General features: G+C 61.9%; 50 protein-coding genes and 1 pseudogene (2 of these 51 only partly in view). 23 read left to right on the forward strand and 28 right to left on the reverse strand.

The genetic code is table 11. From position 1 onward, the window contains the following. From tssM to FJ426_RS14350, 5 genes are all read left to right on the forward strand, one after another. Positions 1-929 carry the end of a type VI secretion system membrane subunit TssM gene (tssM, locus tag FJ426_RS14330; protein WP_140560439.1) on the forward strand. It extends 2,626 nt beyond the left edge of the window, so the window shows 929 of its 3,555 coding nt (coding positions 2,627-3,555); its start codon lies beyond the left edge, outside the window; it ends in the stop codon at positions 927-929. A 158-nt stretch (positions 930-1,087) separates the two neighbouring features. Then, on the forward strand, positions 1,088-1,867 hold the full coding sequence (locus FJ426_RS14335; protein ID WP_140498305.1) for a protein phosphatase 2C domain-containing protein: 780 nt from the start codon (positions 1,088-1,090) through the stop codon (positions 1,865-1,867). Further along, entirely contained in the window at positions 1,867-4,293 is a 2,427-nt protein-coding gene (locus tag FJ426_RS14340; RefSeq protein ID WP_140560438.1) for a serine/threonine-protein kinase, read from the forward strand. Before FJ426_RS14335 ends, FJ426_RS14340 begins: the two co-directional genes overlap by 1 nt. Positions 4,294-4,322: 29 nt before the next feature. Then, a complete protein-coding gene (locus FJ426_RS14345; protein ID WP_224646917.1) occupies positions 4,323-4,805 on the forward strand; it encodes a DUF1036 domain-containing protein in 483 nt (160 codons plus the stop codon). Further along, on the forward strand, positions 4,802-7,132 hold the full coding sequence (locus FJ426_RS14350) for a M23 family metallopeptidase (RefSeq protein WP_140557343.1): 2,331 nt from the start codon (positions 4,802-4,804) through the stop codon (positions 7,130-7,132). The genes FJ426_RS14345 and FJ426_RS14350 overlap by 4 nt, the downstream gene beginning before the upstream one ends. A 68-nt stretch (positions 7,133-7,200) precedes the next feature. On the opposite strand, the gene FJ426_RS14355 is transcribed toward FJ426_RS14350, so the two are convergent. After that, a complete protein-coding gene (locus tag FJ426_RS14355) occupies positions 7,201-7,734 on the reverse strand; it encodes an OmpA family protein (protein WP_140498307.1) in 534 nt (177 codons plus the stop codon). 259 nt (positions 7,735-7,993) lie between these two features. Between FJ426_RS14355 and FJ426_RS14360 the strand changes: the two genes are divergently transcribed. After that, positions 7,994-8,503, forward strand: coding sequence for a hypothetical protein (locus FJ426_RS14360; RefSeq protein WP_224519101.1), 510 nt, complete (start codon positions 7,994-7,996; stop codon positions 8,501-8,503). 56 nt (positions 8,504-8,559) lie between these two features. Here FJ426_RS14360 and FJ426_RS14365 read toward each other — a convergent pair whose 3' ends face one another. The 4 genes from FJ426_RS14365 to FJ426_RS14380 form a co-directional block, all read right to left on the reverse strand. Then, complete coding sequence (locus FJ426_RS14365; RefSeq protein WP_140560437.1) at positions 8,560-9,804, reverse strand: caspase domain-containing protein; 1,245 nt, start codon at positions 9,802-9,804, stop codon at positions 8,560-8,562. A 19-nt stretch (positions 9,805-9,823) separates the two neighbouring features. Further along, complete coding sequence (locus tag FJ426_RS14370) at positions 9,824-10,930, reverse strand: OmpA family protein (RefSeq protein WP_140560436.1); 1,107 nt, start codon at positions 10,928-10,930, stop codon at positions 9,824-9,826. A gap of 247 nt (positions 10,931-11,177) precedes the next feature. Beyond that, positions 11,178-13,853, reverse strand: a complete 2,676-nt coding sequence (locus FJ426_RS14375) for an autotransporter (protein WP_140560435.1) — start codon at positions 13,851-13,853, stop codon at positions 11,178-11,180. Positions 13,854-14,088: 235 nt separating this feature from the next. After that, on the reverse strand, positions 14,089-14,814 hold the full coding sequence (locus FJ426_RS14380) for a hypothetical protein (RefSeq protein ID WP_140498312.1): 726 nt from the start codon (positions 14,812-14,814) through the stop codon (positions 14,089-14,091). A gap of 190 nt (positions 14,815-15,004) precedes the next feature. On the opposite strand from FJ426_RS14380, the gene FJ426_RS14385 reads away from it, so the two are divergent. Beyond that, positions 15,005-16,459: a caspase family protein gene (locus FJ426_RS14385; RefSeq protein WP_140557334.1), complete on the forward strand. Its 1,455-nt coding sequence runs from the start codon at positions 15,005-15,007 to the stop codon at positions 16,457-16,459. An 823-nt stretch (positions 16,460-17,282) separates the two neighbouring features. Beyond that, positions 17,283-17,582 (forward strand): DUF1236 domain-containing protein, encoded by a 300-nt coding sequence (locus tag FJ426_RS14395; RefSeq protein WP_140498315.1) that lies wholly within the window; start codon positions 17,283-17,285, stop codon positions 17,580-17,582. Between the two features lie 167 nt (positions 17,583-17,749). Here the strand turns inward: FJ426_RS14395 and FJ426_RS14400 are convergent, their stop codons facing one another. From FJ426_RS14400 to FJ426_RS14435, 8 genes are all read right to left on the reverse strand, one after another. Beyond that, the gene (locus FJ426_RS14400; protein WP_140547465.1) at positions 17,750-18,115 is read right to left on the reverse strand and encodes a hypothetical protein; all 366 of its coding nucleotides are present in this window, start codon (positions 18,113-18,115) and stop codon (positions 17,750-17,752) included. A gap of 417 nt (positions 18,116-18,532) precedes the next feature. Further along, positions 18,533-18,976 (reverse strand): transposase, encoded by a 444-nt coding sequence (locus FJ426_RS14405; RefSeq protein ID WP_246675543.1) that lies wholly within the window; start codon positions 18,974-18,976, stop codon positions 18,533-18,535. 88 nt (positions 18,977-19,064) lie between these two features. Continuing rightward, positions 19,065-20,009, reverse strand: a complete 945-nt coding sequence (gene speB, locus FJ426_RS14410; RefSeq protein WP_140515084.1) for an agmatinase — start codon at positions 20,007-20,009, stop codon at positions 19,065-19,067. Between the two features lie 61 nt (positions 20,010-20,070). After that, the gene (locus FJ426_RS14415; RefSeq protein ID WP_140560434.1) at positions 20,071-21,081 is read right to left on the reverse strand and encodes an agmatinase family protein; all 1,011 of its coding nucleotides are present in this window, start codon (positions 21,079-21,081) and stop codon (positions 20,071-20,073) included. A 41-nt stretch (positions 21,082-21,122) separates the two neighbouring features. Continuing rightward, complete coding sequence (locus FJ426_RS14420; protein WP_140498319.1) at positions 21,123-21,941, reverse strand: amino acid ABC transporter ATP-binding protein; 819 nt, start codon at positions 21,939-21,941, stop codon at positions 21,123-21,125. 30 nt (positions 21,942-21,971) lie between these two features. Continuing rightward, a complete protein-coding gene (locus FJ426_RS14425; protein ID WP_140825237.1) occupies positions 21,972-22,622 on the reverse strand; it encodes an amino acid ABC transporter permease in 651 nt (216 codons plus the stop codon). Between the two features lie 3 nt (positions 22,623-22,625). Further along, the gene (locus FJ426_RS14430; protein ID WP_140560432.1) at positions 22,626-23,273 is read right to left on the reverse strand and encodes an amino acid ABC transporter permease; all 648 of its coding nucleotides are present in this window, start codon (positions 23,271-23,273) and stop codon (positions 22,626-22,628) included. A 110-nt stretch (positions 23,274-23,383) separates the two neighbouring features. Further along, positions 23,384-24,238: a transporter substrate-binding domain-containing protein gene (locus FJ426_RS14435; protein ID WP_140515082.1), complete on the reverse strand. Its 855-nt coding sequence runs from the start codon at positions 24,236-24,238 to the stop codon at positions 23,384-23,386. 298 nt (positions 24,239-24,536) lie between these two features. Between FJ426_RS14435 and FJ426_RS14440 the strand changes: the two genes are divergently transcribed. After that, positions 24,537-25,496: a LysR family transcriptional regulator gene (locus FJ426_RS14440; protein WP_140498323.1), complete on the forward strand. Its 960-nt coding sequence runs from the start codon at positions 24,537-24,539 to the stop codon at positions 25,494-25,496. A gap of 76 nt (positions 25,497-25,572) precedes the next feature. Here the strand turns inward: FJ426_RS14440 and FJ426_RS14445 are convergent, their stop codons facing one another. The 3 genes and pseudogenes from FJ426_RS14445 to FJ426_RS31820 form a co-directional block, all read right to left on the reverse strand. Further along, positions 25,573-26,205, reverse strand: coding sequence for an urea carboxylase-associated family protein (locus FJ426_RS14445; protein WP_140560431.1), 633 nt, complete (start codon positions 26,203-26,205; stop codon positions 25,573-25,575). Positions 26,206-26,222: 17 nt separating this feature from the next. Further along, positions 26,223-27,191, reverse strand: a complete 969-nt coding sequence (gene speB, locus FJ426_RS14450) for an agmatinase (RefSeq protein ID WP_140560430.1) — start codon at positions 27,189-27,191, stop codon at positions 26,223-26,225. Positions 27,192-27,452: 261 nt separating this feature from the next. After that, positions 27,453-27,590, reverse strand: a pseudogene (locus FJ426_RS31820) (tyrosine-type recombinase/integrase); the annotation flags it as partial. Positions 27,591-27,687: 97 nt separating this feature from the next. Here FJ426_RS31820 and FJ426_RS14460 point away from each other — a divergent pair. The 9 genes from FJ426_RS14460 to FJ426_RS14500 all read left to right on the forward strand — a co-directional run bounded on the left by FJ426_RS14460 (position 27,688) and on the right by FJ426_RS14500 (position 38,139). Next, positions 27,688-28,434 carry an FCD domain-containing protein gene (locus tag FJ426_RS14460; RefSeq protein ID WP_140560429.1) on the forward strand — a complete coding sequence of 249 codons (747 nt, stop codon included), beginning with the start codon at positions 27,688-27,690 and terminating at the stop codon, positions 28,432-28,434. Positions 28,435-28,485: 51 nt separating this feature from the next. Next, positions 28,486-29,469 carry a substrate-binding domain-containing protein gene (locus tag FJ426_RS14465; protein ID WP_140498327.1) on the forward strand — a complete coding sequence of 328 codons (984 nt, stop codon included), beginning with the start codon at positions 28,486-28,488 and terminating at the stop codon, positions 29,467-29,469. Positions 29,470-29,549: 80 nt separating this feature from the next. After that, entirely contained in the window at positions 29,550-31,457 is a 1,908-nt protein-coding gene (locus FJ426_RS14470) for a sugar ABC transporter ATP-binding protein (RefSeq protein WP_140515078.1), read from the forward strand. A 23-nt stretch (positions 31,458-31,480) separates the two neighbouring features. Then, positions 31,481-32,419 carry an ABC transporter permease gene (locus FJ426_RS14475; protein WP_246675544.1) on the forward strand — a complete coding sequence of 313 codons (939 nt, stop codon included), beginning with the start codon at positions 31,481-31,483 and terminating at the stop codon, positions 32,417-32,419. Positions 32,420-32,434: 15 nt separating this feature from the next. Then, positions 32,435-34,390, forward strand: a complete 1,956-nt coding sequence (locus FJ426_RS14480; RefSeq protein ID WP_140825238.1) for a hypothetical protein — start codon at positions 32,435-32,437, stop codon at positions 34,388-34,390. 41 nt (positions 34,391-34,431) lie between these two features. Then, entirely contained in the window at positions 34,432-35,418 is a 987-nt protein-coding gene (denD, locus tag FJ426_RS14485; RefSeq protein WP_140560426.1) for a D-erythronate dehydrogenase, read from the forward strand. Positions 35,419-35,471: 53 nt separating this feature from the next. Next, entirely contained in the window at positions 35,472-36,737 is a 1,266-nt protein-coding gene (gene otnK / locus FJ426_RS14490; RefSeq protein ID WP_140560425.1) for a 3-oxo-tetronate kinase, read from the forward strand. Next, positions 36,734-37,387: a 3-oxo-tetronate 4-phosphate decarboxylase gene (gene otnC / locus FJ426_RS14495; RefSeq protein WP_140560424.1), complete on the forward strand. Its 654-nt coding sequence runs from the start codon at positions 36,734-36,736 to the stop codon at positions 37,385-37,387. Before otnK ends, otnC begins: the two co-directional genes overlap by 4 nt. Further along, a complete protein-coding gene (locus FJ426_RS14500; protein WP_140560423.1) occupies positions 37,387-38,139 on the forward strand; it encodes a TIM barrel protein in 753 nt (250 codons plus the stop codon). Before otnC ends, FJ426_RS14500 begins: the two co-directional genes overlap by 1 nt. Positions 38,140-38,541: 402 nt before the next feature. Here the strand turns inward: FJ426_RS14500 and guaA are convergent, their stop codons facing one another. The 4 genes from guaA to FJ426_RS14520 all read right to left on the reverse strand — a co-directional run bounded on the left by guaA (position 38,542) and on the right by FJ426_RS14520 (position 42,839). Then, positions 38,542-40,104 carry a glutamine-hydrolyzing GMP synthase gene (gene guaA, locus FJ426_RS14505; protein WP_140498335.1) on the reverse strand — a complete coding sequence of 521 codons (1,563 nt, stop codon included), beginning with the start codon at positions 40,102-40,104 and terminating at the stop codon, positions 38,542-38,544. 54 nt (positions 40,105-40,158) lie between these two features. Further along, a complete protein-coding gene (locus FJ426_RS14510) occupies positions 40,159-40,827 on the reverse strand; it encodes a 5'-methylthioadenosine/S-adenosylhomocysteine nucleosidase (protein ID WP_140560422.1) in 669 nt (222 codons plus the stop codon). A 134-nt stretch (positions 40,828-40,961) separates the two neighbouring features. Next, entirely contained in the window at positions 40,962-41,420 is a 459-nt protein-coding gene (locus FJ426_RS14515; RefSeq protein ID WP_027146613.1) for a PaaI family thioesterase, read from the reverse strand. 129 nt (positions 41,421-41,549) lie between these two features. Next, positions 41,550-42,839 carry an RsmB/NOP family class I SAM-dependent RNA methyltransferase gene (locus FJ426_RS14520; RefSeq protein WP_140560421.1) on the reverse strand — a complete coding sequence of 430 codons (1,290 nt, stop codon included), beginning with the start codon at positions 42,837-42,839 and terminating at the stop codon, positions 41,550-41,552. 316 nt (positions 42,840-43,155) lie between these two features. On the opposite strand from FJ426_RS14520, the gene FJ426_RS14525 reads away from it, so the two are divergent. Further along, positions 43,156-43,833, forward strand: a complete 678-nt coding sequence (locus tag FJ426_RS14525) for an MIP family channel protein (RefSeq protein WP_140498338.1) — start codon at positions 43,156-43,158, stop codon at positions 43,831-43,833. A gap of 78 nt (positions 43,834-43,911) precedes the next feature. Here FJ426_RS14525 and katG read toward each other — a convergent pair whose 3' ends face one another. Next, the gene (gene katG, locus FJ426_RS14530) at positions 43,912-46,110 is read right to left on the reverse strand and encodes a catalase/peroxidase HPI (RefSeq protein ID WP_140672389.1); all 2,199 of its coding nucleotides are present in this window, start codon (positions 46,108-46,110) and stop codon (positions 43,912-43,914) included. A 127-nt stretch (positions 46,111-46,237) separates the two neighbouring features. Here katG and FJ426_RS14535 point away from each other — a divergent pair, with 127 nt between their 5' ends. Next, positions 46,238-47,146 (forward strand): hydrogen peroxide-inducible genes activator, encoded by a 909-nt coding sequence (locus FJ426_RS14535; RefSeq protein ID WP_140498340.1) that lies wholly within the window; start codon positions 46,238-46,240, stop codon positions 47,144-47,146. 228 nt (positions 47,147-47,374) lie between these two features. Here the strand turns inward: FJ426_RS14535 and FJ426_RS14540 are convergent, their stop codons facing one another. The 5 genes from FJ426_RS14540 to FJ426_RS14560 all read right to left on the reverse strand — a co-directional run bounded on the left by FJ426_RS14540 (position 47,375) and on the right by FJ426_RS14560 (position 52,736). Then, positions 47,375-48,058 carry an SGNH/GDSL hydrolase family protein gene (locus tag FJ426_RS14540; protein ID WP_140498341.1) on the reverse strand — a complete coding sequence of 228 codons (684 nt, stop codon included), beginning with the start codon at positions 48,056-48,058 and terminating at the stop codon, positions 47,375-47,377. An 88-nt stretch (positions 48,059-48,146) separates the two neighbouring features. Continuing rightward, positions 48,147-49,100 (reverse strand): ABC transporter permease, encoded by a 954-nt coding sequence (locus FJ426_RS14545; protein WP_140560419.1) that lies wholly within the window; start codon positions 49,098-49,100, stop codon positions 48,147-48,149. Between the two features lie 3 nt (positions 49,101-49,103). Then, positions 49,104-50,066, reverse strand: a complete 963-nt coding sequence (locus tag FJ426_RS14550; RefSeq protein ID WP_140515064.1) for an ABC transporter permease — start codon at positions 50,064-50,066, stop codon at positions 49,104-49,106. A gap of 9 nt (positions 50,067-50,075) precedes the next feature. Further along, positions 50,076-51,587: a sugar ABC transporter ATP-binding protein gene (locus FJ426_RS14555; protein ID WP_140560418.1), complete on the reverse strand. Its 1,512-nt coding sequence runs from the start codon at positions 51,585-51,587 to the stop codon at positions 50,076-50,078. 69 nt (positions 51,588-51,656) lie between these two features. Then, a complete protein-coding gene (locus FJ426_RS14560; protein WP_140560417.1) occupies positions 51,657-52,736 on the reverse strand; it encodes a substrate-binding domain-containing protein in 1,080 nt (359 codons plus the stop codon). Between the two features lie 322 nt (positions 52,737-53,058). On the opposite strand from FJ426_RS14560, the gene FJ426_RS14565 reads away from it, so the two are divergent. Further along, entirely contained in the window at positions 53,059-53,709 is a 651-nt protein-coding gene (locus FJ426_RS14565) for an SGNH/GDSL hydrolase family protein (protein WP_140498346.1), read from the forward strand. 81 nt (positions 53,710-53,790) lie between these two features. Beyond that, positions 53,791-54,861 carry an ROK family transcriptional regulator gene (locus FJ426_RS14570; RefSeq protein WP_224646902.1) on the forward strand — a complete coding sequence of 357 codons (1,071 nt, stop codon included), beginning with the start codon at positions 53,791-53,793 and terminating at the stop codon, positions 54,859-54,861. On the opposite strand, the gene FJ426_RS14575 is transcribed toward FJ426_RS14570, so the two are convergent. Then, positions 54,855-55,649: a class I SAM-dependent methyltransferase gene (locus FJ426_RS14575; protein WP_246675545.1), complete on the reverse strand. Its 795-nt coding sequence runs from the start codon at positions 55,647-55,649 to the stop codon at positions 54,855-54,857. The two genes, FJ426_RS14570 and FJ426_RS14575, sit on opposite strands and share 7 nt — an antisense overlap. Positions 55,650-55,932: 283 nt before the next feature. On the opposite strand from FJ426_RS14575, the gene FJ426_RS14580 reads away from it, so the two are divergent. Continuing rightward, complete coding sequence (locus FJ426_RS14580) at positions 55,933-57,477, forward strand: alpha/beta hydrolase (protein ID WP_140515254.1); 1,545 nt, start codon at positions 55,933-55,935, stop codon at positions 57,475-57,477. Positions 57,478-57,637: 160 nt separating this feature from the next. On the opposite strand, the gene FJ426_RS14585 is transcribed toward FJ426_RS14580, so the two are convergent. Beyond that, positions 57,638-57,671, reverse strand: partial view of a cytochrome c gene (locus tag FJ426_RS14585; RefSeq protein ID WP_140498540.1) — the 3' portion only. It continues 494 nt past the right edge of the window; 34 of the gene's 528 nt are visible here — the last part of the coding sequence; the start codon falls outside the window, past its right edge; the stop codon is at positions 57,638-57,640.

The following is a 57,671-nucleotide window of genomic DNA, read 5'->3' on the forward strand; positions in this document are numbered from 1 at the left end:
GGCCCGCCGGACATCGCCCGATCGACGCACTAACCCAGAACTTCAGCGACATCTATCAAAGCCTGCGACTGGCCACCGAAGTTCCTTCGCAGGTGGAGCGGCTCAACGGTAATCTGCAGCTACAGATTGCCACCCTTCGCGCCAATGTCTCGCGTCTGCCCAAGCAACTCGGCCGGATGGTCAACACGACGGCAGATGAGTTCGAAGGTAACGTCGCCGAAACCTCGGTGACAAACTTGAACCAGATACTCGACCAGACGGTCACAGCCCCCTGCGAGGCAGCGATCAACGGCCGTTACCCCTTCGACGGGAGCAGCACCGAGGACGTCGCCATGGCCGATTTCGCGAAGCTGTTCGCCCCAGGCGGACTGATGGACCGGTTCTTTGCACAAAATCTGGCCTCGCTGACCGACATGACCGGCCAGGACTGGCGTTGGAAACAGGATACGCGCTTTGGACGCAACTTGTCGAAATCGACCTTGAAGGACTTCCAGTTGGCTGCGGAAATCCGCATTGCCTTTTTTCCATCGGGCGCTTCAGTACCCTCCGTCAGCGTCACCTTCATACCCTTCTCGCTGCATGGCGATGCCGACATGGCCGTACTTGATGTCGATGGCCAGACCGTTCAGAGCAACCAGACCGGAAATGGGCCGAGCACGGTGACTTGGCCGACCGGTACGGCTACCCCATCCGCGAGCCTCAGCCTGACACCAGAAATGCCAGGGCGCCAGTCCGCCATCACGTTCGAAGGGCCGTGGGCCTTGACGCGGCTTCTGAACAAGGCGGCTATCACGGGCAACGAGGGCAGCATGCAGGCCCACTTCGTGATCGGCGGGCGCGACGTCACCTACACGATCCAGACAGGGTCCGGCACCAACCCCTTCCTGCTCCCTGCCCTTTCCGAGTTCACCTGTCCCAAGGCGTTCTGAGATTGAGATGATCCTGGGCAGTAAGCCGCAGAAGCGCAAAACCAGGCACACACATATTTTAGTTTTCGATACTTTAATGTTTGAGCCTGTGGCAAAGTGGCACGAACGCGCCCGAAGGCGCGTCGCGGAGGACGCTGGGTGAAGCGTTTGGTGGCAAATTGAACAATGTCGCCCTTCCCATTGAAAGCTTCGGCGTGAGCCACAGAGGCTGTGTGCGGGAGCTCAATGAAGACAACTACCTGGTCGAGCCCCAGGCTGGCCTGTGGTTGGTCGCCGACGGGATGGGTGGTCACGACGCCGGAGAAGTCGCTTCAGCCAGTATCGTCAATCATCTGGCAACGATCGGGATTGCCAGCTCCGCACCGGATCTTCGGGCGCGCTTCGAAGACAGGCTGAGCAGGGCTAATGCCGAGATCCGCCGCATATCCCAGTCTCGCGGGATAACAATCGGCTCAACTTTTGCCGCCCTGCTTGCCATAGACGGGCGGTTCGCCTGCCTCTGGGCTGGTGACAGCCGCGTGTATCTGATCCGCGAGGCCTCGATCTCGCAAATATCGAAGGACCATACTGAGGTTCAGGAACTCATCGATAAAGGCATGCTCACCGAAGCCGAAGCGCTCACCTGGCCGCGCCGCAATGTCATTACGCAGGCAGTCGGCGTCAGCGACGAGATTGTCATCGATTTCCAGCAAGGTGAAATCCTGCCGGGGGACATCTTTGTGCTGAGCACCGATGGCCTGACGGCGCATGTCACTGATGCTGAGATCAAGGCTGCGACAGTGTCCGCGACACCTCAGTCGGCGTGTGAAAACCTGCTGGAAACGGTTCTGGCGCGTGGCGGAACAGACAATGTGACCATCGTGCTTGTCAGGGTCGCGGGCGGATACGATAGCCAGTCGCCCCGTCCAGCTGCGTACAAAGCGCGGGGGCGGGGCTGATGAGCGCCGACGACAAGACGCGGATATCGCCAAGCGCGGCCAACACTGCCGTGGGCACGCAACTGAGCGGTATCTACGAACTTGACGAGCGGATCGCATTCGGGGGCATGGGCGAAGTCTACCGGGGCCACAACATCCAGACCGGCGACCACGTTGCGATCAAGATCGTTTTGCCGGAATTCGCGCGCGACCAAACGATCTTGTCCCTGTTTCGCAAAGAGGCAACTATCCTGAACCACCTGTCGCATGACGCGGTGGTGCGTTATCACGTCTTCACGATCGATCCGGGGATCGGTCGTCCGTACCTCGCCATGGAATTCGTCGATGGAGCGTCGTTGTTCGACATCATGCGACGTGGGGCGATGCCGACGGGAGAGGTACGAAAGCTGTGCCATCGCCTCGCTTCCGGTCTAAGCGCCGTGCACCAGGCCGGAGCAATACACCGCGACCTCTCGCCGGATAACATTATTCTGCCGGGGGACCGGGTTGACCGTGCGAAGATCATCGATTTCGGCATCGCACGCTCGGCGACGGTGGGCGGAGAGACCCTGATAGGCGGAAGGTTCGCGGGAAAGTACAACTATGTTTCGCCCGAACAACTCGGGCTCTACAGCGGCGACGTCAGAGAGCAGTCCGACATCTACAGCCTTGGGCTGGTATTGGTTGCCGCCTTGCGCGGCAAGCCGGTCGATATGAGCGGCTCGCAGTTCGAAGTCATCGAAAAGCGCCGGACCGTGCCTAATCTCTCCGATATCGATGACGATTTTCGCGGCATTGTCGAAGCCATGCTTCAACCGGATCCGCGAGACCGGCCCGTCAGCATGGCCGAAATCGCCAGGATGACACGTGACGACAACGAGGAGACAATCCCGCCGACTTCCCTCACACCCCGCGTTAGGCCGGGTTTGCCGCCGATAGGGCAAGCCGCTGCTCCAGCCAGCAAGAATGAGGTCGAGCGGCACGACGACGCAGACGCGACGGGTTCAGGTAGGCCGCGCTTCGTCCAGCATGTGCGGCCCGCGCATTTGTCTGGACCGCCGCGCCCGCCCCCCCTCGGCGCTGCACGTACGGCCATGGCCGAGGTGCCTGGCAAATCCACAAGGACCCGAACGATCGCGCTCTGTGCCTTGGCGGCGCTAGCCGTGGCCTCTGGAGGCGGCCTTTATCTGGGCGGCGTCATGACGCCCGCGACGCCGACTGTCGGCAAGACGTCGCTTTCCGCGGCAGAGCCAGCAAAGCCCACGCCCCAAACGTCACAGCCCGCCGCTACGCAGGATGTAGCGAACGCGCCCGAGCCGCCAAAGGTTGTTCCGCCGGCGCAGCCGGAAACGCAGGCCGGCACACCGCCCGCCGAGGATAAGCCACATGCTGTGGCAGCTCAAAGACTGCCGTCGGCCAAGCCCGTCGACATACCTCTACGAACCGAGGCGCCGCCGAAGCCAATCGCGACGAACGCGCCGCCGCCCGAAAGGGCATCGCCGGCAATCCAGCCCGACACGACGGCCAGCGATAGGCAAAAGCCGACTTCGCCCGCTACGACCGCTCCAACCCCGCCAGAAGCCGAAACGGTCCAAACTCCGCCGCCGGCTGAGACGGAGGTTGTCGAGACCAAAAAGCCCGAACCACGGGCCAGCCCGCCGGCCGCCCCAATCCCGGAACTGAAATCGAATGCAGGTCCAGCGGTGGATGCCAACGGCAACAGCCAGATTTCTGCATTGCCGACAGGCAAGCAGCCGAACCAACGCGTTGTAGCGTTGAACGTGCCCAAACCAGCGATCCCCCCGGCGGTCGACGATATCGCTCAACGCGTCGCCTGGGTTCGCGCCTTCGGCGGCGGCGACTGTTTCTATGCCGCCGTCACATCTGCTACCGACAAGGCCGCCGCAATCGAAGGATTTGGCACGGCCGTCCAGCCATTCGAACGCATGCTCGGCGATTTCCAGGCAAAATTCCATGTCGAGCCAGACATCAGCGTCCGCCTCATTGAGCCAAGCCAATGCGAGGTAACCAATTTTCTGCGCTTTCTGGGACAGACCGCGGCCGACCAGCCGCAGCTTGTTCTCGACCGAACATCCGTGCCGAACGGTACGCCGATTAGCGGTACATTGGTAACGCGCAGAGGACTCATCTCCAGCGTTCTGCTGATCGACCACAAAGGAATGGTGTTCAATCTCGACGACCGCATCGTCACCGGGTCGGACAAGGCGACCTTCAGGATCCCGATTGGTCTCGGCGCGGCCGATAAGGCTGCTGGAAAGTCCGTGCCGCAGATAATACTGGTGATCACGGGCCCTCGCGACATTCAGTCGGCTGCCTTCTCCGATCCCACGCCGGCTTCGGCGCTGTTGCCCAAAATCATCGAGGAAGTCGAGACCGACGGATCTCGGTTCTCAGCCACTGCCAAGTATTTCCGGCTCGGCGGATAGCGTGGGCCTAGCATGGAACGCCGCCGCTGGTGTTTGACCGCTTGGTCTGCCCTGCCCGAAAAGCAGCAGGTCCGGTTCCAGCCCTATCTGCCCCGAGGGCGCGCATGAAACTCGCGATTATTTTGGGCGCTCCCCTCGCCCTGCTGTTGTCCAGCCAAGCGCGAGCCGAGTTCACGGTCTGCAATCAGACACTCGATGTCGTCAATCTCGCCGTCGGCCAGAAGGTCGACAATGCGGACCAGACCGATGGATGGTGGACCATCGGCGCAAACCAATGCGTGAACGTTATCCGGGAGGAACTGACCAACCGCTACGTCTACATCTATGCAACTGACGTGTTTGGTCATGCCATCCTCGCCGGATTGACCGAAATGTGCATCGAACGGCGACGTTTCTCGATCCGCGGCAGTGACGAATGCTGGCAGCGCGGCCACATCACCGCCCGGTTTCTGGAAGTCGACACCCTCGAACAGGTGCGGTGGACCTTCTTCCTGACCGCAAGCAATCCGTGACACACCATATCGACACGAGCTTCAGACAGAAGAAGCAGGCGCGCGCCGCCCTTCGCAGGCGCACGCTATGGCGTAGATTGATGGTGGGTTTGACCTCGGCTGTGCTGCTTTGCGTGGCCGCCGGTTTTTACCTGACCGCGGACTATTGGTCATTCGGCGACGAAGACGAGGAGTTGCATGCGGTCGAGGGGGCGGACGATGTGCCGGCCGACGCATCCGTCTACGTGCCAGCGCTGATCGATCTGGCGGGGGACCCGATGTGGATCACCCTTGCGCCAGATGCCGGCGCCGCAACCAAAGGCCGAGTGGTCCCGCGTCCGGCAGAACTCGATCAGGCCGACGTTTCTCCCCAGCTCGAAGTCCTGTCAGACGTCATGCTGAGCGCCAGCGAAAAATTCATGACGACGATACCGTCGACGCAGGAGGATTTCGCATTCTTCCAAGCGCAACGAAAAACCGCTGCCGCGCCATCGGGCGATCTGGAGAACGATCTTCAACCCTCGCCTCCCGCCAGGGAACTTGAAGCGGCTTCCGGTCAGAAAGCCGACAGCGACGATCCCGAAGCCGGATGGGGTGAGACGATCGATGCAGGCGATGCAGCCCTGCCGGCATTCCAGAAGACCGAGATCGAGAACAACACGAGCGTCGTAGCCGTCACCAATGAGTACCAGCGATTCGCGGCGACCGAAGACACGTTCGTAAAGGTTCTCAATGATCGCAGTCTGGACAGCGTAGCGTTGGATGCGCACTTCTCCGCGCAGGATGCCAAGCTGGCAGGCGAGGCCCTGAGCGTGCTTTTCCACCGGGACGGCCTGGCAGCGGGTTACGTCGTTGCGATGCGAGGGTTCAGGCCGACGCGCGACACGAGCGCAATGTCCCTGATGCAGGTTTCGATCTACGCCAAGAACCTGTTCGTCGGCACGCTGACGCGCAACGGCGCGGGCGCCTTCGTGTCGGGTGTTGATCCCTGGGTTCGCGAAGATCTGTTCAACTATTCGGGCGCACAGGAAGAAGGTACGCATAAACGACAGTATCGTCTGCTCGACGCCATCTATTCGACGGCAGCCCGCAACAATGTTCCAACCGGCGTGATCGGCGAGGCGATCATGTATCTTTCGAGAGGACAGGATCTGGACGCCTTTGCAAGCGAGGACCAGCGTCTGGTGATGATCTATTCACAGACGCCCAGGGGCAAGGACGAGGGCGCGGGACGGGTTCTGTATGTGGGCGTGCAGGGGAGCGAGAAAAGCCTCGACTGTTTTGTCTTCCAGCAAAGCGACGGCCAGTTTGCGTGTGTTACAGGTGACGATCAGGTACGCTCGCTGACAGTCACCAACGGCATGGTCACGCCGGTGAATGGCGTCATGACCTCCACCTTCGGACCACGAAAGCACCCCATTCTGGGGACCGTGCGCATCCATAAGGGCGTCGATTGGGCGGCACCCGTCGGCACGCCGATCGCAGCCGCCTTCGATGGCGAGATCACCTTCCAGGGCGATGGGGGAAGCTACGGCAATCTGGTCAAGATCTTGCACAAAAACGGCCGCGAGACGCGTTATGCGCACATGCAGAAATTTGCAATCGAAGCCGGCGTCGGCACCAAGGTCAAGGCAGGCGACGTCATCGGCTATATCGGCACCACCGGATTATCGACCGGCCCTCACCTGCATTTCGAGCTTTACCAAAACGGCGAGGCGATCGACCCCTTGGGCACGGTTACCGCGGTCGCATCGAACGATTCCGCGGTCGAAACGCTCACCGAGCGCATCGTTCACGTCGAAAGTGGCGGTAGTGCTCGCGCCAAGAATCCTAATTCTTCCGCGACGGGCGCCGGCCAGTTCATAACCAAGACCTGGATCAGGATGATGAATACCTACCGCCCGGAGCTTGCACGCACGCTGTCGACCGACGACCTACTCGCCCTGCGCTACGACGCCACGATCTCGCGAGAGATGGTGCGCAACCTGGCGCGCGAAGGCGAGGCCTACCTGCGCCAGCGCGGCCACCAAATCACGGCCGGCCGGCTCTATCTCTGTCATTTCCTTGGAATGGAAGGCGCGCATCAGGTTCTGTCGGCATCAGGTTCGGCGCAGCTGAGCGCTGTCCTGGGGTCGGCCGTCATCCAGGCCAACCCGTTCCTCACCGGCAAGACAGCCAGCTACGTGGTGGACTGGGCCGAAAGAAAAATGGGCCAGAAGCTGACTCATCTGGCAACCGACGCCGGGTCACAGACAACGACCACCGAAATCCGTCAGACGTCGCCGGAGTTCGAAAAATACAAACAGGCCATCACTGCTCTCATGGGCTCGATCCCAAATACGCTCTGAGCGTCAGGTCTGGCATGAGTTTCTTGCGCAGAAGGGTTCCCCCTCGGTTTGCCGCGCAGTTTCGACGGTTATTGCGTTTTTATCCGCATTTCCACGCGGCGGTTGGCAGGATCGTACGGGTTGGCGTTGCGAGGGTTCTTCTCGCCCATGCCGACGGCGTTGATGCGCGCGGCCTCGACACCGCTGGCCGTCAGGAAAGCTGCCACCGATTTCGCTCTTCGTTGTGACAGACCTTCGTTGTAGCGCAGCGTGCCCGTCGCATCGGTGTAGCCTTCGACGACGAAGTTGAACGTGCTCAGCCGGTTGTCTTTCAAAGCCTTGGCGAACTCTTCGAGCTCAGCGCGCGCGGTTGCGTCGAGTTGGGCCGAATCCAGCCCGAAATTGATCAGCATGTCGAGGTTGGATCTGCCTTCCTGCTGCCCATTGGTGTTGCTCTTGTTGCACTCCTCTTCGGAACCGACACAAATTCCTCGAGATTTGCCAAGATCGGCTGCGCCGGCAAAAAACTTCACGATGTCTTCTGATTTCCGAGCCGGATCGGCGGAAGCATGGTTCGAGAAAAACACGACCGCCAACACAAAGGCTGAACGACTCCACTGCATAGCGCTCCTCCTGTTTGAGTATCCGATTTTGATCGACCGCGAACATATCAAATTCCAGCGCAATTGTCTGTGGCCAAACGTTGGAGGTGCGATCATCGCGATTGTTTTGGCCGTGGCACGGCTTGAGACTTGACCCGCGCCGTGCCTGAGGCTTGAGTGGCCAAAGTTCCTCGATGAAAGCGCGGCGTTCATGGCCCATGGGCTCCGATTCAAAACGGCACGGGATCTTTTCGCAGCTTGTCCCGCTATCACCAGGGACATGCGCACTCCTCCGACCGAACAGCACTCGATCGCGTTTTGCCGCGACCTCCTCGCCGGGCGCATTCCTGAGGAAGCGATTACATTTTGCGCCTACCTGCTTCCCGAGCGGGCCGCAGTCTGGTGGGCCCACGAATGCCTAAGCCATCTGAGCGACCTCTTCGATGAGACCGATCACCGGTTGCTCGGTCTTGTCCGCGACTGGGTGAGCGAACCCGACAGCCCCCGCCATCGAACAGACGTCAGAGCCGCCGCGGCAAAATCGCCAACAACCCCGGTCGGCTGGATTATCCTAGCTGCGGGATCGCGTGAAGATCGGTCAGCCGTGGCCGCGATGCCGGCACTGGATTTGCAGCATTCTCCTGCTGCCTATGCAATCAATGCCGGAATTCTGGCCGGTCTGGCACGCGTGGCGCTCGTGGACCGTTTCTCGGTGCTGTCGGCGTTCGTCGAAATCGGTATCCAGATGGCCGAGATCGAGGCCCTCCACCAGTCAACGGATGCATCTTAGGGGCACTCGCCCACACGACCGGCACCCACAGAACTGGAGGACGCCCTCCGTCCCGCCTACTTGCAACCCCCTTGAGCCCATTTGGCGAGCGCCACCTTGAAGCGTGTCCCAAGCGGATGCTGCAAGCGCAGAACGGAGACATCGTTGGCGGCGAAATTCTTCGCCTGATCACACAGTCGGGTCTCGTTCCACTCATGGCAGCCGTCGCAGTGCTTGCCCTGCCATACCGAATTGTCGAGGCCCTCCACCGGACTGAAGCGTGGCTCGCCTTTTATGAGCTCCGCAATACTCTTCCCATCGATTTCGGGGTCGCCGAAATCGATCGGAACGTCGAAAAAGATCGGGTCGTCAGAGGCGAGTTTTGGGATTTTCTGACGGAGCACATTGAGTGCGAGTTGGGCGTCATTGGCGGAGCTCGACGGATTAGCAGTGGCATTGCGCGTATCCGAGCCGCCTTGCGGTCCGGGAACGCCCGCCTCACCGACGATCAGCGGTGCGTTGAGATCAACCTTGTGCAGGACGACCTCGGTGGTCAGCGAGACGTTGCTCCAGGGGCGCTGCTTGCTAGCGGTTGCCTTGAACACATCGGCGGTAACACGGTTCATCGCCTCAGTGATGGACACATTTGTCTCGCCAATGTGCGCAAGCAACGCCGAGGTGAACGGCGAATGTTTGCCGGATCCGTCGTAGGCGACCTGATTTGGACTGGTGGCGAACGCGACAAGCGTACCGGCACCGCCATTCTCGATCGAGATTTCCGCAAGGCCGCTTTTTGCTCCCCTGACGCCGGCGGTCTTTGCCAGCACCTCGGCTAGAGGATTGTCGCGACAGGCGTCGAGGAAAATAAGCCTTATGCTGGTCTCGCGAGACATCTGTCGCAGAACGAAATCGACAGGCACCGCCTCGAAGTCGAGCGAAGTCTCGTCCTCCAGGGCGGCATCGATCGGAAGAAGGTAGTTGCTGCCTGAAACCTGCAAGCCATGGCCCGCATAGAAGAAAAGCGCGATGTCCGCCCCGCGCACCTGCTTTGCGAACTGCGCTATTGTCGTCTGGGTCTGCAACTTGGTCAGGTCGAAGCCGGAAACGACGTCAAAACCAAGACCCTTCAGGCTTTCGGCCATGGCTTTGGCGTCGCGCACCGGATTGGCGAGTGCCGGGGCGTGCTGATACTGGGAGTTGCCAAGCACCAGCGCTGTACGGCGCTCGGCATCGGCTGCCGTCAAAGTGAAAAGCAGCGCAACTGCCGCGAGCCCGATTGCGCGCAGAAGGCTACTGCGACGGGCGATCAGATCGAAACCCACCGGGACAACAGATCCTTCCTCAGTTGACGAGCTTGGTGGCGGAAAACTCGATCCGCCGATTGAGCGCCTTGTTCTTCGGCGTGTCGTTGCCGGCGACTGGGCGTTCCTCGCCGTAGCCGGTCGCCGTGATCTGCGTGCGCGGAATGCCCGCTCCAACAATGGCGTCGGCCACTGCCTGGGCCCTGCGCTCCGATAAGCGCTTGTTCTCTGCAACCGGTCCATCGGCATCGGTGTGTCCGGAAACTTCGACCTTTAGGCCTGGGCATTTGCTGACGACACCGACGACCTCAGCGAGGAGCGGGCGGCTTTGGGCATCGAGCCGCGCGCTCGCGGGGCGAAAATAGATCGCCCCGGTACGGGACAGCACCGCAAACCTGTTGAGGCATTCCTCATCGTTGAAGTTGGTCTTCGTCGCATCGGTGGCGACGGGCCCGACCTCGGTGCTTGCCGCAACGGTCTGGGCGGCGGGCGGCTTGCTTCCGTCGGCCGTGAACACGAAATCGAACGACACCGATGCGGTAGGAACAATGTTGGTCACACTGGCCGCCTGTTGGAGTTTGTCGACATTGGGCAATAGACCGAAGTCTTCCACATGCACCGCGACAGGGGCCTCCGAGGCGACCGACACCATGGTGTCGCTGACCATGGTCACGACGACATTGGCCTCAAGATCCTTGTCGACCCCATGCAGGTTGAGACGGAATGGAAGAACCGCCTTCATACGTCGCTTGGTGGCGAGGTCGGCAAATGCCGCCGGATCCACTTTCGCTGTCAGTTCGGCGGTTGGAAACTTGTAGGTCTCAAAGAAGAGGAACCGCATCCGGACATTGCGCAGGTCGACCCCGGTATCGACTGAGTTGAGGTCAAAGGAGACCTTGGCGTCGCCGGTCGAAGTGAGGCTGCCGGAAATATTCCTGATCTTGTTGGTTTCGACGATCGTGTTCTTCTTGACCGACTGATAGGTGAGGACCGAAGCGGTCGGATCGAGCGCCCAGTTCGTCTGCGCGTTCGCCGTTCCCAGTCCGGGCAAAAACAACACGAACAACGAAACGATCAAGCCAAGCGTCTTCGCGGCGACTCTGCTTCTTGACCGTGCTTTGCGCCAGACTCCGAGAACTTCGAACATGGCTCCCCCTGCCTACGACAACAGAACCCCGTATCGACATCACGACCATGCGGTGTCTCCACAGAGCATAGAGCACTTGCTGCCAATTGGCGAGCATCCCGGTTGGTGTGCTTGGCCAGCCCGCGATCCCGGCATCGCGATACCGCACCTTGCCTGAGTGCGGGGGGATTTGAAGGTCCTGCTATTCCCATCCCAGACACGTCAGGAACTCAGCGCGGGCGCGGATGATCCGCGGATCGAGGAACCGCTAGAAAGCTATCTTAAGTCCGAGCTTGGCGCCAATAGTTGAGCTATCCGACGACGCCTTACCACGGACTTCGCCGTTGACGGTCGTCAACTCCGAGACTTTCAGGTTGAACCCCGCCGATAGCGCCACGGAAAAATCCGCATCGTCGAAGGCGATCGTCCTGGTACCGATCTCGGTCGTGTTCTTGTAACCGAAACGCTGCTGCAATTCGCCACGCGCATAGGGGCTGAACACCATACCGTTGCTCAGCGTGTAATCGCCATAAATGCCAGGCTCGAACTTGATGGCGCCAAATGAAAGCCGGCTCTTGCCGAACTGATTGCCACCGCTGTCAGTGTAGGGATCGCCGCGGAATGAAACACCAAGCAGGCCGCCACGCAGATCGAAACGGGTGCGTTCGCCCAGCGCGAAGATGTGGCCGACAGATCCCGTGACCGCGTAGCCCTCGGTGTCATAGCTCCCGGTGGTGTCAAGCACCCCGTTCATCACGTCGCTTCGGCCGAAGAAACCGGAGGCCGAGACCAGCGCGTAATTGTAGTCCTTGCGCAACAGTGCGTAGCCGCCGAACAGTCCGGCCTTGTTGTTACCTTCCCCTATGGCATCAAATCCCTGGAAGGCCCCGAGATTGACGTCAGTCGAGGCGTAGCCGGCGAATACACCGATGTTCAGGCCATACTCATTGTCGAACTGGAAATGCTTGGCGGCATTGAAGTCCAGGCTGATGGCGGCCGAAAAATCATTGGCATCGAAGCTCGGGCCCGGGCCATTCAAGCCGCCGCCACTGATGTTATAGCCGTCATGCTCGGTATGAGCGAACTGGCCGGAAGCAAAGACCCCGAAACTCGAAGAAACCGGTACCATTCCAGATCCGGATGCAGGCGAAAGGTGGAGGTCAGCATCTATCGCGTCGCGGTTTATGCCGTAGAGAGCGTCGAGTGCCACCTCGACCGCGCCCGCGTTGGTCGCGCTGGTCGGCGCCGCCGCAATGCCGAAACTGGCCGGCGTGGCACGCAGGAACAAGCCGCCATTCGGGCCGTTTACGATCTCATAGCTGAAAAGCGAACCGGGCGTGCCGGAAATACTTCCGAGACGGAAGGTGCCGGCAACCGGTCCGCTGGCCGAGACGATGATCGGGATATTGGTCACTTGGGCGAATTGGGGGGTGCCCAGCAGATTGACAATAATGGTGCTGGTGCCGGCGGCCGAAAACGCATTGGCAACGAGTTGATCCGACCGTAGCGTCTGTTGGTTGATGTCGAGGCCGATGGCGGCGCTGTTGAGGGCGAGGCCGCCGAGCGTCAACACGTCACCGGCGACACCGTCCATCATGTTGATCAGGGAATTTGTCGCGATGATCGAACCCGGCATAGTGACGTTGCCGTTGATGAACAGCGTTGAACCGTTACCGAGGTTGAGTTGGTTTATGCCCTGCGTGCCACCGCTGAAGCGAAGGGTCGAATGGTCGGCCGAAAAATTGTCGAAGCCGGCAAAGTTCTGGCTCTTGCCGCCGGCGGCAAGGTCGGTGCCGACGACTGTGCCGTTGGCGCCTGTACCGCTGAATAGCACCCCGTCGCTAAGGATGAGCGGCTCGACGGCGCCGATATGATCGATGGTTAGCGTGTTGGGTCCAAGGCCGGTAATGTCACCCTCGATCGTGCCACCCGACAAATGGACATGTTCGGCGTCGATGCCGCCCTTTATGTCGCCGCCGACGACCGAGACGCTGTCGAAGCCTAGGCCGCCGGTGATGTTGCCGCCTGTCGTGGCGCCTATGGTTCCGCCGTTGATGTTGACGGTGTCGTCGCCGTCATTGCCGAATATGCTGCCGCCAATGGTGGCGTTGCCAGCGACCATTATCGTGTCGTTTCCGGCAGCTCCGTCGAGGTCGAGGTCGACCGCGGCACTGCCGCTGACGCTGACCCGGTCATTGCCAGCCCCGGCATCCAGGGCATCAACTGTGCCTCCCGCAATGATGATGGTGTCATTGCCATCGCCCCCGGAGAGAACGCCGGCGGTCGGCGCGCTGAAAAAAATTCCCTCCTCGGTAGTGAGCATGCCGATCGATAACAGGTCGTCACCTCTGCCGCCGGTCACATTGCCAACCTGTGTACCGTCACCGAATATCACGGCTCTGTCGGCACCATCTCCAAGGTCAATGTCCTGAATACTGCCGCTCTGGATGACGACCAGGTCATCCCCGGCCCCAGTATTGAGATTGGCCGCGACGGTTGGGGCATACGGAGCCCCCAAGAAATCCCCATAGAACATCTCAAACCGGTCGTTGCCGCCGAGGAGTTCGATTGTACCGTCCGCCGGCTGCAAGGAGGTCGACCCTCCCGCAGGCAGGCCGCCTACGCCGGGTGTTGTCGCCGCTTTATCAGTCAGGAGGCCGCCAAAAATTCTCACGACGTCGTCGCCATTGCCGTCGTAGTCGTTGACGATGACTTCCGACGAGTTCTCGAACCCGCTAAATCGGGTGGTGAATACGCCATCGACGTCCTGAAAATCCCCGGTCGTCGTGCAGTTCACGGTAACCGATGTCGCCTGGAAGGGAGTGCCGCCGCCGTTTGCAGTAGCGGAGCAGGCCGCCGCGCCAGACACTTGGAACGTGGACGCCGCCGCTAAGGCGAGCAACGAGACTCCCGTCAATTGATAGGCCTCGCGCGACACTCTCATTCGACCCCACCTTACGAGAAATCGATACCGTCACAAATCAAGGCAATTAAATAGATCAACGATCCATCTCATGGGATCGTTGACTGCTTAACCGGCACTGTACGCGTCGCGTTGCTGGGCGGCAATGGTTTGGCGCTCGTTCTCAGGAGACTATAAGGCTATCTGTGGCGACAAGGACACTATCGTAAACTTAAATGAGCCTGTCAAAAGCAGTGGCCAAACTTCAAAGGCATCTTTAAAGATCAGAATAGGCCGCCGAAACAGTCAGATCTCCCGCATGTGCAATCTTGCGATGGTAGCTTGCCCATATTTCGCCACCACACTGCTCAACCCAGCGGTGACAGAACGAGAAATCGGTAGGGAGGTCCAGTTCCGGCGTCACAATCTTCGCAAATGGCGTCAGGAAATTCTCGAACTGAGCGGTGTACTTGCTCTTTCTGTAACGAGACCGGTCCACCGTCTCGGGTAACTTCTCGATTATGGCCGTCACGCAGTCGCGGGAGACCAGAAAGATGCCCGTGCCGCATGACGTTACCCGGACAAAGCCTTCTTGCTCTTGCCGAGGTTCGACGACGGTTCCGATGAACTCCAGGCTTTGCGCAAAGGCTTTGTCGAAGGGCAGTGTCGAGAGGGAGTGGAGTTTGCGCAGATCGATCCGGCGCCGCGGATACAGGGTGCCGACGACTTGCTTGTCCAGCGCCAGCATCGCCGCGATAAGATCAGGTGAAAAGCCCATGTCACTGTCGATCATCAGAATGTGGCTGCAATCCGGTTTATTGTAGTAGAAATTCGTGAGCAGATAGTTCCGCGAAAATGGAATATCCGTGTACTCGATTTCCGACAACGTGAAGGCGTAGTTGGACAGGCTCTTATGAGTTAAGGCCGCGAACAGGCTGCGAACGAACACGCTTTTGTAGGCGGCTCCATAAACCGGCAGCGCAAGATTGATCTTGGTCGGCATCTTGTCCTCCACAGTCCAATGACTGATCGCATACAAATCCCTTTTCCCTATCTTTGACAGGATTCTTGGTATAAATTTTGGTGACCTTCGCCGGTATGAGGGCAGGCGCTCAGGCTGATTGCGGTTGCGTCGTGGTGCGTTGGGAAGTTGCTGGACCAAGATTGAGGCAGGCCGGAGCGAGCATGCTGATATGACCCACTGCAACAGACTTCTGTTTCGTGTCCCACTGTTTCTCATTTTTCTGCTTCTTGGCTCAGCTGGTGCTCGCGCCGCGGTCGAGCCGACCGCGGCGCCGCAGCCACGCAACCGGCTAGCGATCGTCATCGGGAATTCGAACTATCAAAGCAGCCGACTTGAGCATCTCCCCAATGCCGCAAATGATGCCGCAAAGCTCTCAGAGAGCTTGAAGCGGCTAAATTTTGAGGTCCTGACGGGCACCGATCTTTCGACCCAAGATTTTTCCAGAATCTTTCGAGAAGCTGATGCAAGGCTGCCTACCGTCAGCGCAGTTTTGATTATCTACGCCGGTCATGGCGTGCAGTTGAACGGCGAAAACTACCTGCTCCCGGTCGATACGCCCGATCCTGAAAGCCTGGAAAAACTCACCGCCACGGCCATCAAGCTGAATGATGTGATCGCGCGGTTCGCGCGCCGCGACCGCCAGACGTTCATATTCCTGGACGCGTGCCGCAACAATCCGCTCGGTGCCGGTGCCGGCAATGGTCTGGCGCAAGTTGAAGTCGGTGAAAACACGTTCGTTGCCTTTGCCACCCAGCCAGGCAATGTCACGGCCGATGGCGGCGGCGAAAACAGCCCGTTCACCATTGCGCTGCTGAAGAATCTCGAGATCCCCGGGCTCAGCATTTCGGATATGATGATCCGCGTCCGCAACGAAACCGAAGCGTTGACGGTTGGCCGTCAAGTGCCGTGGGATCAATCGAACCTGCGTGAGCAGTTCTATTTCACGGAGCAACAGGTACTCGATCCGGGACAGTTGAGCGCAAGCCTTTCACGCATCCTTGCGGACCCCGCGGCAAAGAAGAGATTGCAAGTCGAGCTTGCCTCCAATGACCTGCAGACCGCCGTGCTAATCGTCGGACAGACGTTGCGGTCGGTCGAGATTCCGGCACCGTCCGCCAGTTCACCGGAGCCGGTTGGCACACAGGTCGCCAATCTGTCTCCGACCGAAAGGGTTGAGGACGCTCGCCAAAGCGTCGTCTCCGGTCTCGAAACGCTCATTGTCGGCGCATCCATGGGCGAGGCGGACAAAGACAAGACAGCCGATCTTGCGCGCAACGTTCAGACCGAACTTCGTCGCTTGGGTTGCTACCGGATGCAGATTGATGGAGATTGGGGCACGGGTTCAATCCGTGCTCTCACCGACTACTACAAGAATACCAAGCAAGTCGCGGCGACGACGGAGCCGAGCGTCGGACTGCTGGGCGATCTCTTTTTGCGCTCAGGCAGAATCTGCAAGCAGCCGGTCATCGTGAAGGCCAAGCCGGCTAAGATAGCGTCGGACGCCGCCCCTTCACGAAACGGCTCCGTACGGACGACTGCGAAACGCTCGCAGGCCGCCCCGAGACGTCCCGCGCCTCCCCCACCGGACATCAGTGGCGGCATAGGCATTGGTGGTGTGTTTTAGCGAGCCGGTCAGCAATGGGCCGCGCTCGAGTTCCAGATCAGGTGCTGCAGCCCAACAAGATGATCAAGCGTCACGGTAACGAGCGCCACGCTGGAATTCGAGGCGAAAAGCTGCGCGGATGATGAAACTGTCCGACCCCGGCCCCCGAGACGGGCGATCATATGCTGGCGTAATTATTCATTCATATTCGGTGGCTCAGTACAAGGTAGATAGCGGGGACTAACATCAACCAGCCCCCCATTCCCAACACTACCAAAATCGCCACGCGCTCGGTTCGCCTGACAAGGTCGGCAATGTTTTCCTCGTTCGTCAAAGAAACAGCGTCCAGTAGCGCAGGCGCATGATCATCGTTGTCATTTGCCGGTTGGTTTGCGTTGCCACTCTCATTGGTTCTCTGGATCGATGTCATTGTCTTTTGCTCACCAAACATACTGGAAATAGAGGGCCCGCCAGCCACCGAAGCGGCTTGCGGGCCCTATCAGCACAGGAAGGGACGTAGCTGTGCCGATCCACGACATGTCAGCCAAGGAATATGCCGATCACCAAAAATGTGACGGCTGCGGCGAAAGTTGGCGCGAGCAACCAACGCGCTTGGCCAATGCTTTTATCCATCTGCTTTCTCCGAGTCTGGAGAAGCAACTAGCCTAGCCCTAAGCCGTTCCGCCTGGTCTCAAGAGATAAGACCATTGCGTTTTGTGATCGGCCTTTGGTCTGGTCAGGATTCCGACTGAAGCCTGATCGAGGAACGTTCGGCCTGCCGACGTGTTCAGTTGCCTGGCGCACAGAAGACTTGTGCTGTCGCCGGAACAACAGGAGAAAAACCATGAGGATACACCTTACCAGCACCGCTGCCGCGCTATTGCTTTTGGCCGGCGTCGGCGCAGTTGCGGCACAGGATGTTGTCATCACACCGGAACAGGACACCGTCGTGCGCAAATACGTGAAGAAGCAACCGCTGGCTTCCGTGAACCTTCTCGGACTTGAGCTGAATGTCGGCACGGCTCTGCCGGACACGGTCGAGCTCCATGAGGTCCCCAATGTCAAATACCGGTATGTGGTGATCGACAACCGCACGGTTTTGGTGGACCCGGGCACCCGCAAGATCGTCAAAGTCTACGACTGAGACCTAGAACGAACCCGACCTCCGCCATAGCTGGCGGCGGGTTGGGTATGTCAAATCGCCATTCGGACAGTTGAGATAAACTCCTGAAGTCGAGACGTCGCAACCCCCTCGTGGCGCGCCTGGTGGATCTCTAGAACACGCGCTCAACTCGACTTGGCACAAGGTACTTACTTCCTGGTGATCCAATCCAGCAAGCCAACTTCGACCTGATCGCACCCGGCGTATTCGATTACCAGGGTCTTAGCCAGATCGCGCCATCGACATTTGGGCGCGTATGTTCCCAACACCAAATCTTTGAACACTGCCCGGAGAACATCGGCATCGAACGCTGAGATAGCGAAGGGAACCGGGTCTGCATCCTCCCAAGCTCGGGAGGTGTCATCGCCATGGCTTTGGCGCAGGCGTTTCAGAAGCTCGCGTGATGCCGCGAGCACGCGTCGGGAGTGATCAATATCGCGCGGAAATGCGGCGCGACGTGGCAGGAAGGTGGCTTCAATAGCCGCCCGCGCAATGTCTGTATGGGTATCGAGCATCGCTGCCTCCCTTAAGCAGCTATCGGGGCTGCACCTTCTTAGGTGCTGAGCTTGCGAATCTCAGTCATCAGCCCTTGCTCTCGGAGCCGAGCTGTCTTCGCATCCCGTGCCGCCCGCTCGACCTCGATCGACTCGCGCGCAACATCCGAGGTGCGCTCTTTTCTCTCGTGCCTTTTTTGTCGGTGAACCGTTGCCTTCTCCGCATCGTCGCCCCGATCTGCCGGTCCCGCGGTGTTGTCGCACAGAACGATTGTGGCCAGATGCGGGCGACCTGGCAGGTGTTTCACCTGCCGAGCCAGCAGCCGCTGCCGCTCGGGCTGCGACTGTTTTGCGAACCGTCTAAAGGGTTGGACCTCATAGCCAGGCCAATCATCCACTTTGAAATAATAGGGCGTGATCCTGCGAACCTGCGCCGCTTTACGCGGAACTCTTCGGATGGGAATTCGAGATCGGCGGATCGGTGTCGCCGCTTGTTCCCGACGCAACTATGGCTTCCTTGCCCCGCCTCCGGGGCTCAATCGGTAGCAGGGGCGTTGGAGGCGGGAGGAATTTTGATCCGGATGTAGTCCCGCTTCTCGGACGTGGTGCGCTTTTCAGAGCCCCCTTTAGAAACTCAATTTCCAAGGCTTGCCGGCCTACCAGCCGCTCCAGCGCTGCAATCCGCGCCTCATAGGTCTGCATCGTGTCGGCCGCCACCACGTCTTCGTCGAAGGAGCCGGCCTCGTATTTCTGAACCCAGATGCGGATCAGGTTACGCGGCAGTTCGTGCCGCTTGGCGAGACCATGCAGCGTCTCGCCGGACAGGAACTCCTGCACTACCTGACGTTTGAACTCGATGCTGTGCGTGCGATAAGTCACCATGGGCTTCCATCCTTCGAAAGCCCGGCTTCCAAGTCAATTCTGCTTGTTCATCCTGTCCGGTCCGAGGGGCGCACTCCACACATGGGTCTCATTTAGCCGGTATTTGCATCGTCATGACGCAGAGAAGCTCGAACAGGAGGGTGGCACCGGTTAGCGCGGTGACGCCCGAAGGATCGAGCGGCGGCGAGACTTCGACCAGATCGGCGCCGATGATGTCGACGCCGGCCAGCGCTCGGATCATCTTCTGGGCCTCGCGCGTCGTTATGCCGCCGATCTCAGGGGTGCCGGTGCCGGGGGCAAAAGACGGATCGAGCGCGTCGATGTCGAACGAGACGTAGGTCGGCGCGTCGCCGACGATCGAGCGCGCCTCGGCCATCACCGTGTCCACGCCGCGCTCCATGAATTCCTCGATGAAGATGATCCGGATGCCGGCCTCGCGGGCGAAATCGTAGTTTTCCACATCGGAGATCGCTCCTCGGATGCCGATCTGGACCATGCGCTTGGGATCGAGCAGGCCTTCCTCGACGGCGCGGCGGAACGGGGTGCCGTGATTATAGCGGTTGCCGAAGAACTCGTCATAGGTGTCGGAATGGGCATCGAAGTGAATGAGGCCGGCCGGTTCCTTGGCGATGCCGCGCAGGATGGGCAGCGTGATCAGATGATCGCCGCCGACGACTAGAGACCGGGCGCCGGAGTGGTGGACGTTTTCGAAGAAGGCGCTGATCGTGTCCAGCGAGCCGGGCAGGTCGAGCGGGTTTACAATCACGTCGCCGCAGTCGCCGGCACGCACCTGTTCGAAAGGCGAGACGCCCGTGACATGGTGGACGCGCCGCACCAGGCTGGATTGGTTGCGGATTTCGCGCGGTCCATGGCGCGCGCCCGGCCGGTTGGTGGTGCCGCCGTCGAAGGGGACGCCGATCAGCGCGATGTCGACCTGCTCGGGGGTAGCCATGGGCAGGCGCATGAAGGTTGAAGGGCCGGCAAAACGCGGAACGCTGCCGGAATCGAGTGGCTGGAAATTTGTAATGCTCATGATCTTGTGTCCTGTTGGCGCATCGGGTCGCTTGACCGCGAGGCGCACTCCGAAGGTGGTGCTATTTCTGTTGGAAGTCGGACCTGTGGGCGTCGCGCCAGGCGTTCTGCTTGCCGGCGCGCTTGGCCGCGAGGCAGAACAGGGCCTCGGCCAGCAGCCGGCCGGCCAGGACGCTGGTGGTGCCGCTGGAAGCATCGAAGTCCGGCGATACCTCCACGAGGTCGAACCCAGCAAAGCCGTCGCGGGCCACTATTCTTACGCCGCGAATGATCTCGCGCGAGGTAAGGCCGCCTGGTTCGGGGCTGTTGGTTGCAGGGGCAAAGGCTGGATCGACGCCGTCGATGTCGAGGCTGATATAGAGGCGCGCGCCGTCGGCGCTGGCGATGGCGCGTGCGCGTTCGGCAACCGTTTCGATGCCGAGGCGCTCGACTTCCTCCATGGAAAACACGGTGATGCCGAGCTTGCGGTAGAGCGGGGTCCATTCGAGCAGGTTGCGGGGGCCGCGCGCGCCGATGACAACGATGCGGCGGGGGGCCACCTTGTCGAGTTCGGCAATGCGCAGCAGGGGCGAGGCGCGGGTGAGGCGGTCGCCACCGAAGGATTCGCTGAGATCGAGATGGGTGTCGAAGACGATGAGCCCGACCGGGGTGTCGCCGGCGTCGGAGACCGCGCGTACCGCCGGATAGCTGATGCCGTGATCGCCGCCGATGGTCAGCGGCACCGCCCCGTTGACCAGCACCGCGGCAAGCCGCGCTTCGAGGCGGGCGTAGCTGGCGGCATTGTCGCCCGGCACTACATCGATGTCGCCGGCATCGGCGACGGTGATATGGGCCAGCATGTCGAGGTCCCAGTCGAAGCTGTAGCTGCCGTAAAGAAGCGAGTATTTGCGGATTTCCTGCGGGGCGCGGCGGGTCGCGCCGCCGCGAAAGGTGGCGATGCCGTCATAGGGCATGCCCACCACCACAGCGTCGGCGGAAAGACCTGCCAGATCGCGCACATAGGGAAATGCCATGAAGGGTGGCACGTCGCCATACATGCGGGGAACACCTGCCGGGCTCAAACCTTCGCTCATGGTACGGTCCTCCGTCTTGTCGTGTCGATTGTGCCGCTGCCCTACTGGCCGGCGGTGGGCTCGCTCTGGAACAGCATGTTGCGCTGTCTCCAAGTGTCGAGGAATTCACGCAAGCGCGGGCTTTGCGGATCGTTGAAGAGTTTGGCGGGCGGGCCCTGTTCGATCACCTTGCCGCGGTCCATGAAGACGACACGGTCGGCGACCTGGGCGGCAAAGCCCATCTCGTGCGTCACCACCACCATGGTAATGCCCTCGACGGCCAGTTGCTTCATGGTGTCGAGAACCTCGCCAACGAGCTGGGGATCGAGCGCCGAGGTCGGTTCGTCGAACAGGATCACATGCGGCTCCATCGCGACCGCCCGGGCGATGCCGACGCGCTGCTGCTGGCCGCCGGAAAGCTGCGAGGGGTAGCGCTCGGCGAAATCCGCGAGGCCGACCTTGGCCAGCGCACGGCGCCCGCTTTCCTTCGCCTTGGCGGCGGGAGCGCGCTTGGAAAGACGCAATCCCAGCGTCACGTTATCCAGCACTGTCATATGCGGCCATAGGTTGAAGTGCTGGAACACCATGCCGACGTTGCGGCGCACGGAATCGATGTTCTGGTCGCTTTCTCGTACCAGTCCTTCGGCACCGCGCTTGTAGCCGAGCAACCGGCCCTCGATCTCGATCTCGCCGCTCGTATATTCCTCGAGGAAGCTCGCGCAACGCAGCAACGTGCTCTTGCCCGACCCCGAGGGTCCGATGATGCAGACGACCTCGGAGAGGTTGATGTCGAGCGAGATCCCGGACAGGGCCGCGAATGTGCCGAAATCCTTGGTCAGATTCCGGATCTTGATGACGGGCTCGGTGGTTTCAGTGGCCATCGTTTATTCCCAAATTGGTGGTTGAGCGGCCTAGAACCGCACCCGGCGCTCAACATATTTGCCGAGCTGCGCGACTGCCTCGACCAGCAGCCAGTACAGTAGGGCGGCGGCGAGATAAGGTTCGATGACCGTGTAGGTCTCGTTGACGAATTGCGTCGTGTTCTTGGTCAGCTCGGCAACGGTGATGATGGACAGCACCGCGGATTCCTTGACGAGGATGATGATCTGGTTGACCATCGGTGGCGTGATCATGACCAGCATCTGCGGCAGCTTGATATGGCGGATGATCTGCGTGCCTGAGAGCCCGGCCATGCGCGCCGCCTCGATCTGGCCTTTGGAGATCGACTGGAAACCGGAGCGGAAGATTTCGGCGAAATAGGCGGCACCATAGAAGCCGAGGCCGAAAACACCCACCGCTTCGGCACTCAGCCGGAGGCCTATGCTCGGGCCGCCATAATAGAGCACGAACAGCAGGATCAGGATCGGCAGGCCGCGCATGATCTCGATATAGGCACGAACGGCCCAGCGCAGCGGCGTGAACGGCGTGCTCTCGAGGCAGGCGAGCAACAGGCCGATCGCCAGTCCGAGGGCTGTGGCAAGTGCGCAGATCCAGGCCGTCGTCGCCAGGCCGGCCAGCATCAGCGGTCCGTATTGCACCCATAGGTCGAAGAATTGCGCCATGGCTCAGGCCCTCTGCGCCAGCCGTTGCTCGGCCATGCGGCCGATCAGCGACAGAAGGAAATTGATGACGATATAGATGACGGCGGCGGTGATGTAGATTTCGAACGGGCGATAGGTGGTCGCGACGATCTGCTGGCTTACCCGCATCAGTTCCGTCACCGCGATGACGGAGACCAGCGATGAGTTTTTCAGGATGCTGATGGTCTCATTGACCAGCGACGGGATGACGAGGCGCAATATCTGGGGCACGAGTATATGCTGGCGCCCCGCCCATTTGCGTATGCCTACCATGCGCGCCGCCTCCAGTTGCCCTGGTGGAATGGCCAAAAGTCCGCCGCGAAATATCTCGGCCTGGAAGGCGATCGTGTTCAGGGTCAGCGCGAGGATGGCCGCGAGGATGGGCGCTACATTGATGCCGATGAGCGGCAGCAGATAATAGATAATCAGCAACTGCACGAGGATGGGCGTGCCGCGCCACACGCTTTGATAGATGCGCGAAAAGCAGCGCAGCCACGTCTTCTTCGAGGTGACGCCGAAGCACAGGACGAGGCCGAGCGGCATGCCGAGGATGATGGCGACGCCCGACACCAGGATGGTCATGCCCGCGCCCCAGAGCATGATGGGCAGGTTGTTCTGGATGAGGGCGAACATTGCCAAGTCGTCAGACCTTATGGACTTGAGGTCAGGCTTGCAGCCTGTGCGTTTTTAGGCAGGCGAGGCTGGAAAGCCTCGCCCTTATCCGGGCGTTGGGCGCCGACTCGTCAGCTCTTGGGTTTGGGCAGAGCGTCCGTCGGCAGTTTCATGGTGAAGCCGAACCACTTTTCCTGAAGTTTGGCCATGGTTCCATCGGCGGCAAGCTTGCGGAACTGGTCATCGATGAAGTCGGCAAGCGCCTTGCTGTCGTCGTCCTTGCGGAAGGCCCAGCTGAAATAGGTCGGGTCCCCGAACGTTGTGCGGATGGTTTCGAAGACGTCGCCGCGCTGCGTCTGCAGGTAGAGCAGATTGGGCAGGGAATTCACGACGGCATCCGTGCGCCCGGCAGCGAGATCGGCATAGGCTTCATTGAAGTCGACATAGGTCTGGATGTTGGCGATCGGCGCCAGGCCTTTTGCCTTTAAATTCTCGGAAAAAGCCTCGGTGCCCTTGAGCTGTGCCGAGCCGGCCTGCGTGCCGACATTTTTGCCGCTCAGGTCTTCGGGCGTGTTCAAGGCGGCGTCGCCTTTGCGCTTGACGTAGGAGAACGACGCGTCGGCGATTGGCAGAGACAGCCTGTAGGTATCGTAGCGCTGTTTGTTAACGGTGACGGAGGTTATGATGGCATCGAACTTCTCCGTCTGCAAACCGGGCAGCAAGCCCTGGAACGGCAGGTCGAGCCGGTTCACCTTCACGTCCGGCAGCGCCTTCATGACTTCTTCGAAGAGGTCAACTCCGTAGCCTACGATCTTGCCGTTTTCGACATATTCGAACGGCGGGTAGCGGGCCTCGGACGCGATGGTGATTTCCCCCTTTGCCTTGATCCGATCCAGAAGATCGGAGGCGGTGGCAATGCTCGCCACGGCGAGCGAGAGCGACGCGGCCAACAGCGTCGAAGTGCACAGTTTCAAAGCGGATCGCATAACTTCCTCCAGTTTCGTATGTTCCCGTTTATTATGGATTATTTGGAGTCCGAGGCTTCTGTACGCGCTCAGGAATCTCGCATGCGTGACGAGCCTTAAACCTCCAGGTCGTCAGCCGGCTGCAATGCCGGCCCGATTGTTTGCTTCCCCAGTGGCATGACGGCACGGCACCATCTGGTAGGGCAGCATGGCAGGATTGAATCTTTGATAAACATGGAAGGAATAGACTATACATCGAAGTTGACGATGTAAGGCTGATACCCAACACCGTCTGAGAGGCTCAAGGAGGAGTGTCAGAATGCGTCTGTCGGTTGCCGACATTCGTGCGCTCAGGGTTTTCCGCTCGGTGGTCGAGCATGGCGGATTTACCGGAGCACAGCTTGCTTTGGCGATGAGCCAATCGACGATCAGTTTCCAAATCAACGCGTTGGAGGAACGGCTGGGGTTTTCGCTATGCCAACGCGGCAGGCGCGGCTTCGAACTGACCGATAGGGGCACCGCGGTCTATGAATATTCCCATTCGCTGACTTCAGCGCTGTCGGCGTTCGAGATGCAACTGGGCGAACTGCGCTCCAAGGCGACGGGTGTGCTGCGCGTCGGGATCGTCGATGCCACCGTTACCGATTCAGCCCTGGGCCTCGATGACGTCATTCATCAGTTTATCAAGAAAGCCAGCGAAGTCGATCTGCGCATCACCATCGGCTCGCCTGAACAGCTTATCGCGGAAACCGCCAAGGGCGGGATCGACTTCGCGATCTCCCCCCGCATCAAATTGCTGCCCGGCTATTCGCAGACCGAGTTCCATTATGAAATCAACTCGCTCTACTGCAGCGAGCGCCACCCGCTGTTTTCCCGCAAGCTGGTGACAAAGGCTGATGTGGAAGCATCGCAGATGGTGGTGCGCCCTTATGCCAACAAGTCGGAATTGCAGCATTTCCCCAACGCGCATGTCGGCGCCTATGCTTCGAATATCGAGGCGCAGGCAATGTATATCCTGAGCGGCCACTTCGTCGGCTATCTGCCGGATCACATGACCGTCACGTTTAGACAGAACAACCGGCTTAAGGCGCTGCTTATTCCCGAGGCGCAGATCCGCTCGCCCTTCGTCATCATCGCGCCAAAGCACAAGAAAGCGTCGCTGTCGCAGAGGATTTTTTTTCAGGAACTGCGCAAAAGGGTGGGGAGTGCCGAAAAATCGGCCGGAAAAGGGCAAGCCGCCGACGCAAAAAACAAGATGCCCAAGGTACGCGGCATGTAAAAACTCCTTTATGCATTGATCCCGAAAAGCGGGAGCCGCTTTTTCGGGATCAATGGTCTGGATGCAGGGCTGCGCTTTAAAGGCGCGGCGCCTTGGCGTCGATCCGATAATGCGCTTCGGTTGGAACGCAGCCTTGACCGTTTACCGGAATGAGGTCCTGCGGGCAGGCTGAGAACGCGACGATCAAATCCATTTCCGCGCACATCGACACATAGGAGCCCGGTCCCGCCACCGGTGCCTCGAAGGTGACCGAACCGTCTTCGCCGACGGGAATGTTCATGAACAGGTTGAGCGGCGAAGGGGTTTCGGGTGGCGTGAGCCCGACCGCGCCGAGGGCCGTCGCCAGATTGTCGGTGCAGTTGTCATGGTGCCCGACATGGCCCAACTGCTGGTAGCGATAGCGGTCGCAGGCGGCGATCAGCGTATCGTGCACGCCACCCGACGTGTCCTGTATCAGGGTCAGCATCGGACGCCGCCTGTTGCTGCACAGCGTGTCGCCGTTCTTCGGGTTCACCTTGAGCATGGCTCCACGACTGTGCTCCATCGACATGAATTCCGCGATATCGTCGGCGCAGAAGGCCCAGGTGTCCACCACCTGGGTGCCGTGGGTGTTGATGACGGTGATCACCTGGCCTTGGGCAACGCGCGTCGCCACGCCCTTGCGGGCAGGAATGACGTGAACCTGACCGTTACTTGCGTTCGTTGACATCGTTGAATTCCTTTCGTTCAGCGTCCGCGCGCTCCGTGTTCGACAAAGATATAGCCGAGAAAGTTCAGGAGTACCTGTGCTGCGAGAAAGCCGGTGATGCCCGAAGGGTCGTAAGCCGGGGCCACCTCGACGAGGTCGATGCCGACGACGTCGCCGCGCTTCACAAGGCCCCGGAGCATTTCCATTACTTCATAATACAGGAAGCCGCCATGGCTAGGCGTGCCAGTGCCCGGCGCAATCGACGGATCGAAACCGTCGATGTCGATCGTCACATAGTAACGTACGCCTTCCGGAATGGTCGCCAGAACACCTTCGACGCCGAGCTTGCGCGCCTGGCGGACGGAAAGGATCGTCGAGCCGCGTTGGCGCGCATCCTCGTAACCGTCGCGGGCGGTCGAGGAGACGTTGCGGATGCCGATCTGGCTGAGGCCGCTGACATGCGACTGTTCGGCCGCGCGGCGCATCGGATTGCCGTGTCCTTCGCGCACGCCATGACGCACGTCGACAAAGTCGAGATGCGCATCGATCTGCACGATGTGAATGGGGCCATGTTCGCTGAACGCCCTGACGCAGGGAATGTTGATGGCATGGTCGCCGCCCAGAACGACGGGCAGCGCTCCGCGTTCAAGAATCTTGCGGACCGCCATTTCCGTATTCGCGTGGCTGGCCACGGTATCGGTATGCACGATATCTGCGTCGCCTATATCGACGATCCGCACCTTGTCGAGCGGCAGATAGATCTGGTCGTCCTCATGGTCGTAAGCGCCGGCATGACCGAAGGAAAACAGCGTCGAGGCCTCGCGGATGGCGCGGGGGCCGAAACGTGCACCGGAGCGGTACTGGGTCCCCATGTCGAAGGGCACACCCAGCACGGCGACATCCGCGTCGATCTGGTCCCAATCAAGGCAGATCGGCCGTTTACCGAAGGTGCTAAGCCCAACGAAGGGGAGATCGAGCCGCCCACCCTCATACCCGTGTCCAGACATCGAAACTCTCCCTTTCGGATAACCCTCACGCCATCCGGCAGCGACCTTCGATATGAGCCGAAGCGCTTAAGCTGGAGTGAAGCACGACAGGCCTGCGGTCTGTCTGCCTCGTGGCTAGCATGGTCCCGCCACTCCTATCCATCACGAGTATCGGGCGTTCATATCGATTTATCCGGAAATTGGCCGTATTAGGGTTAGAACAAGAGCAGCCCGAAATCGATGGAAGGAAGACTCCCGCTCCGCCGGTGAACGCTGTCGTTCGAGCTTGCTGTGCCCGAGCAGCACCTGGATGACGCTGATGTCGACATCCTGCTCAAGCAGGTGAGTGGCGAAGCTGTGCCGGAGAGTATGCGGGCTGAGAACGTTCTCACCGCTCCCAAAGCAATATCTCTTGTCAGCCGAGATTTGACGGCCGCGTCTCGCTATTGACGCACAGCTGAAGCAGGCCTACTGGTACATATACCGGACCACTAGACCTCTTCGGATGTAAGGACGGATGGACCTACGAGCGATTCTGACCGACGACGGGAGTGCGCTTGGCGGCGTGCCGAAGCATTCGATGAAGGACTTCGTCGTCCAGAAGATCGCGACATTCATTGCGACCGGCATTCTTGACGTGGGGGACCCGTTGCCAAGCGAGCGTGAACTTGCGCGCGCTTTGTCGGTAAGCCGCGAGACGGTGCGCGGTGCGATCCTAATCCTTTCCACAAAGGGCATCCTTTCCGTCGCCCAAGGCACGCGGACAGTGGTGGCCTCGACGGAAGTCGGGGAACTCGCGGTCCAATCGGCCCGCTATCGCGACATTTCCAGGTACAGTCTTGACGACGTGCATGAGGCGCGGTTGCTGATCGAAGATCAGGTGGCGCGGGCCGCGGCCGTCCGGGTTGAAGCCGCGACGCTCGAGACCCTGCAAAAATCGATCGAGGCGCAGGAAGCGGCGATCGACGATCCCGTTCGCTTCCTCATTTGCGATCGCGAATTTCACACGGCCATCTATCGGGCGGGCGGCAATGCCGCGCTGGCGGATATCGCCGCCGATCTCTATTCCTACCTTCTCGACCATCGGCGGCGAGCAGTCGCCCAGCCTTCAAGCATCGCAACGAGCATCGCCGATCACCGTGCCATTCTTGCGGGACTTGAGGCGCGCGATTCCGAGGCGGCCGCAAGGGCCTTCGCGGTCCACGAAACACGCATCTACACCACGACCAAGCAGCTTTTAACGCAATCCGCTCGAAAGGGATAAGAATAGGGGCGGATTGCCGGGCAACCATGCAGCACAACAGGAGGAGTTCCCATGCTGACAAGACGCCTTTTTGCCACCGCAGCCCTCGCGGGCGTTGTCGCGCTGACCGGCATTGCCGGGACGGCGACCGCCGCTCTCGCCGAATCCAAGGAGTTGGTCTATCTGACTCCAGGCCTTGATCTTGCCTTCTGGCGATACCTCTCCAAGGGCATCGAGAATGTCGCAACCAAGGGAGGCTACACCTATCAGGCGCTGGATTCGGGCAACAATGCCCAGACCCAGCTTAAAAATGCCAAGGACGCGATCGCCCGCGGCGTCGCCGGGATCATCATCTCTCCGACAGACAGTTCAACCGCGCCGGCCGTGCTCGATCTCGCCAAGCAGGCAAACATTCCCGTGGTCATCGCCGACATCGGCACGGACAGCGGCGACTATGTGTCCTTCATCATCTCTGACAATTATCAGGGCGCGAACGGCGTCGGCAAAGCGCTGGCCGAGGCAATGAAGGCCGCCGGCAAGCAGGACGGCAGCGTGGGCATTGTCGGCATCAGCCAGGCCCGCCTCAACGGCCAGGCCCGCACCAAGGGCTTCAAGGACGCGATGACAGAGGCTGGCATCACCAAGGAAGCCGGGCTGCAGCAGATGCAGACCTACACCGCGGACGAAACCTTCAAGTTCACGCAGGATATGACGACCGCGAATCCGGACATGAAGGGCCTCTTCGTCCAGACCGACGGCCCGACGCTGGGCGCGTTGCAGGCAATCAAGGCGGCCCGCCTCACCGGCGACGTGCTGGTTGCCGGATTCGACGGCGTGCCGGAATTCGTGCCGTTGCTGCAGTCGGGCGAACTGGTCGTTTCGGGCATGCAGCAGCCATATCTGATGGGGCAGGAATCGGGACGCGCGATGGTCGACCATCTCGGCGGCAAGACTCCCGAAAAGAAAATCCTCGTGCCGATCAAGATCGTGACCAGCAAGAACATCGAGCAGGAGCTTCCAACCATCAAGGAAACGGTCTTCGCCAACGAGATGTAATCGGGGCCTGGCCGACATAGGCCGTCCGGGGGCACCCTCCCCCGGACGCTTTATTCGTACCACTTGGAGTGTGTCCTCGGATGGTAGACAGCAGCAAGATTCCCGAGCCGCTTCTCGTGGCTCGTGGCGTCACCCGCCTGTTTGGGAACGCCTACGCGCTCAGCAACGCGTCGATAGCGCTCTGCCGGTACGAGATCTGCGGATTGCTGGGCGCGAACGGCGCGGGAAAATCGACGCTGTCACGGATCGTTTGCGGACACCTGCCGCCTTCATCGGGCGAGATACTCTTCAAGGGTGCTCCCTTGACCGTCGGATCCGCGCGCGACGCGCTGCGTTCCGGCATTGCCCTCGTGGCACAGGAAACCAGTCTGGCGCCCGACATGAGCGTGCTGGAGAATATCTTCCTACCCAGCTACGCGATGCCGGGCCGTCTGTCTTTCAGCCAGTTGCGACACAGGGCGCAGACCATCCTGTCGGAACTTGGCCACGACCACGTACTGCCACTCGACATCGAGGTGCGCCGGCTCTCGGCAGCGCAACGCCAACTCGTCGAAATAGCCAAGGCGCTGGCCCTCAACGCCGATCTTGTCATCTTCGACGAGCCGACGGCCTCCCTCTCGCCGATCGAGGTTGACCGGCTGTTCGAGATTATGGGACGGCTGAAAAACAGCGGGAAGGCACTCGCCTTCGTGTCGCATCGGCTTGAGGAGGTCTTCGCAGTCACCGATCGCGTCACAATCCTGCGCGAGGGCAAGACCGTGGCCGAAAGCGTGCCTACGGCGGGGCTCACGCAGGCCGACGTCATCCGCCACATGGTGGGACGCGACATCGGAAATGTGTATCGAAAGGCCGTCTCGCGAGTGACCACTAACGAGCAGCCGGTGGCTCTGGAGGTAATTGGGCTCAAAGCCCCGCCTTTCGTGCGTGACGTCTCGTTCACGGTGCGCAGGGGTGAAATTCTCGGCCTCGGCGGGCTTGTCGGAGCTGGACGCTCGGAGAGCGCCGAAGCGATATTCGGACTGCGCCACCGCAGCCGCGGGCGCGTCCTTGTCGGCGGCAAGGAGATTGCCCCCAACAGCCCTATCGCGGCAATCCGCGCCGGTCTCGGAATGGTCGCCGAGGACCGGCGGGCCCAGAACATCGTGCCCGACATGACGGTCGGCGAAAATCTCTTCCTCGCCCAGATGGGCAAGCACAGGGGTTTCGGGCGAGGCCATTCGGCGCGCCGCAAGCAGGCCAGCGAGCTGATTTCGCGTCTCGACCTTCCGACCGACCGCATGGATGCAAACCTTCTGCACTTCTCCGGCGGCATGCAGCAGAAGATCATTATCGCGCGCTGGCTGCTGATCGAGCCCGAAGTGCTCATCCTCGACGAGCCTACGAAAGGCGTCGACATAGGGACACGCCAGGCAATCTACGAACTGCTGCGCGAGGTGGCCGAAAGGGGGATAGCCGTAGTCGTGATCTCCTCGGATTTCCAGGAATTACTGGGGATCTGCGAGCGGGTCGTCGTGGTGAGTGACGGCTATACCATCGCCGACCTGCCCGCCTCGCGACTGAGCGAAGAGAGCCTGACGCTGCTCGCCGCGCCCCGAAGCTCAGCCGAGCGCAACACGGCATTCCTGCGCGATCTTGTCGCCGGCCATGGCGGCACGGCATTCTGGGGGCTGATCGATGACGACCGGTTTGTCTGCCTCGCCCTCGCCGAGGGTACGCCGGGTGCAACGATGGGACTCGCGGCCGGGCATGTCTATCTTGCGCAGGAGACGGCAATCCCCCTCGCGCTTGGAAGGCGTCAACCCGGCATCGTGACCGAGAATGACGGCCGCTCTACCTTGCTTGCACCACTGTCCAATCGCCGAGGGCACGATCTGGGATGGATCGGGCTCAGCCTGCCGGCCGGCTCCAGGCTGCCGGACGCCGGGGCCCTGTCGGCCCGGATCGCCGGCCTGTTCGATACACCTCAAGACGAAAAGATCGACGCATGAACGCGCCCACACGATCCTTTGCGATGCCCAGATTCGCCAGCACGCTTGAGTTCCGGATGCTCTGCCTCGCCATGGTGCTTGCGGTGATCCTGTCGTTCATCTCGCCGCACTTCTTCACCGAGCGGAACATGTTCAACATACTCGACCAATCGGTGGTGCTTGGCATAGTTGCCGTCGGCATGACCCTGGTGATCCTGACTGGCGGCATCGACCTTTCCGTCGGGTCGGTCGCGGGCGTGACCGGCATCATCCTCGCCCTACTCCTGAAGGAATTCCCCATTCCGGTGGCGATCGCGCTCGCCATAGGTTGCGGCGCCCTGATTGGGCTTTTCTCCGGCGTTCTCATCGCAGTGTTCGGCCTGGCGCCCTTCGTGGTGACGCTCGGGGTCATGGCGATGGGGCGCAGTCTCGCCTATATCGTGTCGGGACAGCGCTCGATTTCGGGACTGCCCATAGGGCTGCAGAATATCGTCTACACGAACCTGCTGGGCATCCCCGCCAACGTCATCTTCCTCATCGCGCTCTACCTCGCCACCTGGGCGTGGCTGACATATTCCAAGGGCGGGCGAACCATCTACGCGGTCGGCTCGAACATCGAAGCCGCCCGGGCGGCCGGCCTCAACACCCTCTTCTACTCGATCTTTCCCTACGTGGCGTCCGGTGCCCTTTCGGCGACGGCGATGACCTTTTCGCTGGCGCAGATCATGTCGGCTGACCCGATCGGGGGGAACCAGCTTGAACTCGACGCCATCGCGGCCGTGGTCATCGGTGGCGCGAGCCTCTACGGCGGACGAGGCACGATATTCGGCACGCTGATGGGGGTTCTGATCATGGTGATGATCCGCAATGGCCTCAACCTGCTCGGCGTCTCGCCGTTCTGGCAGGGGACCGCCATCGGCGCCATCATCATCCTCGCCTTGCTGGCCGAGCGCCTCATCACCTGGAAATCGCGCCGCGTTTGAGACCGGGAGAATCCTATGGCACAGTCCGATCCTTCCCGAGCCGTCCGCCTCTACGGCACGGAAGAACTACCGGCAGAGGAGCGGCTACTGAGCGCCGGGCCCCTCAGCGTGCTTTTCGACGGCGCGAACCTGCGCGACTGCCGCATGCATGGCGAAGAGGTGATCCGCGCAATCTCGTTCGTGGTCCGCGACAAGGACTGGGCGACGCTCATTCCGAAGATCACCGACCTGGTCGTCGAAAAGGACGACGATCGCTTTCATGTGGCCTATCGCGCAAGCGTTGCCAGCAAAGGCGAGACCTTCGGCTATGACGTGGGCATCGCTGGTACCGCGGCAGGCGTTCTGACCTATTCGGCTCGCGGAACCACGCCGACCGGGCTTCTCACGAACCGGACCGGCTTTGTCGTCCTGCATCCCATAGAGGGCATAAGCGGCGCGGCCGCCACGATCACGCACACAAGCGGCGAGAGGGTCGAGACACGGTTTCCTGTGGAGATCGATCCGGTGCAGCCGATGATGGATCTGCGTGAAATCTCGCACCGTACTCCCGGCGGGCTGGAGGTCAGCTGCCTTATGGAGGGCGACGCGTTCGAGATGGAGGACCAGCGGAACTGGACCGACGCCTCCTACAAGACCTATGTTCGTCCCCTCGCTCTGCCCTGGCCGTACAGGATCGAGCCCGGCGAGGTCGTCGAACAGAAGATCACCCTGACCGTCAAGGGCTCTCCCAAGGGTCCGTCGCGTCAGGCGGGAGGCATCGCCGCCCTGACGCTCGGCGAGGCGGCGGACGCAATGCCCCCTCTCGGCATCGGGCTCCAGCCCGAGGATGCTTCGGCCGCATTGCGGCATCTCGACACGCTGCACCAGCTCGGCGTTGCCCATGTTATCTGCCATCACGATCCGCGGCGCGGCCATGATGCCGAAACGCTGGCGAGGCAGGTCGAGGTCGCCGTCGCAATGGGCGCTCAACCCTGGCTCGAAGCCGTGGTCGAGCACGTCGACGATGCTGGCGCCGCGGCGGAAATCGACTCCCTGGGCAAGATGGCCGCGAGGCTCGATCATCGCTTCACGACGGTTCTGGTGTCGCCCGCACCCGATCTCAAATGCACGCTGCCCGGCAGCATCTGGCCGCCAGCGCCGGATGCGGCGAAGCTCTATACGGCCGCGCGCGCGGCCTTCCCCGGATCTCGCATCGGCGGAGGCATGTTCAGCTTCTTCACCGAGCTCAACCGCAAACGTCCCCCGGCCGAGGCTATAGACCTCGTGACATTCACGACGGCGGCGATCTTCCACGCTGGTGACGACCGCTCCTTGATGGAGACGCTCGAATGCCTGCCGCATATTGCCAGGACCGTGCCGGCGATCGCCAAGGGCCGCCCATATTCCGTTGGGCCGTCCGCAATCGGGTTGCGCGACAATCCCTATGGTGAAGCGCCGGTCGCCAATCCCGCCAACATCCGGCAGGCGGTCAATTTCAATGATCCGCGCCAGCGGGGCGTCATGGGAGCGGCCTGGAACCTCGGCTACTTCGCCGCCTTCGCGGAAGGCGGCGCGGCGGCCATCGCGCTCGGCGCCGCGGTCGGCCCGTTCGGCGTCCTCTCCGTGCCGACGTCGTTTCCGCAGCCCTGGTTCGAAGGCAAGGGCGAGCTCTATCCTGTCTGGCACATCGTGCGAGGCCTGGCGAAGCTCAAAGGCTGCCCGCTCCGTCCGCTGCGATCGTCGGTCCCTGGCGCAGTGCGAGGGATCGCGGCGGTTACCGAAAAAGGCACCGAGCTGTGGTTATGCAACCCCTCGCCCAACGCGCTGGAGGTGCGCCTCCCCGAAGGCTTCGCGCGCGCTGCAATTCTTGACGCCTCATCTTTCGTCGCGGCATCGCGCCAACCGGATCTGCTCGATCGGCTGACGCATGACGGAACGCAAACCCTGTCGCTCGAAGCCTACGCAGTCGTGCGCGCGCTCAGGCAGGTCTGAAGCGGCATCACAAACCAGTCCCGGAAGAGAACGGAGCATCCATGCATATACTCATCATCGGCGCTGGTGGAATGATCGGCCGCAAACTCGCGGCCGAGCTTTCGCGGACAGCATCGCTTGGAGATCGAAAGATCGACCGGATGACGCTGGCGGACGTGACGAAGCCGCCGGTGCCAACCGGTGACATAGGTTTTGTCGAAGCCATTGCCGCCGATATTTCCGCTCCCGGCGCAGCGCAGGATCTGGCCGCGCGCCGCGCGGATGTGATCTTCCATCTCGCGGCCATCGTGTCCGGCGAAGCGGAACGCGATTTCGAGAAGGGCTATCGCATCAATATGGACGGCACGCGCGCTCTTTTCGAGGCGATCCGGCTGGAAGGAACCCGGCGGAAATATATCCCCAGGCTGGTGTTCACCTCCTCGGTTGCTGTCTATGGCGCGCCTCTGCCCGACCCTATTCCCGACGACTACATCCTTGCCCCGCTGACCAGCTACGGCACCCAGAAGGCGATATCCGAGCTGTTGCTGGCCGACTACTCGCGCCGCGGCTTCCTCGACGGCGTCGGGATACGCCTGCCGACGATCGTCATTCGGCCCGGCACTCCCAACGCGGCAGCCTCGGGCTTCTTCTCCGGCATCCTGCGCGAGCCACTCGCCGGGCAGCGCTCCGTGCTGCCGGTGAAGGAGACCGTCAAGCATTGGCTGGCGAGCCCGCGCTCGGCGGTAGCCTTCCTCATCCATGCCGCGATGCTCGATACATCCGCGCTGGGCGCCCGGCGCACGCTGAACATGCCGGGTGTCGCGGCCACGGTCTCCGACCAGATTGCCGCGCTCCGCCGCGTGGCAGGGGCCGAAGCCGAGGCGTTGATAGACCGCACGCCGGACGAGGCGATCGAGGCCATTATTGCCGGGTGGCCGAAATCCTTCACGCCCAGGCTGGCCACCAGTCTGGGCTTTGTGGCCGAAAGCACGGTCGACGAACTGATCGCGGTTTACCTGGCGGACGACGCCCCGAAGACCATCCCTTAACCGTTAGGGCATGGTCGCCAAAGTTCCGTGAAAGTTGAAACTGGGAAATTCCGATGCTTCTGGGCTGCATAGGCGATGATTTCACCGGGTCTTCCGACCTGGCCAACACGCTTGCCAAGGGGGGCATGCGCACGGTCCAGTACAACGGCGTTCCCAACACCGCCTCCGACCGCTCGGTCGACGCGGGCGTCGTTGCCCTGAAGACCAGAACGATATCCGCCTCGGAGGCGGTGAAGCAGTCGCTCGCGGCGTTGGAGTGGCTTCGACGCCAAGGCTGCCGCCAATATCTGTTCAAGTACTGCTCGACATTCGACTCGACGCCCGAAGGCAATATCGGTCCCGTGCTGGACGCTCTTGGCGACGCGTTGGGAGCGGCACGCGCGATCGTCTGTCCGGCGTTTCCCGCAACCGGCCGGTCGATCTACCAGGGGCATCTTTTCGTCAACGATCGGCTGTTGAGTGAATCCGGCATGGAGAAACATCCGCTTACGCCGATGACGGATCCCGATCTGCGGCGTTGGCTTGCGCGACAGACCGCGCGCGGGATCGGCCATGTCCCCTACGATGTCGTAGCGGGAGGCCCCCTCCCGATCAGGGATGCTCTGGAGGCGGCATCTGCCAGCGGCTCTCGCTACGTCGTGGTCGATGCCATTCTGGACAAGGATCTTGTCGCCATTGGCGAGGCTGCCGAAGCGGATATCCTGCTCAGCGGCGGTTCGGGAATCGCCCTTGGACTTCCGGCCAACTTTCGTCGGGCCGGGTTGATCGGCACGGCGGCCACGCATTGGATGGGAATACAGGGGCCGGCGGCCGCGCTTTGCGGTTCGTGCTCGACCATGAGCCGGCGCCAGATTGCCGAGCACCGGAAAAGCCATCCGACGCGCGTTGTGGAGGTGGATGCAGTCGTGGACGGCACGGCCAATCCTGTTGAATATGCCGAGTGGGCGATCGACCGCCAGCACCACGGCTTGCCACTGGTGTTCTCGTCGGCCGAGCCCGAAGCCGTCGCCGCCGCACAGAACCGCTACGGGAAGGAGCGCGTCGCGACGGCGGTTGAAGGTTTTTTCGGCGAACTGGCGCGTCAGCTTTCGGCGCGTGGCGTACGCCGGCTGGTTACGGCGGGCGGCGAGACATCGGGGGCCGTCGTATCAGCGCTCAACATTTCGTCATTCGAGATCGGACCCGAGATCGACCCCGGTGTTCCGGCGTTGAAGGCCCGTGACCCGGATATGGTGCTCGCCCTTAAATCGGGCAATTTCGGTTCGGCCGGGTTCTTCGAAAAGGCAGCCGACGTCCTTACGGGAGGCGTTCTACGATGAGCGATGAAACAAGACTCAGGGATCAGATGTGCAGCATCGCTGCGTCCATGTTCGCGCGCGGCCTCACTGCGGGAAGCTCGGGGAACATCTCCGCCCGCCTCGGCGACGGTCGGCTGCTCGTCACGCCGACAGGATCGTCCTTTGGCGCGCTCGACCCCGCCCGCCTGTCGCTCTTCGACGCCGAGGGACGGTTCCTGGACGGCGACAAGCCGACGAAGGAGATGCCGCTGCATCAGGCGTTCTACGAGACACGCGGCGCGCGCACCGGAGCGGTCGTCCATCTTCATTCGACCCATTCCGTCGCGGTTTCGCTTCTGCCCGACATCGATCCCGACAGCGTCTTCAAGCCGCTGACGGCCTATTCGATCATGCGGCTGGGAAAGGTGAAACTGCTGCCCTACATCCGGCCCGGCGATCCGGCGATGGGAGACGCCGTGCGCGGACTCGCCGGGAAACGGTCGGCCGTATTGCTGGCCCACCACGGACCCGTCGTCGCCGGCAAGGATCTCGAAGCCGCCGCCTACGCGATGGAGGAACTTGAGGAAACGGCCAAGCTCACGCTTCTCACCCAGGGCTTGCGGCCCAGGATCCTCGCGGTTCCGCAAATTCGCGAGTTGGTGGAACACTTTGACGTGGAGTGGGACGACTGATGCAACTTTCGGCCAATCTGGGATTTCTCTTTCGTGACCTATCGCTTCCGGATGCGATCCGCTCGGCCAAGCGGCGCGGTTTCGCGGCGGTCGAGATGCATTGGCCGTACGATACCGACGCATCGGTGGTCGCGGCGCTGCTCGCCGAAACCGGTCTTCCGCTGCTTGGCATCAACACGGCCCGGGGGGATGTTGGGGCGGGTGATTTCGGTCTCTCCGCGCTGCCGGGCCGTGAAACGGAAGCGCGCGCGGCGATCGACCAGGCGGTTCAATGGGCAGCCGTAACAGGCTGCCGCAACATCCATGTGATGGCAGGAAAGGCAATCGGCGACGAAGCCTTCGCGACGTTCACCGGCAATTTGCGGTACGCTTCGAAGGCGGCGGCACGGCACAACATCGGCATATTGATCGAGCCCCTGAACCCGCGCGATGCGCCGGGCTATTTCCTCTCCGACCTTTCCACCGCATTGCGTGTGATCGATGCGACAGACGGTGCGGTAAAGGTAATGTTCGACTGCTATCACATGCAGATCATTCAAGGCGATTTGCTTAACTCGGTAAGGCAATTTTCCGACAAAATCGGCCATATCCAATTCGCCGCCGTACCGGATCGTAGCGAGCCCGATCACGGCGAGGTGGACTATGGCTGGCTCCTGCGCGCAATCGCGGACGCCGGCTATGATGGCGCATTCGGCGCCGAATATCGCCCCACTACCGATTCCTTTGCTTGGATGAAGCGTTTCGACCACTAGAGGCCTGAGTGCGCGTGCTTGGCGCGGCACGCTTTCGGCCCCGGTGGAGCCGATATCCACGCCAGACAGGAGGCGTGAGAACACCCGGTCGATAGCGGATCTGCCGCGTTCGGGATGGCCTTAGGCTAGAAAGCCGACCTTGCGTTCGAGGGGCCAATGCAACTGCCAGGGTCATATGCTGCTATGCTGCGATCAGGGACAAATGTCCCCTTTCAGAAGTTTGCAGAGCAAGTCTGTTCGACTGATATACGGCGCAAAGACGTCGTTCGCGTCATCAGCCGGGGTTGGCGATCTTCTCTGCGCACCGATTGTGGCTGATTGCCCCAGATAGGATTTATATTTGTTATCAGACAGTTACGTCGCGGATTGGCGTATTTTCGGCGGCGTTTGAGTGGGCCTGAATCACTCCCACTCAATTGTTCCCGGCGGCTTCGACGTCACATCATAGACCACGCGGTTGATGCCGCGGACCTCGTTGATGATGCGGGTGGCGGCGGCGCCCAGGAAGGCCATGTCGTAGTGATAGAAATCTGCCGTCATGCCGTCGACCGAGGTGACGGCGCGCAGCGCGCAGACGAATTCGTAGGTGCGGCCGTCGCCCATGACGCCGACCGTCTGCACCGGCAAGAGCACGGCGAAGGCCTGCCAGATGGCGTCATAGAGGCCGGCCTTGCGGATCTCGTCGAGATAGATGGCGTCGGCTTCGCGCAGGATCTCCAGCTTCTCGCGCGTGATGCCGCCGGGGCAGCGTATGGCAAGACCCGGGCCCGGGAACGGGTGGCGGCCGATGAAACTCTCGGGCAGGCCGAGTTCCTTGCCGAGTGCGCGGACCTCGTCCTTGAACAGTTCGCGCAGCGGCTCGACCAGCTTCATGTTCATGCGCTCGGGCAGGCCGCCGACATTGTGGTGCGACTTGATCGTCACCGACGGGCCACCGGTGAAGGAGACGCTTTCGATGACGTCGGGATAGAGCGTGCCTTGCGCCAGGAAATCGGCGCCACCGAGTTTCTTGGCCTCTTCCTCGAACACCTCGATGAAGAGCCGGCCAATGGTCTTGCGTTTCTTCTCGGGATCCGCCTCGCCTTCGAGCGCACCGATGAAGCGATCCGACGCGTTCACCAGAATGAGCGGCAAATTGTAATGTTCGCGGAACATCGAAACGACGCCGGCGGCCTCGTCTTTGCGCATCAGGCCATGGTCGACGAGGATGCAAGTGAGCTGGTCACCGACGGCCTCGTGGATGAGCAGCGCGGCGACCGAGGAGTCGACCCCGCCCGAGAGCGCGCAGATGACCTTGCCCTTGCCGACCTGCTTGCGGATCGCCTCGACCGCGTGCTCGCGGTAGGCGCGCATCGTCCAGTCGCCCTCGATGCCGGCGATGTTGTGGACGAAATTCCTGAGCAGCCGGGCGCCGTCGGGCGTATGCACCACTTCCGGATGGAACATGATGCCATACATCTTGCGCTCGACATTGCCGAAGATGGCGAAGGGCGAGCCTTCCGACTTGCCGAACACCTCGAACCCCTTGGGCAAGGAGATGACGCGGTCGCCATGGCTCATCCACACCTGGTGACGCTGGCCGATTGCCCAGAGGCCCTCGAACAGCGGACTTTCCTTCTCGATCTCGACGAAGGCGCGGCCGAATTCGCGATGATTGGAGCTTTCGGCAACGCCGCCCATCTGCACGCACATGGCCATCTGGCCATAGCAGATGCCGAGCACCGGCACGCCGGCCTCGAAGACGATCTGCGGCGCCCGCGGACTGCCGATATCCGTGGTCGAGGCCGGACCGCCGGACAGGATCACGGCTTTTGGATTGATGCGCTTGAATGCCGCCTCGGCCGACTGGAACGGCACGATCTCGGAAAACACGCCGGCCTCGCGGATGCGGCGGGCAATGAGCTGGGTGAACTGGCTGCCGAAATCGACAATCAGGACGGTGTCGGGTTGATTGGCTGTTTTCATGGCGAGCGTTTAGAGAAAGAAACGAGTCGGCGCAATGGGTTGCGAGCCTGACTTTCAGACCGGTCCCGCCACGTCACCAGGAGAACCCGTCCGAAGCAAGCCCGCGCCGATAGCCTGTTCGAGGCGCATGACGGCATCCGCCAGCTTTTCGTCGATGACGTGCAGATATTCGGTCCAGTCGCCGACATGCCTGAAATCAGCCGCGCCGTCGGAAATGCCGCGCAGCCCAATCAGGGGCACCTCGAACAGTTGGCAGGCGCGCAGGCAGGCGAAGGTCTCCATGTCGACCATGTCTGCCGCGATGGCGTCAAAGGCCGCGCCGGTGATGATTGCGCCGCCCGTCGACAGCGTCGCCTCCTTTATGCCCGGGATGCGCAACGGCAGCGGCACCGTAACCGGCAGGTCGAGGAACGGCGTCGCGCCTTTCTCAAAGCCGAGCGGCGAGGCGTCGATGTCACGATAGCTGACCGAGATGGCCTGGTAGATCTCCGTCTGCTCCAAGGTCCGGCTACCGGCGGAGCCGAGCGACACGACGAGGTCCGGCAGCGCATCTTGCGACTTCAGCCAGGACAATTCGGCGCCAAGCCGGACGGCTGCCTCGACCGGGCCGACACCGGTCATCAGCGGCGTGAACAGCCGCTGTAGATGCGGCCCGTATTCGGCCTGCGCCGCCATGACGAAGAGGACATCCTTGCCGGACAGGCGCGACACTTTGTCGGTCATGATGATTTACTCCTCCCTGTCCTGCAGTCTTCACCGCCTGCTCGCCGGGACCCGCTGCCTGCGGCAGCTCCCGGCGTTCGTGGCCTTTCATCGTGCCACTGGCACGATGAATTCGCCTGCGGCGAACCGGCCACTCACCCAGCAATCCCGTCGCGGCCCACCATCGTCATCATGGTGCCGGTCATGGTGGCGATCAACTTGGCTTCGCCGTCGGCGGCGAAGGCATAGGCCTGGCCGTCGGCGACGATGATGGTGCGGCCGGGCTTGGTCACCGAGCCGCGGAACAGGAAGCGCTCACCCCTGCCCGGCGCCAGCAGATTGACCTTGAATTCGATGGTCAGCACCCCGGAATTCTCCGGCATCAGCGAGAAGGCCGCATAGCCGCAGGCCGAGTCCAGCGCGGTCGAGATGACGCCGGCATGCAGGAAACCGTGCTGCTGGGTGAGTGCGGCCGAATAGGGCATCTCGATTTCGATAATGCCGGGCGTCACCAGTGTCAATTCGGCGCCGATGGTCGCCATCGCCTGCTGGCGCGCGAAGGACGCCCTGACGCGGTCCTCATAGTCCGGAGCGGGTACGATCTTTGCTGCCATGGCCGTCGCTGCTTTCACCTTTGCCGGAAAAGCTTATTGCAGAGGCGTGAGCGGCAAGCAATCATCCAATGCTGCACTGCAGCAATTTGGTCTCGAGGGCGCGCAGGACGGCTCCGCTTTCCGCTCCATTCAGGAAGCCCTACGCAGCGCGCAGATGTAGAAACCGTCGGTGCCGCTCAGTCCCGGCGACAGGCAGATACCGCCCAGCGCGCCGAGCCGCATCGCCGTTTCATGGCCGGGAAAACGGCTGTCCCAGAGCCGGCGATGGTCGACCGGGGCAAAACCGCCATTGCGCTGGCAAAACGCTGCGACCTGGTCGCCATTCTCCTCGTCGAACACCGAACAGGTGACGTAGACTAGCAGGCCACCCGGCTTGACGAAGCTGCTTGCGGCATCGAGGATCGCCATCTGCTCGCCCTTGCGGGCGTCGAGCTGCCTTTGCGTCAGCCGCCATTTGGCATCCGGGCGCCGCCGCCAGGTGCCGCTGCCGGTGCAAGGCGCGTCGACCAGGACGAGGTCCATATGGCCAGTGAGCGGCGACAATTCCGCCGGCTTGGTGACGATCTGCACGTTGCGGTTTTCCGAGCGGCGGATGCGGTCGAAGATCGGCGCCAGGCGCGCCTTCTCGGCATCATGGGCGAAGACCTGACCCGTATTGCCCATCGCCGCCGACAGCGCCAGCGTCTTGCCGCCGGCGCCGGCGCAGAAATCGAGCACCTGCATTCCAGGCTCGGCGCCGGCAAGAGCGGCGGCGATTTGCGATCCCTCGTCCTGGACTTCGAACCAGCCCTTCTGGAAAGCCGGCTCGGCCTGCACGTTGGGATGCCGGCCGTCGCCGTCGATCGGCGGTATGCGGATGCCTTGGGGGGCGATTTGGGCTGCCTTGGCGCCGGTTTCGGCAAGTTCCGCCAGCACTTTGGCCCGATCGGCCTGCAAAGTGTTGACGCGGATGTCGAGCGGCGGGCGGGTGGCGAGCGCCGCGCCCTCCTCGACCCAGGCCTCGCCAAAGGCGCGTTGCAGAAGCGGCTCGCACCAATCCGGTATGTCGGCGCGCACCGCGGGCGGCGCGTCGGCAACCCGCCGCTCTCCGGTTGCCTGGAGTTCGGTAGCCGTCAGCAGCGGCGGCGCGAATTTGTCGCCGTCGAGCGCTTCGTTGAGCGAGCGCGCGGTCTGGCCCCATTCGAGCAGCAGGGCGCCGAAGCCGATGGCGCGCGGCGTGTCCTCGCCCAGCAGCCAGCCTGCCGAGCGCTTGCGGCGTAGCGCATCGTAGACGATGTTGCCGATCGCCGCACGATCGCCGCCGCCGGCGAAACGGTGCGACAGGCCCCAGTCCTTCAGCGCATCGGCCACCGGCCGGTGACGCCGGCCAATGTCTTCCAGCACTTCGATGGCCGCAGCCAGCCGTCCGCCTAGTCGCATTCTTCAGTCCACCAAATCGAGCGCATCATCTCGGTCTGCTCTTAGAGCCTTTCACGGTGAGATTGAACCCCGCCCCCTCTCGCGACGGCAAGCCGCCTGTTGGGATCGGCGAAAACCGCTCGAGCAGTAAATCTTCGGTGAGGTCAACAGCAGATCGTCAATAGATGCAAGCTCTCTAATGTTCTTAACTGGCGGCTGCAAGCACGGTAGGGATGCGACAGCTCAGCTTTCCAAGTTTTTCGGTTGGGAATACTCTTGCCGCCATGATTCGCGGCGCGGAAAGCGTGGACCGGCGGATCGTCACGAGGAGATGGCAATGAAGACTTATCTGGCGGAAGTTCTAGGCACATTTCTGTTGGTGTTCATCGGTACCGCGTCGGTGGTGACGGGTGGCTTCGGCGGCGCGCTGCCGCTCGGGCAGGAAGGCATCGGGCTGGCCTTCGGCATCGGCCTTATCGCGGCCGCTTACGCGATCGGCCCCATTTCGGGCGCGCATCTCAACCCGGCTGTGACACTCGGCGTGTTCCTTGCCGGCCGGTTGCCGGCCAAGGACGTCATCCCCTACTGGATCGCGCAGATCATCGGCGCCATCCTGGCATCGCTGGCGCTGTGGATCATCGTCTCCGGCCAGGCCGGGGGACACACTGGCGGCTTCGGCGCCAATGGCTGGGACGAGACGAAATGGGGCGTCTCTTCCGCGTTCCTGTGGGAGCTGATCGGCACCTTCACCTTCGTCACCGTGATCCTCGGCGTTACCGCGGAAAGGCATGCGACGGCCTTCGCCGGACTGGTCATTGGCCTGACGCTGGCGGGCATCCACTTCGCCATGATCCCGGTGACCGGCACATCGGTCAATCCGGCCCGTTCCATTGGCCCGGCGCTGTTCTCGGGCGGCGCCGCGATCAGCCAGCTCTGGCTGTTCATCGTCGCGCCGCTGATCGGCGGCGCCATTGCCGGCGTCGTCGCCAAGGCGCGCGTCTTCGAAAAGGACTGACTTCGGAAGCCTGGACAAGAAAAAGGCGCGGGGCCAAGCCCCGCGCCTTTTTCTTGGGTCGAGAAGTCCTTGCTCGGATCAGGCAGCGATGTCGAACCGGTCGGCGTTCATCACCTTGGTCCACGCCGCGACGAAATCCCTGGCGAATTTCTGCCCGGCATCCGCGGACCCGTACACCTCAGACAGCGCACGCAGCTGCGCATGCGAGCCGAAGATAAGGTCGGCGCGGGTACCGGTCCACCTGACCGCCTTGGTCTTGCGGTCGCGCGCTTCGTAGATCTCATCCGAACCGGCGGCCGGATCCCAGACCGTGTTCATGCTGAGCAGGTTGACGAAGAAGTCGTTCGTCAGCGTGCCCGGCCTGTCGGTGAACACGCCGTGCCTGGACTTGCCGGTATTGGCGCCGAGCACCCGCAGGCCGCCGACCAGCACCGTCATCTCCGGCGCGGTCAGCGTCAGCAACTGTGCCCGGTCGACCAGCATCGCCTCGATCGACATCGGCTGCGGCCCCCGGACATAGTTGCGGAAGCCGTCGACTTTCGGCTCAAGCGCGGCAAAGGAGGCGACGTCGGTCTGTTCCTGCGAGGCATCCATGCGGCCCGGCGTGAACGGCACCTTCACCTCGTTGCCGCCATCCTTTGCCGCCTTCTCGACCGCGGCGACGCCGCCGAGCACGATCAGATCGGCCAGCGAGATCTTTTTCCCGCCGGTCTGTGCCGCGTTGAACGCCTTCTGGATGGATTCGAGCGTGGCAAGCACCTTGGCCAATTCAGCAGGCTGGTTGACGTCCCAGTCCTTCTGCGGCGCCAGCCGAATACGGGCGCCATTGGCGCCGCCGCGCTTGTCGGAACCCCTGAACGTCGAGGCCGAAGCCCAGGCGGTCGAGACCAGTTCGGAAACTGACAGGCCCGAGGCCAGGATCTTGGCCTTCAGCGATGCGATATCCTGTTCGCTGACCAGTTCATGGTCGACGGCCGGGATCGGATCCTGCCAGATCAGCTCCTCCTTCGGCACGAGCGGGCCAAGGTAGCGAACGACCGGGCCCATATCGCGATGGGTGAGCTTGAACCAGGCGCGGGCGAAGGCATCGGCGAACTGATCCGGATTCTGGTGGAACCGCCGCGAGATCTTCTCGTAAGCCGGGTCGACCCGCAGCGCGAGATCGGTGGTCAGCATGGCCGGCGCGCGGCGCTTGGAGGGATCATGCGCGTCCGGCACCGTGCCGGCACCTGCGCCGCCCTTAGGCGTCCACTGATGGGCGCCGGCCGGGCTTTTCGTCAATTCCCATTCGTAATTGAACAGGTTGTCGAAGAAGTTGTTGCTCCATTTGGTCGGCGTCGTGGTCCAGGTGACCTCGAGCCCCGAAGTGATGGCATCGCCGGCAATGCCCGACGCGTGCTTGCTCGACCAGCCGAGGCCCTGCGCCTCGATGCCGGCGCCTTCCGGCTCGGCGCCAACCAGCGAGGCATCGCCGGCGCCGTGGGTTTTGCCGAAGGTGTGGCCGCCGGCGATCAGCGCCACTGTCTCCTCGTCATTCATCGCCATGCGGCCGAAGGTTTCCCTGATGTCGCGTGCCGAGGCAAGCGGATCAGGCTTGCCGTTCGGGCCTTCCGGATTGACGTAGATCAGGCCCATCTGCACGGCCCCGAGATGGCCGCGAAGCTCGCGGTCGCCGGAGTAGCGCTCGTCGTCGAGCCATTTGGTTTCCGATCCCCAATCGACGTCCTGCTCGGGTTCCCAGACGTCGGCGCGGCCGCCGGCGAAGCCGAAGGTCTTGAAGCCCATCGATTCCAGGGCGACATTGCCGGTGAGGATCAGCAGGTCGGCCCAGGAAATCTTGCGGCCATATTTCTGCTTGACCGGCCACAGCAGGCGGCGCGCCTTGTCGAGATTGGCGTTGTCAGGCCAGCTGTTGAGCGGTGCGAAACGCTGCTGGCCGGCGCCGGCGCCGCCGCGGCCGTCACCGATGCGGTAGGTGCCGGCGCTGTGCCAGGCCATGCGGATGAACAGCGGCCCGTAATGGCCGAAGTCGGCCGGCCACCAATCCTGCGAATCCGTCATGACATGGTGCAGGTCCTTGATCACCGCGTCGAGATCGAGGCTCGCGAATTCCTTGGCATAGTCGAAGTCCTCGCCCATCGGGTCGGAGAGGTTCGACTGCTGGTGGAGAACGCTGAGGTCCAGTTGGTTGGGCCACCAGTCACGGTTGGTCCTGGCACCGGGTCCATGCGCGACAGGGCAGTTGCCCGCGCTGTTGTCGTCGGTTTTCGCGTCCATCTTGCACTCCAATTTTTTGCCGAGGGTTCCGGGCAGCCAGCGCCGCCATCCTGGAATGATTCCAGACTAGGCCAGCCTGCCGATAAAAACAAATTGCCTTTCCTGTTCCTTTCAATAGGATTTTCTTATGATAGGCCTAACCGTCCGCCAGATGCATTATTTCGACGCACTTGCGCAGACGCTGCATTTCGGGCGTGCGGCGAAACTTGCAGGCGTGAGCCAGCCGGCGCTGTCCTCGCAGATCGCGGAAATGGAGCAGCGGCTGAACTGCCGGCTGTTCGAACGCGGCGGCAAATCGGTGCGCATGACCGACGAGGCGGCAGCCCTTTTGCCGCGCATCGAACGCATCCTTTCCGACATACGCGAGGTCGAGACCATCGCCCGGCGTGGCCGCCCTGCCATGGGAGGGCGCTTCCGGCTGGGCATCATCCCGACCGTCGCGCCCTATCTTTTGCCGCGTGCGCTGCCCGAGCTGAAAATGCATTTCCCGGACTTGCTGCTCGAACTGCGCGAGGCGGTGACCGCCTCGCTCGTCGAGGACATCGCGTCGCAAAAGCTCGATGCCTTCATCGCCGCGCTTCCGCTCGACCATCCCGGCCTGGTGACCGAGGCTTTGTTCCCCGACCGGTTTTTCCTGGCCGTGCCGTCAGGCGATCCGGCTTTCGCCTCGCCGCCGGTGCCGCCTGAAAGCCCGGCGCTGGAAAGACTGATGCTGCTGGAGGAGGGCCATTGCCTGCGCGAACAGGCACTGGCTGTCTGCGGCAATGTGCGGCCGGTGGCGATGGCAAGCTACGGCGCCACCAGCCTGACCACGCTCTTGCAGATGGTGGCGCACGGGCTCGGCGTGACGCTGATCCCGGAAATGGCCACGGGACCTGCCGGCACTATCCCCGATCTCAAGATCGTGCCGTTCCAGGAACCCATGCCGCAGCGCACGATCTGCTTTGCCTGGCGGCGCAACAGCACCTTGCACAATGAGTGCAGGGAGCTGGCGAAGATCATACGAGGATTGGCGGCGGCGGTGCAGGCGGTGTGAAGGACGAGGAGCCCAAGCTTACTATCGGCCCAGGCAAACCTCGAATGTGCGCCTGTTGAACGGCTTGAGTGGATAGCTCGTCTTCATAAAAGCAAGTGGGTCAAGTGCCACGGAACGTGTTGGGCAGAATTACGGAACCGGGCTCATCGTTGGGTCCATAATGGCATACAGGAAGAATGCGACACGCCTGCGAACCGGCCGTTGCGCAAGCCGGCGGGCGTCGCGACTTCAGGCGGCGGTGCTGGCGCGGCTTGGCTCAAGAATAGACTTGACCTTGTCGGCGACCGCGCGGCCGAGATCGGCGTTGTTGCCAGCGGTGAAATGGATGCCGTCGATACCGTCCGTGGTGACGAAATCGCCGGCATTCAGAAAGTCGATCTTCATGAAATCCGCCATCGCCTTGTACTGCCTGGCCAGCTCCCTGGATTTTTCGTGGCCGCCGCCGAACATGCCCTCGAACCAGGGATCGGGCATCGGGGTCAGCGGCGGCGGCGCGATGACCAGCGCCTTCGGAGCCGGATAAGGCGTGCCGATACCGCCGGCGCTCGTCAGGATCTGCCCGACCAGTTTCGCCATTCCGTTGGCGATCTCGTAGGGTGTCCGGCGAAAATAGGATTTCGTGTCATTGGTGCCCAGCATGACGATGACCAGATCCAGCGGCAGATGGCTGGCGATGGCAGAGGGCAGGTAATTGGCGCCGTTGAGGCGCGGGTCGTTGGGATCGTCGAGACAGGTCGTGCGCGCACTCAAACCTTCTTCGATGATGTGGTAGCCCGCTCCCAGCGCCGCCGCCATAACACCCGTCCAGCGCTGGTCATAGGGGTAGCGGTAGGTCGGCGACCCTTCCTTGACCGGAACCCAGCCCCAGGTCAGCGAGTCGCCGTAGCACATGATATTTTTTGGCGGTGACATCCATGTTTCTCCATCTGTTTGCAGTTGTCTGAACGTGCAGATCTATCGATCCAGCTCTAACGCCGGTGCCGGCTTGCCTTGTTTCGATTCAGGAGGTTCGCACGCGCACTCCGTAGAAGATCGCCGCACCGAGGATGATGACGCCCTGGGCGATGAGCTTGCCGGGTTCGTCGATGCCGAGCACCGTCATCACGACGAACAAAAGCGCGAAGCACAGCGAGCCGAAGAAAGGTCCCCAGACGCCGCCGTCGCCGCGACCGAAGGCGACGCCGCCAAGGATCGTCGCCGCGACTGCCAGGATCGGCAGGTCGAGACCGACGCGCACGCTGCCGACGGCGATTGAACCTGTCTGTACCAGGGCCGCGATCGCCGCGATCAGGCCGGCGAGCGTATGCGCCAGGATGACCGTGCGCTGGACCGGCACGCCGGAAAAATGGGCGGCTTCGGCATTCTCGCCGACAGAGGCCACGTAACGACCAAACACTGTCTGCGACAGAAGCAGCCACACCGCGGCGGTCAGCATGATCCAGAACAGCACCGGCGTCGGAACCGACAGGAACTTCGTGTTGTAGAGGTCGTTGAACAGTCTCGGCACATCGCCGGGTGGATTGCCGCTCGACAGGAACTGCACCAGTCCGACCAGGATGATGCTGACGGCCAGCGTGACTATGACGGCCGACACCCGCCGGATGCCGATCATGAAGCCGTTGAACAGGCCAATGACGAGGCCCGTGGCGAGCGCCAGTACGACGAAGAAGGGCAGCGACGCGCCCGGGAAGCTGCCCGACGAGATGAAATAGTTGATCAGCAGGATGATGCCGCCGCCGGAGAGGTCGATCGACTTCACGCGCATGACGACGAGTTGCCCCAGCACGAGGATGCCGAGCGGAACGATCTGCCTGACGAAGATGCCCATGATGTTGAGGTTGAGCATGTTCGGCCGTGCGATCCACAGCGTGGCCAGAAGCACGAGGAAGACAAAGTAGGATGGCGGTATGCGAAGCAGACGCCGGGCGATCGGGTTTGCGAGAACGGCAGTCATCGCTCAGAGCCCCATCTTCTTGCGGGATTGCAGCCCGACCACGGCCAAGAGAATGCCGCCCTTGATCGCCGTCTGGACAAAGGGCGAGACGTTGGCGAGGTTCATGCCATTGGCCAGCAGTGCCATCACAAGCGCGCCGATCACCGTGCCGTGCAGGCTGCCGATTCCGCCTGAAAGCTGGGTGCCTCCAAGTGCCACGGCGGTGACAGTGTCGAGTTCGAAAAGCAACCCGACATTTGGATCACCCGACACGATGCGCCCGGCCAGGAAGACACCGGCAACGGCCGCGAAACAGGAGCAGACCACATAGGCGAGGATGATGTTGCGGCGATCGGAGACGCCGAAATTGCGGGCAGCGCTTTCGGCCCCCGACGCGATGCCGCCGCCGATCGCAAACAGATGCAGGCCGTACCGCGATCCGTAGAGCAGCTTCCAGGCCAACAGCATCACGACGATTCCCCAAAAGACCGGATAAGGAATACCGAGGAAACTGCCTGAAACGGCAGCAATGACGATCTCCGGAACGGTGCCGCCGGAGACGGGACGCAAGATGCGCGTGATGCCAAGGACAATGTATTGCGTCGATAGCGTGGCGATGATTGGATGGACGTTGAAACGGGTGATCGCCAGGCCGTTGATCAGCCCGATGAATGCGGCCAGCACGAAGACCGCCGGGATCAGCACGATCGCCGGCTGGTCGAGCGCCAGCACCGCCGTCGTGAAACTGATGACCGAGCCGACCGATAGATCGAGCCCGCCGACGAGCACGACGACGAGTTGTCCGGCCGCCGCGATGACCAGCGGCATCGCCTGCGCAACCAGGTTGAAAAGGTTTTCGGCCGTTGCGAACTGCGTCGTCTGAACCGACAGCCACAGCGAAATGAGCAAGGCAACCAACAATGGCAGACCCCATTGGCCCTGCCGTGTGTTCCGGCCACTCACGATGTTGGACAGGCTACGATACATGGAAGGCCCCTAGTGCCGGCGCGCCGAGCCGCCCGTCAGGGCCGCGTCGAGGATCTTGTGCTCCGTCGCCTGTGCTGCCGGCATTTCGGCCACGACTGTGTCGTGGTGGACGACATAGATGCGGTCGCACAGCCCGATCAGCTCGATCGTCTCGCGCGACAGCACCAGCACCGCGCCACCCTTGCGGGTGAAGTCGCGCAGCAGATGGTAGATCTCGGACTTGGCGCCGATGTCGACGCCACGGGTCGGCTCTTCCACCAGGAGAAGATCGAGATCCGCGGCGAGGTAGCGGCCGAGCAGCACTTTTTGCTGATTGCCGCCCGACAGCGAACCGACCGGAGCGGACGGCCCTGTCGCCTTTATGTTCATGACATCCATCATGCGGGCGATGACGCTTCGATAGGGCCGCGCCGGCGCAAGTTCGCGTCGCCTCGAATGCAATCCGATGGCGATGTTGTGGGCGATCGGCAAAGCGAGAAAGAGCCCCTCCTCCTTGCGGTCCTCGGGGACGAAACCGACCTTCAGCTGCTGCAAATGGCGAACGCCTGATGATGTCGAGAGCGGCATGTCGAGCGTTTTGCCGTTGATGGAAATCGTCCCGGCAAAAGGATGGTAGCGGCCGATGAGGGAGCGCAAGAAGCGCTGCTGGCCCTGTCCCTCAAGCCCGGCGAGGGCGACGATCTCGCCCTTGTGCAACGTCAGCGACAGAGGCTGCGATGTCTCGGTGATCCTGAGATTCTCGACGCGCAGGATTTCGCCGCCCCTGTCGCCCGTGCGATCTGGGAACAGGTCCTGGAGTTCGCGCCCGACCATCATGGCGATGAGTTCGTCTGTCGTGATCTCGGACACCGTCCTGGTGCCGACCAGTGCGCCGTCCTTCAGCACCGTCACAGTGTCGCACAGCTCGAAGATTTCCTCCATGCGATGCGAAATGTAGACGATTGCCTTTCCCCTATCGCGCAGGCGGCGGATATTGCGGTTGAGCACATCGACATCGGCCGCGTTGAGCGCCGCTGTCGGCTCGTCGAGAATAAGCACGCCGGCGTCGGCCTGGATGCAATGCGCGATCTCGACGAATTGCCGCTCGGCAATGGTCAGGTTGGCAACGAGTTGCGAGGAGTCTAGCGTGAGACCGAGTTCGCCGAGTGCCTTGGCGGTTCGGCTGTTCATCGCGGAATAGTCGATCGAGCCGAACCGGTTCGTCGGCTCCCGGCCGAGAAACATGTTCTCGGCGATCGACAGATTAGGCAGCAGCGAGTGTTCCTGGAAAACGGTCGAGATGCCGGCATCGAGCGCGGCGCGCGGTGACTTCAGATCGAGCTTTTCCCCATTCATGAAGATCCCGCCGGAATCGGGCTGATACACGCCCGCCAGGATCTTCATCAAGGTCGATTTTCCGGCGCCGTTCTCGCCCATCAGGGCGTGAACGCTGCCGGCCTTCAGATCGAGGGAAACGGAGTGGAGCGCCTTGCTTCCCCCGAATGCCTTCGAAATGTGCGACATCTCGATAAGATTGGCCACTAAACCCTCGCTTCACCACTGGAAGGGCCCCGCGGGGACGCTTGTCCACTCCCCGCCGGCCACGGCGTGTCACTTCTTGCCGTAATATTCCTTGAGCTTGTCTTCGGGGAGTTCGCTCGGCCACCAGACATTGGCCGTCAGGTCGTCGCGATAGTATTTCGCGGCCTTGTCCTTGTCCCAGCCATCAGGGTTGTAGACATAGCGCTTGTAGAGTTGCTTGCCCTCGAGCAGGGCTACAGCGGCGCGCACGCCGGCAGCACCCTGGGCCGGGCTGTATTCCGGAGAGATCGACTTGAATCCATCCGTGATCCACTGGCCGAAATAGCCATTGTTGCCCTCGCCCGAAATCGGCGGGATCGGCGTGCCGAACTGCTTGAAGACATCGACGCAGGCGCGCGTCATGTCGGCGCCGGACGACCAGATGCCGTCGACCTGCGGATTGTTCAGATAGAGCGTCTCGCACAGCTTCTTGGCCTTGTCATACTGCCAGTCGCCATGCTCCTCGGCGATGATCTGCACATGTGTGCCCTTGAGCGATTCCAGTAGCCCATTGTAGCGGTTGGTGTCTTCCGGGTGGCCGGCAAGGCCGCGCAGGACCCAGATCTTGCCGTTGTCGCCAACGGTCTTCACCAGCCAGTCGCCCATTACCTTGCCGAAGTGCTCGGCTCCCCCTTGGATTTCGGTGGTGTAGGCATCGGAATCGATGCGGCCGGTGTGAAGGATGACGGGGATGCCGGCGGCGACCGCCTTGGCAATGCTGGCGTTGGCCGACGTGCTGGTCACCGGCTGAACGATGATCGCGTCGACATGCTGGGCGATCAGATCCTCGATATCGGCTACCTGCTTCTTCTGATCGAAGCCGGCATCGAGGAGGATGAACTTCGAGATGCGCTTGTCCTTTGCCGCGGCATTTTCCGCCTCATGCGCGACCTGCACGGTCCAGGTGTTGGCGTTGACGCCGAAGTCGCTCATTCCGATGACCCAAGGGGGATCCTTCTTGAATGCGCCGGCCTCGGTCATGCGCGTGTCGTCGGGGCGCGGCGCGACGCCGTCCATCAGCTTGACATCTTCCGCGTGCGCCAGGGACGTTACGGCAAGCGCTGATACAACGAGCATCCCCAGCCCGACGGTTTTCAGCAATCCTAACATTGAACTCCTCCTTGTGGTTGCTCCGGCCGTACGGACGCGCACGGGCCGCGAGACGCTCTCCCGATGCATGCTTGTCGTCGCGAACCGACCTATGCACGCAATTCTCCCGCCCCCGAACACATGTGTGTCGAGGCCCAATTTCGGCTGGACAATGATGACGGTCGAGAACTCCTCCGGGCACTTTAGAAGCATAGTGGGTTTGACCTGTCAATAGTTAGTCATGTTGAATGACTATTCCGTTGCTTGCCTTTCGCCACTCCGCTATTCATCATGAAGAGCGCTCGTCCTGCACCGGCGCGCGGTCAGTCCCGGCGGGAAAATCATGCGATCAGTCTTGTGCTACGGCGACTCCAACACGCACGGCCAGATCCCCGGCAAGGGGCCGCTCGAGCGCTATGGCCCGGCTGAGCGCTGGCCGGGGATACTGCGCGCTCAGCTAGGCCCCGACTGGTATGTCATCGAGGAAGGATTGAGCGGTCGAACCACCGTCCACGACGATCCGATCGAGGGGGCACACAAGAACGGTAGAACCTATCTCCGCCCCTGTCTGCAGAGCCATGCGACGCTCGACCTCGTCATCATCATGCTCGGCACCAATGACCTCAAGATCCGCTTCAACAAACCGCCGTCGGAAGTGGCTATGGGCATCGGCTGCCTTGTCTACGACATCAAGGAACTGGCGCCCGGTCCGGGCGGCACCACACCCGAAATCATGATCGTCGCACCGCCGCCGATGCAGGACGACGTCAAGGAGTGGAAGTCCATCTTCGCCGGCGCACCGGAGAAATCGCGGCTGCTGGCGCTCGAGTTCGAGGTGCTGGCGGATTCGCTCGAACTGCACTTTTTCGATGCTGGCTCGGTGGTGTCCTGCAGCGAAGCGGACGGATTTCACATCGATGCCGAAGCGCACAGACTGCTTGGCATCGCACTCGCCCGCGCGGTCGATGCGATCGGCTGGAGCCGCTCGACATGAGCAACCATACCGCCGCCCGGCAATGCGCTCTTACCGATGGGGCGACCCTTGCCTGACATGAGGTTTGCACCACCCAATCCCTTGCGCATCGCCGATCGTGCGAGCGGGCTGAACGCGTTGAGCGTGCGCAGCTACAACGAGCGTCTGGTGCTGTCGCTGCTGCTTCAGAACGAGGGCATATCGCGGATGGAAATCGGCGAGAAGACCGGTCTGTCGGCGCAGACGGCCTCGGTCATCGTCCGCTCCCTCGAACAGGAAGGGCTGGTCTCGCAGGGCGAGGCGCAGCGCGGCCGTGTCGGGCCCCCCACCATCCCGCTTTCACTCAACCCGGAAGGTGCCTACGCGGTCGGCGTCGGCTTCAGCCGGCGCAGGATCGACATCGCGCTCATCGACTTCATCGGCACCGTGCGCTTCCACACGCAGTTGCCCGCGGATGAAGCCAATCCGTTTCCGCAAAACAACGATTTGCTTGCGACGATCAGGCAAGCCATGACGAGCCTGCCGGTCGAGGCGCGCAGCCGGGTCGCGGGTATCGGGCTGGCCGTTCCCGATGAGGTCGACGCCATGGCTGCAACCGGCAACGGATCGAGCACGTCCCTGAAGGCTTTGCAAAGCGAGATCGAAGAGCAGATCAAGCTGCCGGTCTTCGTCCAGAACGACATCACCGCGGCGGCCGGCGGCGAGAGCATGTTCGGCGTCGCAAAGCCGCTGAACGACTATTTGTTCTTCTATCTCGGAGCTAGGCTGCAGAGCAGGCTCATCCTCAACCACCAGATCTATAAGGGAAACTCCAGTGCCAGCTTCGATCATGGCCTCATGCGCCTGGAAAGCGAACTGGCCATGCGCGGACGCTCGTCCGAAATCATCTGGAGCAGCAGCCCTGAGTGGCCTGATCTTGGAGAGGCCTACACCGAATGGCTGGGGGAATGCTCAAACCGCCTGAAAGCATCGATCTCGGCGCTGACCCAGTTTGTCGAGTTCAGGACGGTCCTCCTGTCCAGCTATGCGCCGCAGAAAATCGCCAAGGCCTTGTGCGCCGATATCGGCCGGGAATTTGCCGCTGTCCAAGCGTTGCCAGCGCGGGTGACCATCAGCCCGAAAGCCGTCGGCGCAGCCAGCCTGCCGTTCAGCTCGCGGTTTATGATTCAATGATCGGAACGCTGATAACAGAAGGGTTGCAAAGCCCCATCTGAGACGTGGATGCACGCGGTTTGAATGTCGGCTAACTCCGGTGCGAGAAGCTGTCCCTCACGCCATCTTCTGTGACCTCGCGCATCAGGAACGGGATGCCGACGACCGTCATCGGCAATTCCGCGCGGAAGCGGATGTGCGTGGGACCTCGTAATGCACGATCTGGCCTGGGGTGATGGCCCGTCACCCTGTCGGAGCACCGCGACGCCGGCGTAGTGGCTTCCCAATTGCCAGAAGGGCAGCGGGAACCGCCCCCGCTCCTCTTCAACGATGCGGAAGCCCGCCTCTCGGATCAAGTGCAGCGGTTGGCGGTTGAGATGACAGCCGCCGGCGATCTGTCCCCACGGCTTGTTCAGCCGCTCCTGCCATCTGCGGCCGCGCGGCCCCTCGGCCTGGCCGTGCTCGATGAAGATCAGCCGGCCCATAGGTTTCAATATGCGGCGGATCTCGGTCAGCGCCGCGTCAGGGTCGGGAATGGTGCAGAAGGCATAGGTGACGACGACCGTGTCGGCGAGGCCGTCGATCAAGGGCAGCCTTTCGCCGCTGGCCCGGATGCAGTCGACGTCGAACGGCAGGGAACGGATCTTCGGTTCGGCCAGGCCAAGCATCGTGCCGTCGGGATCGATGCCGACCAGCCGCTCCACCCTGGCGGCGTCGTAATAGAGAAGGTTCAGGCCGGACCCGAAGCCGACTTCGACGACAATGCCCTGCGCCCGCGGGATCAGGCGCCTTCGCATGCGCGCGAACACGTTTGCCGAACAGCCGGCGTGGACGAGGTAGGGAGCAATGCAGCGTGCGTACCAGGAGAGACAGGATTGGCACATGTCTCAGCCTCCTTTCCCTGCGTTCTTGACGCCGATGGGAACGCCACCCCCGGCAATGGCCTCGGACGTGCAATGCTGGCTGAGAGTATTGACCGGTGACATTTCTCGCTCCAAGGAGTCTCCTGATCGGGCCCGATCGGCCCGACGTCGTGGGATGGATAGAAGGCCGGCGTCCCCTGAACGTCCCCGCTCGGCCGCGTACGGGTCGATGGAAAGATTGGAGTTCCGACTTCTGGGGTTTCCGGAGTTCCGTCTGAACGGGCAGCCGGTGGAGCTCGCCTTGCGCAAGGCGGCCGCGCTCCTCATCTATGTCGCCGAGGCCGGCGGGCCCGTGGCGCGCGAGGTCGCCGCCACGCTTCTGTGGCCCGAAACCGACGAAGAAGCCGCACGAGCACGCCTTCGGCGCACACTGCATAAAATTCGCATCGCGTTCGGCACGGAGGTCATCGCCGCCACGGGGGCATCCCTCAGCCTACACCCGGCGCTTTTCGTCGAGCTCGACTCCAAGATTTTCGAGCATGCCTGCAATGTCGGCCCGCTCGACGAGGCGGCCGACATCTATAAGGGCGACTATCTCGGCGGCTTCTCACTCCCGGATTGTCCGGAATTCGACGAATGGGTCTTTTTCAGGCGCGAGGCCTTGCGTAGCCGACTGGTGCAGACGCTGGAGCGTACCATCGAAGCGAAGATCGCCGGCGGCGAACCACGCAGCGGGGTGGTGCATGCGACGCGCCTGGCGGCACTCGACCCCTTGAGCGAAAGTGCGCACCGTCACCTGATCCGCGCCCACCTGGCGGCCGGGGACAGGGCGGCAGCCGAGCGCCAGGCCGAAAGCTGTGTCCGGCTGTTACGAGACGAACTCGGCGTAGCGCCGGACCCGGCCACGCTTGCCCTGGTGCGGGAGCCAACTCAAGATGTCACTTTGGACGTGCCCAGGACGCGCTACGTCGAAGTAGACGGCATCCATCTCGCCTATCAGATCGTCGGCAGCGGACCGACGGACATCGTGCTTGTTCCCGGCTTCATTTCGCATGTCGAGCGTATCTGGGAAGACAGACGCTGCCGCGCCTGGATATCAGCGGTTTCGCGCTTGGGCCGCCTGATCCTGTTCGACCGGCGCGGCATGGGACTTTCCGACCGTGTCGGTGTCCGTGCCACAGTCGAAACGACAGCGCAGGATATTCTGGCAGTCATGAACGCGGCCGGCAGCAGCCGGGCCTTGCTCATCGGCGCCTCGGAAGGCGGGCCGGGTTGTGTCCGTTTCGCCATCGATCATCCGGATCGGCTCATCGGCCTTGTCCTGTGGGGCTCGCTCGCGAAAGGCAGCCGCGCGTCGGACTATCCCTTCGCCTTGACCGCCGCGCAATACGATCTGTGGAAGCAGCGGCTGATCGCCGGCTGGGGCGGCCCGGCGGAAATCGAGACCTTCGCCCCCAGCCTCTCCGGAGACCGCCAGGCGGAGACCTGGTGGGCGGGATTGCTCAGGGCAGCCTCCAGCCCCGGCGCGGTCGCGGGTCTGCTCGAAGCGCTGCGTGATACCGATGTCCGTTCCCTGCTCGCAAAAGTCTCGGCCCCGACGGTGGTCCTGCACCGGTCCGGCGACCGCGCCGTGCGCGTCGAGGCAGGGCGGCTCCTGGCCGCCGGGATCCCGGGCGCGCGGTTCATCGAGATCGCCGGTGACGACCACTGGTTTTGGGTCGGCGACCAACAGCCGCTGCTCGACAGCATCGGCGCGCTTGCACGAAGCAGTTGATGCGCGGATGCGGCATCTGCCGCCGTCAGTTCCGAGTGTGCAAATGGTTGTGGGGACTGGCCGCGAATGGCGAGGCCGGCGCGGATGCCATTTTGGCCATGCTCCGGGACGACGCCGGGCGGCGTCGAACACGACGTCCGGTGGAAGGCCGGTTTTCGGCCTATTTCGGTGCAGCGGCAGCGGTTCCGCCCGGC

Origin of the sequence: Mesorhizobium sp. B2-6-4 (assembly GCF_006441495.1) — a bacterium.
Taxonomy (GTDB): Bacteria; Pseudomonadota; Alphaproteobacteria; order Rhizobiales; family Rhizobiaceae; genus Mesorhizobium.

Bases quoted from the DNA above. Each gene is read 5' to 3' on its own strand.
- FJ426_RS14340 (WP_140560438.1), top strand. From the start codon at position 1,867: ATGAGCGCCGACGACAAGACGCGGATATCGCCAAGCGCGGCCAACACT.
- FJ426_RS14355 (WP_140498307.1), bottom strand. From the start codon at position 7,734: ATGCAGTGGAGTCGTTCAGCCTTTGTGTTGGCGGTCGTGTTTTTCTCG.
- FJ426_RS14360 (WP_224519101.1), top strand. From the start codon at position 7,994: ATGCGCACTCCTCCGACCGAACAGCACTCGATCGCGTTTTGCCGCGAC.
- FJ426_RS14370 (WP_140560436.1), bottom strand. From the start codon at position 10,930: ATGTTCGAAGTTCTCGGAGTCTGGCGCAAAGCACGGTCAAGAAGCAGA.
- FJ426_RS14375 (WP_140560435.1), bottom strand. From the start codon at position 13,853: ATGAGAGTGTCGCGCGAGGCCTATCAATTGACGGGAGTCTCGTTGCTC.
- FJ426_RS14380 (WP_140498312.1), bottom strand. From the start codon at position 14,814: ATGCCGACCAAGATCAATCTTGCGCTGCCGGTTTATGGAGCCGCCTAC.
- FJ426_RS14385 (WP_140557334.1), top strand. From the start codon at position 15,005: ATGACCCACTGCAACAGACTTCTGTTTCGTGTCCCACTGTTTCTCATT.
- FJ426_RS14395 (WP_140498315.1), top strand. From the start codon at position 17,283: ATGAGGATACACCTTACCAGCACCGCTGCCGCGCTATTGCTTTTGGCC.
- FJ426_RS14400 (WP_140547465.1), bottom strand. From the start codon at position 18,115: ATGCTCGATACCCATACAGACATTGCGCGGGCGGCTATTGAAGCCACC.
- FJ426_RS14405 (WP_246675543.1), bottom strand. From the start codon at position 18,976: ATGGTGACTTATCGCACGCACAGCATCGAGTTCAAACGTCAGGTAGTG.
- speB (WP_140515084.1), bottom strand. From the start codon at position 20,009: ATGAGCATTACAAATTTCCAGCCACTCGATTCCGGCAGCGTTCCGCGT.
- FJ426_RS14415 (WP_140560434.1), bottom strand. From the start codon at position 21,081: ATGAGCGAAGGTTTGAGCCCGGCAGGTGTTCCCCGCATGTATGGCGAC.
- FJ426_RS14420 (WP_140498319.1), bottom strand. From the start codon at position 21,941: ATGGCCACTGAAACCACCGAGCCCGTCATCAAGATCCGGAATCTGACC.
- FJ426_RS14425 (WP_140825237.1), bottom strand. From the start codon at position 22,622: ATGGCGCAATTCTTCGACCTATGGGTGCAATACGGACCGCTGATGCTG.
- FJ426_RS14430 (WP_140560432.1), bottom strand. From the start codon at position 23,273: ATGTTCGCCCTCATCCAGAACAACCTGCCCATCATGCTCTGGGGCGCG.
- FJ426_RS14435 (WP_140515082.1), bottom strand. From the start codon at position 24,238: ATGCGATCCGCTTTGAAACTGTGCACTTCGACGCTGTTGGCCGCGTCG.
- FJ426_RS14440 (WP_140498323.1), top strand. From the start codon at position 24,537: ATGCGTCTGTCGGTTGCCGACATTCGTGCGCTCAGGGTTTTCCGCTCG.
- FJ426_RS14445 (WP_140560431.1), bottom strand. From the start codon at position 26,205: ATGTCAACGAACGCAAGTAACGGTCAGGTTCACGTCATTCCTGCCCGC.
- speB (WP_140560430.1), bottom strand. From the start codon at position 27,191: ATGTCTGGACACGGGTATGAGGGTGGGCGGCTCGATCTCCCCTTCGTT.
- FJ426_RS14460 (WP_140560429.1), top strand. From the start codon at position 27,688: ATGGACCTACGAGCGATTCTGACCGACGACGGGAGTGCGCTTGGCGGC.
- FJ426_RS14465 (WP_140498327.1), top strand. From the start codon at position 28,486: ATGCTGACAAGACGCCTTTTTGCCACCGCAGCCCTCGCGGGCGTTGTC.
- FJ426_RS14470 (WP_140515078.1), top strand. From the start codon at position 29,550: ATGGTAGACAGCAGCAAGATTCCCGAGCCGCTTCTCGTGGCTCGTGGC.
- FJ426_RS14475 (WP_246675544.1), top strand. From the start codon at position 31,481: ATGCCCAGATTCGCCAGCACGCTTGAGTTCCGGATGCTCTGCCTCGCC.
- FJ426_RS14480 (WP_140825238.1), top strand. From the start codon at position 32,435: ATGGCACAGTCCGATCCTTCCCGAGCCGTCCGCCTCTACGGCACGGAA.
- denD (WP_140560426.1), top strand. From the start codon at position 34,432: ATGCATATACTCATCATCGGCGCTGGTGGAATGATCGGCCGCAAACTC.
- otnK (WP_140560425.1), top strand. From the start codon at position 35,472: ATGCTTCTGGGCTGCATAGGCGATGATTTCACCGGGTCTTCCGACCTG.
- otnC (WP_140560424.1), top strand. From the start codon at position 36,734: ATGAGCGATGAAACAAGACTCAGGGATCAGATGTGCAGCATCGCTGCG.
- FJ426_RS14500 (WP_140560423.1), top strand. From the start codon at position 37,387: ATGCAACTTTCGGCCAATCTGGGATTTCTCTTTCGTGACCTATCGCTT.
- guaA (WP_140498335.1), bottom strand. From the start codon at position 40,104: ATGAAAACAGCCAATCAACCCGACACCGTCCTGATTGTCGATTTCGGC.
- FJ426_RS14510 (WP_140560422.1), bottom strand. From the start codon at position 40,827: ATGACCGACAAAGTGTCGCGCCTGTCCGGCAAGGATGTCCTCTTCGTC.
- FJ426_RS14515 (WP_027146613.1), bottom strand. From the start codon at position 41,420: ATGGCAGCAAAGATCGTACCCGCTCCGGACTATGAGGACCGCGTCAGG.
- FJ426_RS14520 (WP_140560421.1), bottom strand. From the start codon at position 42,839: ATGCGACTAGGCGGACGGCTGGCTGCGGCCATCGAAGTGCTGGAAGAC.
- FJ426_RS14525 (WP_140498338.1), top strand. From the start codon at position 43,156: ATGAAGACTTATCTGGCGGAAGTTCTAGGCACATTTCTGTTGGTGTTC.
- katG (WP_140672389.1), bottom strand. From the start codon at position 46,110: ATGGACGCGAAAACCGACGACAACAGCGCGGGCAACTGCCCTGTCGCG.
- FJ426_RS14535 (WP_140498340.1), top strand. From the start codon at position 46,238: ATGATAGGCCTAACCGTCCGCCAGATGCATTATTTCGACGCACTTGCG.
- FJ426_RS14540 (WP_140498341.1), bottom strand. From the start codon at position 48,058: ATGTCACCGCCAAAAAATATCATGTGCTACGGCGACTCGCTGACCTGG.
- FJ426_RS14545 (WP_140560419.1), bottom strand. From the start codon at position 49,100: ATGACTGCCGTTCTCGCAAACCCGATCGCCCGGCGTCTGCTTCGCATA.
- FJ426_RS14550 (WP_140515064.1), bottom strand. From the start codon at position 50,066: ATGTATCGTAGCCTGTCCAACATCGTGAGTGGCCGGAACACACGGCAG.
- FJ426_RS14560 (WP_140560417.1), bottom strand. From the start codon at position 52,736: ATGTTAGGATTGCTGAAAACCGTCGGGCTGGGGATGCTCGTTGTATCA.
- FJ426_RS14565 (WP_140498346.1), top strand. From the start codon at position 53,059: ATGCGATCAGTCTTGTGCTACGGCGACTCCAACACGCACGGCCAGATC.
- FJ426_RS14580 (WP_140515254.1), top strand. From the start codon at position 55,933: ATGGAAAGATTGGAGTTCCGACTTCTGGGGTTTCCGGAGTTCCGTCTG.